50 protein-coding genes and 1 pseudogene (2 of these 51 only partly in view) are annotated in these 56,288 nt (G+C 72.5%); 27 read left to right on the forward strand and 24 right to left on the reverse strand.

Annotated features, from left to right (window positions below; all coding sequences use genetic code 11):
• From QRN89_RS21730 to QRN89_RS21745, 4 genes are all read right to left on the reverse strand, one after another.
• Window positions 1-784: the 5' portion of a mannosyltransferase family protein gene (locus QRN89_RS21730; protein WP_290351047.1), read on the reverse strand. 413 nt of this gene lie to the left of the window's left edge; only the first 784 of its 1,197 coding nucleotides appear in the window; it begins with the start codon at window positions 782-784; its stop codon lies beyond the left edge, outside the window.
• 167 nt (window positions 785-951) lie between these two features.
• The gene (locus QRN89_RS21735) at window positions 952-2,616 is read right to left on the reverse strand and encodes a phospho-sugar mutase (protein WP_290351048.1); all 1,665 of its coding nucleotides are present in this window, start codon (window positions 2,614-2,616) and stop codon (window positions 952-954) included.
• Between the two features lie 185 nt (window positions 2,617-2,801).
• Window positions 2,802-3,611, reverse strand: a complete 810-nt coding sequence (locus QRN89_RS21740; RefSeq protein ID WP_290351049.1) for a purine-nucleoside phosphorylase — start codon at window positions 3,609-3,611, stop codon at window positions 2,802-2,804.
• A 558-nt stretch (window positions 3,612-4,169) separates the two neighbouring features.
• The gene (locus QRN89_RS21745; RefSeq protein ID WP_018889198.1) at window positions 4,170-4,607 is read right to left on the reverse strand and encodes a gamma-glutamylcyclotransferase family protein; all 438 of its coding nucleotides are present in this window, start codon (window positions 4,605-4,607) and stop codon (window positions 4,170-4,172) included.
• A gap of 250 nt (window positions 4,608-4,857) precedes the next feature.
• Here QRN89_RS21745 and QRN89_RS21750 point away from each other — a divergent pair, with 250 nt between their 5' ends.
• Complete coding sequence (locus tag QRN89_RS21750) at window positions 4,858-6,297, forward strand: NAD(P)H-quinone dehydrogenase (protein ID WP_290351050.1); 1,440 nt, start codon at window positions 4,858-4,860, stop codon at window positions 6,295-6,297.
• A gap of 180 nt (window positions 6,298-6,477) precedes the next feature.
• Complete coding sequence (locus QRN89_RS21755; RefSeq protein WP_384138857.1) at window positions 6,478-7,365, forward strand: DeoR/GlpR family DNA-binding transcription regulator; 888 nt, start codon at window positions 6,478-6,480, stop codon at window positions 7,363-7,365.
• 286 nt (window positions 7,366-7,651) lie between these two features.
• Here the strand turns inward: QRN89_RS21755 and QRN89_RS21760 are convergent, their stop codons facing one another.
• Both QRN89_RS21760 and QRN89_RS21765 read right to left on the reverse strand, forming a co-directional pair.
• The gene (locus QRN89_RS21760; protein ID WP_384855449.1) at window positions 7,652-8,245 is read right to left on the reverse strand and encodes a TetR/AcrR family transcriptional regulator; all 594 of its coding nucleotides are present in this window, start codon (window positions 8,243-8,245) and stop codon (window positions 7,652-7,654) included.
• Between the two features lie 124 nt (window positions 8,246-8,369).
• On the reverse strand, window positions 8,370-10,133 hold the full coding sequence (locus QRN89_RS21765; protein WP_290351053.1) for an acetyl/propionyl/methylcrotonyl-CoA carboxylase subunit alpha: 1,764 nt from the start codon (window positions 10,131-10,133) through the stop codon (window positions 8,370-8,372).
• Between the two features lie 458 nt (window positions 10,134-10,591).
• Here QRN89_RS21765 and QRN89_RS21770 point away from each other — a divergent pair, with 458 nt between their 5' ends.
• Complete coding sequence (locus tag QRN89_RS21770; protein ID WP_290351054.1) at window positions 10,592-11,092, forward strand: hypothetical protein; 501 nt, start codon at window positions 10,592-10,594, stop codon at window positions 11,090-11,092.
• 280 nt (window positions 11,093-11,372) lie between these two features.
• On the opposite strand, the gene QRN89_RS21775 is transcribed toward QRN89_RS21770, so the two are convergent.
• From QRN89_RS21775 to QRN89_RS21790, 4 genes are all read right to left on the reverse strand, one after another.
• Window positions 11,373-11,978 (reverse strand): nucleoside triphosphate pyrophosphatase, encoded by a 606-nt coding sequence (locus tag QRN89_RS21775; protein ID WP_290351055.1) that lies wholly within the window; start codon window positions 11,976-11,978, stop codon window positions 11,373-11,375.
• Window positions 11,979-12,100: 122 nt separating this feature from the next.
• Window positions 12,101-12,229, reverse strand: coding sequence for a morphogenic membrane protein MmpB (mmpB, locus tag QRN89_RS21780; protein WP_290351056.1), 129 nt, complete (start codon window positions 12,227-12,229; stop codon window positions 12,101-12,103).
• A 116-nt stretch (window positions 12,230-12,345) separates the two neighbouring features.
• Entirely contained in the window at window positions 12,346-12,552 is a 207-nt protein-coding gene (locus QRN89_RS21785; protein WP_290351057.1) for an acyl-CoA carboxylase epsilon subunit, read from the reverse strand.
• 26 nt (window positions 12,553-12,578) lie between these two features.
• Entirely contained in the window at window positions 12,579-14,180 is a 1,602-nt protein-coding gene (locus QRN89_RS21790) for an acyl-CoA carboxylase subunit beta (RefSeq protein WP_290351058.1), read from the reverse strand.
• A 196-nt stretch (window positions 14,181-14,376) separates the two neighbouring features.
• Here QRN89_RS21790 and QRN89_RS21795 point away from each other — a divergent pair, with 196 nt between their 5' ends.
• The 5 genes from QRN89_RS21795 to hutH all read left to right on the forward strand — a co-directional run bounded on the left by QRN89_RS21795 (window position 14,377) and on the right by hutH (window position 20,638).
• Window positions 14,377-15,267, forward strand: coding sequence for a biotin--[acetyl-CoA-carboxylase] ligase (locus QRN89_RS21795; RefSeq protein ID WP_290351059.1), 891 nt, complete (start codon window positions 14,377-14,379; stop codon window positions 15,265-15,267).
• Window positions 15,268-15,450: 183 nt separating this feature from the next.
• Window positions 15,451-16,695: an adenylate/guanylate cyclase domain-containing protein gene (locus tag QRN89_RS21800; RefSeq protein ID WP_290351060.1), complete on the forward strand. Its 1,245-nt coding sequence runs from the start codon at window positions 15,451-15,453 to the stop codon at window positions 16,693-16,695.
• A 252-nt stretch (window positions 16,696-16,947) separates the two neighbouring features.
• The gene (locus tag QRN89_RS21805) at window positions 16,948-17,778 is read left to right on the forward strand and encodes an enoyl-CoA hydratase/isomerase family protein (RefSeq protein WP_290351061.1); all 831 of its coding nucleotides are present in this window, start codon (window positions 16,948-16,950) and stop codon (window positions 17,776-17,778) included.
• Between the two features lie 30 nt (window positions 17,779-17,808).
• The gene (locus QRN89_RS21810) at window positions 17,809-18,942 is read left to right on the forward strand and encodes a GGDEF domain-containing protein (RefSeq protein WP_290351062.1); all 1,134 of its coding nucleotides are present in this window, start codon (window positions 17,809-17,811) and stop codon (window positions 18,940-18,942) included.
• A 151-nt stretch (window positions 18,943-19,093) separates the two neighbouring features.
• Entirely contained in the window at window positions 19,094-20,638 is a 1,545-nt protein-coding gene (hutH, locus tag QRN89_RS21815) for a histidine ammonia-lyase (RefSeq protein ID WP_290353811.1), read from the forward strand.
• 455 nt (window positions 20,639-21,093) lie between these two features.
• On the opposite strand, the gene QRN89_RS21820 is transcribed toward hutH, so the two are convergent.
• Window positions 21,094-21,498, reverse strand: coding sequence for a hypothetical protein (locus QRN89_RS21820; RefSeq protein ID WP_290351063.1), 405 nt, complete (start codon window positions 21,496-21,498; stop codon window positions 21,094-21,096).
• Between the two features lie 120 nt (window positions 21,499-21,618).
• On the opposite strand from QRN89_RS21820, the gene QRN89_RS21825 reads away from it, so the two are divergent.
• Entirely contained in the window at window positions 21,619-21,984 is a 366-nt protein-coding gene (locus tag QRN89_RS21825) for a hypothetical protein (RefSeq protein ID WP_290351064.1), read from the forward strand.
• Between the two features lie 266 nt (window positions 21,985-22,250).
• Entirely contained in the window at window positions 22,251-23,507 is a 1,257-nt protein-coding gene (locus tag QRN89_RS21830; RefSeq protein WP_290351065.1) for a L,D-transpeptidase, read from the forward strand.
• 234 nt (window positions 23,508-23,741) lie between these two features.
• Here the strand turns inward: QRN89_RS21830 and QRN89_RS21835 are convergent, their stop codons facing one another.
• Window positions 23,742-23,939, reverse strand: coding sequence for an MmyB family transcriptional regulator (locus QRN89_RS21835; RefSeq protein WP_390701412.1), 198 nt, complete (start codon window positions 23,937-23,939; stop codon window positions 23,742-23,744).
• 23 nt (window positions 23,940-23,962) lie between these two features.
• Between QRN89_RS21835 and QRN89_RS21840 the strand changes: the two are divergent.
• The 4 genes and pseudogenes from QRN89_RS21840 to QRN89_RS21855 all read left to right on the forward strand — a co-directional run.
• A pseudogene (locus QRN89_RS21840) lies at window positions 23,963-24,337 on the forward strand (zinc-binding dehydrogenase); the annotation flags it as partial.
• A 153-nt stretch (window positions 24,338-24,490) separates the two neighbouring features.
• Window positions 24,491-24,862: a DUF1330 domain-containing protein gene (locus QRN89_RS21845; RefSeq protein ID WP_290351066.1), complete on the forward strand. Its 372-nt coding sequence runs from the start codon at window positions 24,491-24,493 to the stop codon at window positions 24,860-24,862.
• A gap of 429 nt (window positions 24,863-25,291) precedes the next feature.
• Window positions 25,292-25,957, forward strand: coding sequence for a response regulator (locus tag QRN89_RS21850; protein ID WP_290351067.1), 666 nt, complete (start codon window positions 25,292-25,294; stop codon window positions 25,955-25,957).
• Entirely contained in the window at window positions 25,954-27,186 is a 1,233-nt protein-coding gene (locus QRN89_RS21855; protein WP_290351068.1) for a sensor histidine kinase, read from the forward strand. The genes QRN89_RS21850 and QRN89_RS21855 overlap by 4 nt, the downstream gene beginning before the upstream one ends.
• 98 nt (window positions 27,187-27,284) lie before the next feature.
• Here the strand turns inward: QRN89_RS21855 and msrA are convergent, their stop codons facing one another.
• Both msrA and QRN89_RS21865 read right to left on the reverse strand, forming a co-directional pair.
• The gene (gene msrA / locus QRN89_RS21860) at window positions 27,285-27,950 is read right to left on the reverse strand and encodes a peptide-methionine (S)-S-oxide reductase MsrA (RefSeq protein ID WP_290351069.1); all 666 of its coding nucleotides are present in this window, start codon (window positions 27,948-27,950) and stop codon (window positions 27,285-27,287) included.
• Window positions 27,951-28,052: 102 nt separating this feature from the next.
• Complete coding sequence (locus QRN89_RS21865; protein ID WP_290351070.1) at window positions 28,053-29,159, reverse strand: hypothetical protein; 1,107 nt, start codon at window positions 29,157-29,159, stop codon at window positions 28,053-28,055.
• A gap of 83 nt (window positions 29,160-29,242) precedes the next feature.
• Here QRN89_RS21865 and QRN89_RS21870 point away from each other — a divergent pair, with 83 nt between their 5' ends.
• Window positions 29,243-30,391 (forward strand): cystathionine gamma-synthase, encoded by a 1,149-nt coding sequence (locus QRN89_RS21870; RefSeq protein ID WP_290351071.1) that lies wholly within the window; start codon window positions 29,243-29,245, stop codon window positions 30,389-30,391.
• A 207-nt stretch (window positions 30,392-30,598) separates the two neighbouring features.
• Here the strand turns inward: QRN89_RS21870 and QRN89_RS21875 are convergent, their stop codons facing one another.
• The 4 genes from QRN89_RS21875 to QRN89_RS21890 all read right to left on the reverse strand — a co-directional run bounded on the left by QRN89_RS21875 (window position 30,599) and on the right by QRN89_RS21890 (window position 32,161).
• Window positions 30,599-30,790 (reverse strand): DUF1059 domain-containing protein, encoded by a 192-nt coding sequence (locus QRN89_RS21875; RefSeq protein WP_290351072.1) that lies wholly within the window; start codon window positions 30,788-30,790, stop codon window positions 30,599-30,601.
• Between the two features lie 63 nt (window positions 30,791-30,853).
• A complete protein-coding gene (locus tag QRN89_RS21880) occupies window positions 30,854-31,105 on the reverse strand; it encodes a hypothetical protein (RefSeq protein WP_290351073.1) in 252 nt (83 codons plus the stop codon).
• Window positions 31,102-31,617: a sigma factor-like helix-turn-helix DNA-binding protein gene (locus QRN89_RS21885; protein ID WP_290351074.1), complete on the reverse strand. Its 516-nt coding sequence runs from the start codon at window positions 31,615-31,617 to the stop codon at window positions 31,102-31,104. The genes QRN89_RS21880 and QRN89_RS21885 overlap by 4 nt, the downstream gene beginning before the upstream one ends.
• Window positions 31,618-31,648: 31 nt before the next feature.
• Window positions 31,649-32,161 carry a MarR family winged helix-turn-helix transcriptional regulator gene (locus QRN89_RS21890; RefSeq protein ID WP_290351075.1) on the reverse strand — a complete coding sequence of 171 codons (513 nt, stop codon included), beginning with the start codon at window positions 32,159-32,161 and terminating at the stop codon, window positions 31,649-31,651.
• Between the two features lie 147 nt (window positions 32,162-32,308).
• On the opposite strand from QRN89_RS21890, the gene ilvA reads away from it, so the two are divergent.
• From ilvA to QRN89_RS21905, 3 genes are all read left to right on the forward strand, one after another.
• Window positions 32,309-33,538, forward strand: a complete 1,230-nt coding sequence (gene ilvA, locus QRN89_RS21895; protein ID WP_290351076.1) for a threonine ammonia-lyase — start codon at window positions 32,309-32,311, stop codon at window positions 33,536-33,538.
• 247 nt (window positions 33,539-33,785) lie between these two features.
• On the forward strand, window positions 33,786-34,820 hold the full coding sequence (locus tag QRN89_RS21900; protein WP_290351077.1) for an ATP-binding cassette domain-containing protein: 1,035 nt from the start codon (window positions 33,786-33,788) through the stop codon (window positions 34,818-34,820).
• On the forward strand, window positions 34,817-35,674 hold the full coding sequence (locus tag QRN89_RS21905) for an ABC transporter permease (RefSeq protein ID WP_290351078.1): 858 nt from the start codon (window positions 34,817-34,819) through the stop codon (window positions 35,672-35,674). The genes QRN89_RS21900 and QRN89_RS21905 overlap by 4 nt, the downstream gene beginning before the upstream one ends.
• Before the next feature lie 105 nt (window positions 35,675-35,779).
• Here QRN89_RS21905 and greA read toward each other — a convergent pair whose 3' ends face one another.
• Window positions 35,780-36,277, reverse strand: coding sequence for a transcription elongation factor GreA (gene greA, locus QRN89_RS21910; RefSeq protein WP_290351079.1), 498 nt, complete (start codon window positions 36,275-36,277; stop codon window positions 35,780-35,782).
• A gap of 169 nt (window positions 36,278-36,446) precedes the next feature.
• Entirely contained in the window at window positions 36,447-36,863 is a 417-nt protein-coding gene (locus QRN89_RS21915; protein WP_290351080.1) for a DUF4307 domain-containing protein, read from the reverse strand.
• Between the two features lie 98 nt (window positions 36,864-36,961).
• Here QRN89_RS21915 and mca point away from each other — a divergent pair, with 98 nt between their 5' ends.
• Window positions 36,962-37,843, forward strand: a complete 882-nt coding sequence (mca, locus tag QRN89_RS21920; RefSeq protein ID WP_290351081.1) for a mycothiol conjugate amidase Mca — start codon at window positions 36,962-36,964, stop codon at window positions 37,841-37,843.
• A gap of 110 nt (window positions 37,844-37,953) precedes the next feature.
• Entirely contained in the window at window positions 37,954-38,202 is a 249-nt protein-coding gene (locus QRN89_RS21925; RefSeq protein WP_290351082.1) for a hypothetical protein, read from the forward strand.
• Window positions 38,203-38,739: 537 nt separating this feature from the next.
• On the opposite strand, the gene QRN89_RS21930 is transcribed toward QRN89_RS21925, so the two are convergent.
• Both QRN89_RS21930 and QRN89_RS21935 read right to left on the reverse strand, forming a co-directional pair.
• Window positions 38,740-42,021 carry a tetratricopeptide repeat protein gene (locus QRN89_RS21930; protein WP_290351083.1) on the reverse strand — a complete coding sequence of 1,094 codons (3,282 nt, stop codon included), beginning with the start codon at window positions 42,019-42,021 and terminating at the stop codon, window positions 38,740-38,742.
• 493 nt (window positions 42,022-42,514) lie between these two features.
• Window positions 42,515-43,081 carry a Uma2 family endonuclease gene (locus QRN89_RS21935; RefSeq protein WP_290351084.1) on the reverse strand — a complete coding sequence of 189 codons (567 nt, stop codon included), beginning with the start codon at window positions 43,079-43,081 and terminating at the stop codon, window positions 42,515-42,517.
• Between the two features lie 215 nt (window positions 43,082-43,296).
• On the opposite strand from QRN89_RS21935, the gene QRN89_RS21940 reads away from it, so the two are divergent.
• The 5 genes from QRN89_RS21940 (at window position 43,297) to QRN89_RS21960 (ending at window position 52,144) form a co-directional block, all read left to right on the forward strand.
• Window positions 43,297-45,333, forward strand: coding sequence for a thioredoxin domain-containing protein (locus QRN89_RS21940; RefSeq protein ID WP_290351085.1), 2,037 nt, complete (start codon window positions 43,297-43,299; stop codon window positions 45,331-45,333).
• Window positions 45,334-45,559: 226 nt separating this feature from the next.
• Window positions 45,560-46,816 (forward strand): glycosyltransferase, encoded by a 1,257-nt coding sequence (locus tag QRN89_RS21945; RefSeq protein WP_290351086.1) that lies wholly within the window; start codon window positions 45,560-45,562, stop codon window positions 46,814-46,816.
• Entirely contained in the window at window positions 46,813-48,444 is a 1,632-nt protein-coding gene (locus QRN89_RS21950; protein ID WP_435833260.1) for an ArnT family glycosyltransferase, read from the forward strand. Before QRN89_RS21945 ends, QRN89_RS21950 begins: the two co-directional genes overlap by 4 nt.
• Window positions 48,441-49,667: a glycosyltransferase gene (locus QRN89_RS21955; protein ID WP_390701335.1), complete on the forward strand. Its 1,227-nt coding sequence runs from the start codon at window positions 48,441-48,443 to the stop codon at window positions 49,665-49,667. Before QRN89_RS21950 ends, QRN89_RS21955 begins: the two co-directional genes overlap by 4 nt.
• 71 nt (window positions 49,668-49,738) lie before the next feature.
• Window positions 49,739-52,144: a galactose oxidase early set domain-containing protein gene (locus QRN89_RS21960; RefSeq protein ID WP_290353814.1), complete on the forward strand. Its 2,406-nt coding sequence runs from the start codon at window positions 49,739-49,741 to the stop codon at window positions 52,142-52,144.
• Window positions 52,145-52,159: 15 nt separating this feature from the next.
• Here QRN89_RS21960 and QRN89_RS21965 read toward each other — a convergent pair whose 3' ends face one another.
• The gene (locus QRN89_RS21965) at window positions 52,160-52,783 is read right to left on the reverse strand and encodes a TetR/AcrR family transcriptional regulator (RefSeq protein WP_290351087.1); all 624 of its coding nucleotides are present in this window, start codon (window positions 52,781-52,783) and stop codon (window positions 52,160-52,162) included.
• A gap of 72 nt (window positions 52,784-52,855) precedes the next feature.
• Window positions 52,856-53,533, reverse strand: coding sequence for a PAQR family membrane homeostasis protein TrhA (gene trhA / locus QRN89_RS21970; RefSeq protein ID WP_290351088.1), 678 nt, complete (start codon window positions 53,531-53,533; stop codon window positions 52,856-52,858).
• A 194-nt stretch (window positions 53,534-53,727) separates the two neighbouring features.
• On the opposite strand from trhA, the gene QRN89_RS21975 reads away from it, so the two are divergent.
• A complete protein-coding gene (locus QRN89_RS21975; RefSeq protein ID WP_290351089.1) occupies window positions 53,728-55,563 on the forward strand; it encodes a phosphoenolpyruvate carboxykinase (GTP) in 1,836 nt (611 codons plus the stop codon).
• Between the two features lie 151 nt (window positions 55,564-55,714).
• Window positions 55,715-56,288, forward strand: the 5' portion of a protein-coding gene (locus QRN89_RS21980) for an L-talarate/galactarate dehydratase (protein WP_290351090.1). The gene runs 557 nt beyond the window's last position; only the first 574 of its 1,131 coding nucleotides appear in the window; it begins with the start codon at window positions 55,715-55,717; the stop codon falls past the right edge of the window.

The raw sequence follows: 56,288 nt of genomic DNA on the forward strand, positions 1-56,288 counted from the left end.
CCCAGCGCCCGAGTCGGAGCGCGACCCAGGCCACATAGCCGCACCACCCCAGAGGGGCGATCAGCGCGCCCGCGAGCGCACGCCGGCCACGACCGCGGACGAACGCCGCCAGCCCGGCCGCCGTCACCGCCGCGGCGATCGCGACGCCCGTCGGCCGGGTGAGCCCGGCGAGGGCCGCGAGCCAGCCCGCCCACAGCCAGCGGCCGGTGAGCGCCGTGTACAGCGACCAGGCCACGAGCGCCGTGAAGAGGGATTCGGTGTAGCCCATCCACTGGACGACGGCGACGGGCATCGCGCCCCACAGCACCGTGAGGACCGTCCCGGTACGCCATCCGTGCAGCCGCTCGCCGACCGCGAAGACGCCCCACGCCGCGGCGACGGACGCGACCATCGCGATCGCGAGGGCGACCGAGGCGCGGCTGCCCGGGGTCACCGCCGCGACGGCCTTCACCAGCACCGGGTAGAGCGGGAAGAACGCCAGGTTGTTGGTGTTCAGGGCGGGGCCGAGCTCGTGGTGGTAACCGTGGTCGGCGATCGCCAGGTACCAGTGGGAGTCCCAGGAGACGGCCAGCGTCGGCCAGAGGCTCTCGCCCTTGAGGTGGGCCCACCGTGCGAGCACCAGGAGCCCCGTGAGCCGCACCGCGAGATAGCCGAGCAGCGCCGGGGCGGCCCGGTTCAGCGCGTGGAGCAGCCGGCTCCGCCCGCCGGGTACGGCGCCGCCTCCCGAGCCGGGTGCCCGGCGGGAGGCGGGGACGGTGGCGTGCTGGGTTGCGGTCGGGGGCACGGGGGCTCCGGTGATTCGGCGGACGCTACCGGGGTCACCTTCACCCGCGGGGCACGGAAGGGCACGGGCCGGTAGGTCGGTTGCCGTAGGGAAATCACCCGCAAGAAGACGGCGCCCGCGCCCGGCGGCGGCCGGACACGGGCGCGGGGGGTGGGCCCGACGGGACGTCAGATCCCGGCGGCCTCCGCCAGGTCCCGCTTGACCGCCGCGAGGACCTCGGCCGCACGGGTCCGGGCGGCGGACAGCTCGCTCGGCCCGCCGACCGGGACCACGACCTCCAGGTAGCACTTGAGCTTGGGCTCGGTGCCGCTCGGGCGGACGATGACCCGGGCGTCGTACGCGCCCTCGAGGTGGTACCGCAGACCGTCCGTGGGCGGCAGCGCCTCGGTGCCCTTCGACAGGTCCTCCGCCGACACCACCCGCAGTCCGGCCAGTGCCACGGGCGGCTTCTCGCGCAGCCGGCGCATGGCCTCGGCGATGACGCCCAGGTCCTCCACGCGCACCGACAGCTGGTCGGTGGCGTGCAGGCCGTGGGCGACGGCGAGGTCGTCCAGCAGGTCCGTGAGGGTACGGTCCTGGGCCTTGAGTTCCGAGGCCAGCTCGGCGACCAGCAGCGCGGCGGTGATGCCGTCCTTGTCGCGCACGCCGTCCGGGTCGACGCAGTAGCCGAGCGCCTCCTCGTAGCCGTACCGCAGGCCCTCCGCGCGGGAGATCCACTTGAAGCCGGTCAGGGTCTCCTGGTAGCCGAGCCCCGCCGCGGCGGCGATCCGGCCCAGCAGCGACGACGACACGATCGACGTGGCGAACGTGCTGTTCGCGTCCTTCGCCGACACGCCCTTGTGGACGAGGTGGGCGCCGAGCAGCGCGCCGACCTCGTCGCCGCGGAGCATGCGCCAGCCACCGGCGGCGTCGCCGTCGGGGACCGCCACCGCGCAGCGGTCGGCGTCGGGGTCGTTGGCGATGACGATGTCCGGCCCGACCTCGCGCGCCTTCGCGAACGCGAGGTCCATCGCGCCCGGCTCCTCCGGGTTGGGGAAGGCGACCGTGGGGAAGTCGGGGTCCGGCTCGGCCTGCTCGTCCACGAGCACCGGGGCCGGGAACCCGGCGCGCTCCCAGGCCGCCAGCACCACGTCCTTGCCGACGCCGTGCAGGGCCGTGTGGACCACGCGGGCGGTCCGCGGCGAGTGCGGGCTCAGGACCGCGTCCGTGCGCTCCAGGTACGCCTCCACGACCTCGTCGCCGAGGGTGTCCCAGCCGCTGTCGGGGCGCGGCAGGTCGTGGACGCTGCCGACCGCCTCGATCTCCGCGGCGATCCCGGCGTCCGCCGGGGGGACGATCTGGGAGCCGTCGCCGAGGTAGACCTTGTAGCCGTTGTCGCGCGGCGGGTTGTGGCTCGCGGTGACCTCGACACCGGCGACGGCGCCCAGGTGCCGGATCGCGAACGCGAGCACGGGCGTGGGCAGCGGGCGGGGCAGCAGCGCGGCCCGCAGTCCGGCGCCGGTCATGACGGCGGCGGTGTCGCGGGCGAAGTCCGCCGACTTGTGGCGTGCGTCGTAGCCGATCACGACCAGACCGCCGGCGTGGCCCTGGGCCCTGAGGTACGCGGCCAGACCGGCCGCCGCCCGGATGACGACGAGGCGGTTCATCCGCATCGGCCCGGCCCCGAGCTCCCCGCGCAGACCGGCCGTGCCGAACTGCAGCGTCCCGGCGAACCTGGCTCCCAGCTCCGCCGTGTCCCCCGCCTCGATGATCCGGGCCAGCTCGTCCCGGGTCTCCGCGTCCGGGTCCTCGGCCAGCCAAGCCCGGGCCTGCGTGATCAGGTCCTGCGCCACGGTGATGTGCCTCTCTGATGTCGTCGTGAGCGTGGGCGCGGCCGGCTGTGTGCCCGACGACTCCCACGCCTGCCCGTTCGGGACGGCGGTGCCGACCCGTCGGCCCCGGGAGGGCACCGGCGGCGTGCCGGTCCGGCCCGCGGGGTCCGTGCCCGGCGCCGCACCGGCGCCGGGGCGGTGACCCGTCAGATCCGGGCCAGCACCCGGGTCAGCAGCTCACCCATGCGCGCCGCGGAGTCACGGCCGGCCTGCAGGACCTCTTCGTGGTTGAGCGGCTCGCCCGACAGCCCCGCCGCGAGGTTCGTGACCAGGGAGATGCCCAGCACCTCGGCGCCGGCCTCGCGGGCCGCGATCGCCTCGAGCACCGTGGACATGCCGACGAGGTCGCCACCCATGACCCGGACCATGGTGATCTCGGCCGGCGTCTCGTAGTGCGGGCCGGGGAACTGGACGTAGACGCCCTCCTCCAGCGACGGGTCCACCTCCTTGCACAGCGCACGCAGCCGCGGCGAGTACAGGTCCGTCAGGTCGACGAAGTTGGCGCCGACGATCGGGGAGGCCGCGGTGAGGTTGATGTGGTCGCTGATGAGGACCGGCTGGCCGGGCCGCATGCCCTCGCGCAGACCGCCGCAGCCGTTGGTCAGGACGACGGTCTTGCAGCCGGAGGCGACGGCGGTGCGCACACCGTGCGCCACGGCGGCGACGCCGCGGCCCTCGTAGTAGTGCGTACGGCCGAGGAAGACGAGCGCGCGCTTCTCACCGATCCGGTACGAGCGGATCTTGCCGCCGTGGCCCTCGACCGCCGGGGGCGGGAAGCCGGGCAGTTCGGTGACCGGGAACTCGGCGTCGGGGGCACCGAGGGCGTCGACTGCGGGCGCCCAGCCCGAGCCCATCACCAGGGCGACGTCGTGGGTCTCGGCGCCGGTCAGCTCTCGCAGGCGCGCGGCCGCGGCGTCGGCGGCGGCATGGGGGTCCGGGGTAAGAGAAACGTTCACGAGAAAAGCCTAGCCTGAGAAACCCTACGCGCGTAGATGACGATGCTCACGACTCTGCAACCGTTTCCTCGTGGAAACGCACAAGGGGCGTGGGGACGAGCGCGGGGCGCACGGGCAGGGCGCCGGTGGTGCGGTGGAGTTGCGGTGGCCGGTGGCCGCACGCCGGGGGCGGGTGGGCGCCCGCCGGGCGTGACTCCGGGGCGGGCGGGCGGCCGGGCGGGGAAGGAGACATCGCCGGGAGGAGGCGGCGGCGGTCGGGTGCGCACGCTCTCGCCGGTGGGGGCGGTGCACGGTCGGTAGGTGGACGGGGGCCCGGGTGGGGCCGGCGCATGCGGCCGGCCGGTGGAGCGGGACCCCGGGGCCGGTGCACGCGGTCGGCGGGTGGGCGCCCGCCGGGCGTGACCCCGGTGGGGCCGGGGCACGGTCGGCTGGTGGAGGGGACCTCGGGAGCTGCGGCGAGCGGCCGGGTGAGCCGGCTTCGCCGGCCGGCGTGAGCGCAGAGGTCGCCGGGGCAGGGGCGTCGGCGTCGGACCCGGCGGCGACGCCCTGGCGCCCGGGTCAGCAGGGCCGCTTGCGCAGCTCCATCACGTAGTCGTGCGGGGCGCCCGCGGACTCGGCCGCGTCGGCGATCTCGCCCAGGTAGCGGGCGGAGGGCAGCCCGCCCTCGTACCCGTTCAGGACGTACACCCAGGCAGGCTCCTCGCCGTCCAGCGTGTGCACCCGGACGCGCATGCGGCGGTAGATGTCGAGCCCGACGCCCTCCCAGCGGTCCATCGAGTCCTCGTCGAGCGGGGCGATGTCGTACAGCGCGACGAAAACCTGCGAGCGGGGGGCCTCCACGATGGTGGCCAGCGCCCCCTCCCAGCCCATCTGCTCGCCTCCGAACGTCAGCCGCCAGCCGTTGAGCCAGCCCGTGCCGCGCAGCGGGGAGTGCGGTGCGCGGCGGGTCATCAGCCGCGCGTCGAGGTTGCCGGCGTACGCGGCGTAGAGCGACATGGGATCGAGGGTACGGGAGGGGAAGCGGTGGCCGCCTGCCCCGATACCCCGGGACTGACCCGCGGGGAGGACCGCCGGCGGGCGCGCGGAGGGCCGTACGCGCTGGTCCCGCGTCCGCGCCGGGTTTCCCGCCCGTCCTCCCCGGTCCGCTCCCCGCCCGGGAGAGCCCCCGGCGCGAAGCAGCTTCCCGCGTGCGGGAGAATGGGTGGGACCGACACCCGGCAGAGCGAGAGCGCGAGGCGTAACCCCAGTGACCCGGATCGTGATCATCGGTGGCGGACCCGGCGGATACGAGGCGGCTCTGGTGGCCGCCCAGCTCGGCGCGGAGGTGACCGTCGTCGACTGCGACGGCCTCGGCGGAGCCTCCGTACTCACCGACTGCGTACCCTCGAAGACCCTGATCGCCACGGCCGAGGTGATGACGAACTTCGACTCCTCGCACGAGGAGCTCGGCATCATCGTCGCGGACGACACCCCGCACATCGAGCAGGCCGCCCGGATCGTGGGCGTGGACCTCGGCAAGGTCAACCGACGGGTGAAGCGGCTCGCGCTCGCCCAGTCCCACGACATCACCGCATCGGTGACCCGTGCGGGCGCGCGGGTCATGCGCGGCCGTGGGCGGCTCGACGGCGGGCAGGCCCTCGACGGCTCCCGCAAGGTGATCGTCACCGTGGCGGACGGCAGCGAGGAGACGCTCACCGCCGACGCCGTGCTGATCGCCACCGGCGGCCACCCGCGCGAGATCCCCGACGCGCAGCCCGACGGCGAGCGGATCCTCAACTGGACCCAGGTGTACGACCTGGACGAGCTGCCCGAAGAGCTGATCGTGGTCGGCTCCGGTGTGACCGGCGCCGAGTTCGCCGGCGCCTACCAGGCCCTCGGTTCGCGGGTCACGCTCGTCTCCTCCCGCGACCGGGTGCTGCCGGGCGAGGACCCGGACGCCGCCGCGGTCCTCGAGGACGTCTTCCGCCGCCGCGGCATGAACGTCATGGCCCGCTCCCGCGCCCAGTCCGCCAAGCGCGTCGGCGACCGGGTCGAGGTGACGCTGGCGGACGGCCGGGTCATCTCCGGCACGCACTGCCTGATGGCCGTCGGTGCCATCCCCAACTCCGCGGGCATGGGCCTGGAGGAGTCGGGGATCAAGCTCACCGAGTCCGGGCACATCTGGACGGACAAGGTCTCGCGCACGACCGCGCCGGGTGTGTACGCGGCCGGTGACGTCACCGGTGTCTTCGCACTGGCGTCGGTGGCGGCGATGCAGGGACGTATCGCCATGTACCACTTCCTGGGCGACGCGGTGACCCCGCTCAACCTGAAGGCGGTCTCGTCGAACGTCTTCACCGACCCGGAGATCGCGACCGTCGGCTACACCCAGGCGGACGTGGACGGCGGCGTCATCGACGCCCGGGTCGTCAAGCTGCCGCTGCTGCGCAACCCGCGCGCCAAGATGCAGGGCATCAGGGACGGCTTCGTGAAGATCTTCTGCCGGCCCGGCACCGGCATCGTGGTCGGCGGAGTGGTCGTCTCACCGCGCGCTTCGGAACTGATCCACCCCATCTCGATCGCGGTCGACAACAACCTGACGGTGGAACAGATCGCAAACGCTTTCACCGTGTACCCGTCGTTGTCGGGCTCGATCGCGGAGGTGGCGCGGCAGTTGCACACCCGGAAGGCGACGGGCGGCGCGTAGCACCGGGCCGCGGGGATCAACCCCGGCAAGCCGGGACGATAGGGCAGGGGTCCTATATCACTTCCCGTACCCCGGTGTGGGCAACTTCCCGTATTCGGCGCAAAGTGCTGAAAAGCATCGACCGCTGGGGTTACTGTCAGTTTCGTGTTCGCTGCAGAACGTCGTCAATTGATCCTCGAAATGGTGCGTGCCAACGGAGCCGTGTCGCTCCGTGAGCTCGCCCGCGTCGTCCAGACCTCCGAAGTGACCGTACGGCGGGACGTGCGGGCCCTGGAGGCAGAAGGACTGCTCGACCGCCGGCACGGCGGTGCGGTGTTGCCGGGCGGATTCACGCGAGAGTCCGGCTTCCCGCAGAAATCCCATCTCGCGACCGCGGAGAAGACGGCCATCGCCGATCTCGCCGCGGGCCTGGTCGAAGAGGGCGAGGCCATCGTGGTCGGCGCCGGCACGACCACGCAGGAGCTGGCCCGCCGGCTCGCGCGTATCCCAGGGCTCACCGTCGTCACCAACTCGCTGCTGGTCGCCCAGGCGTTGGCCCACGCCAACCGCGTCGAGGTCGTCATGACCGGCGGCACGCTGCGTGGCTCGAACTACGCGCTGGTCGGCAGCGGGGCGGAGCAGTCGCTCCAGGGGCTCCGGGTCTCCCGCGCCTTCCTGTCCGGCAGCGGCCTGACGGCCGAGCGCGGGCTGTCCACGTCCAACATGCTGTCGGCGAGCGTGGACCGGGCGCTGGTACAGGCGGCCGCGGAGGTCGTCGTGCTGGCGGACCACACCAAGCTGGGCACGGACACGATGTTCCAGACCGTGCCGACGGACGTCATCACCCGCCTGGTGACGGACGAGCCGCCGCAGCACGACGACCGGGCGGCGACGGAGCTCCAGGCGCTCGCCGACCAGGGCGTGCAGGTCGCCGTGGCGGGGACGGCGGTCGACGCGTCCCCTTCGCGCCGTGAGGTCCCCCTCCCCGGACAGCGCCGCACCACCCACCCGGCCACCCCCCTCCGCCCGGCCGCGGCCCTGACGGCCGACGCCCCGGAGCGGCGCGTGGCGGACCTGCGCCGCCGCTGACGCGACCGGGCCCCCGCCTCCCGAGCCCGGTCCGGGCGGGGACCGTCCCCGCGCGGGGCGCTCGGGGCGGCACCCACGGGCAGGCACGGAGGCCGCGGGCTGCCGCGCCGCCGACCACGGCCGCGCACCCCCGCGCGGCGTACGGAGGACGCGGGCTGCCGCGCCGACGAGTCGCGGGCGGTCGCCCCGGGGCGGACCGGCCCGGCTGCCGTCGGCGGGCCGCGTCCGGCGAAGGCCGGACAGGGCGCCGGGTCCGGTCGTGGCCGCGGACCCCGCCGGCCATGGCCTATGCCTTCAGACCGCGCAACGTCAGCATCAGCAGGCGGTCCGCGAGTTCGGGGTCGGACGGGGCCTGCTCGGCTGCCAGGGCGATCGCGTTGGTGAGCTGGAGCAGGTCGGTGATGGAGACGTCCGTCCGGACCGCGCCGGCCGTCTGGGCGCGGGAGAGGAGCCGGGCGCCGGCCTCGCGGAGGGGGACGCTGCACTGGGAGAGCGCGGAACTGGCGTCGTGCGAGGCCGACATGAGCGCCCGGGCCACCCCCCGGTATTCACCCGCATGAGTGATGATGGCGCGCAGCCATTCCACGAGGGCGGCGCACGGCTGGTCCGCCGAGGCCAGTTCCCCGGACCGGGTGAGCAGGGATGCCACCGCGTCCTGGAAGACCGCGTTCATCAGGGCGTGCCGGTTCGGGAAGTGCCGGTACAGCGTGCCGATGCCCACGCCCGCCCGCTTGGCGATGTCCTCGAGGGACGCGTCCGTGCCGTGCTCGGCGAACGCCTTGCGCGCCTCGACGAGCAGCCGCTCGTAGTTGCGGCGCGCGTCGGCCCGCATCGGCCGTACCGCGCCCGCTGTGGCGCCGGCCGCCGTACTCGTCGTCATGGCACCCAGCATGCCATCGGTGCGCCGGTGCGAACCCCGGCCCGGGTCCTCCCGCGGAACGCGGACGGGGCCCGCCGGATGCTCCCGGCGGGCCCCGTCCGCGTGCGGCTGCGCGGCGGCGGCGTCAGTCCTTGATCTCGCAGATCACCGCGCCGGACGTGATCGACGCGCCGACCTCGGCGCTGAGGCCCTTCACGGTGCCGGAACGGTGCGCGTTCAGCGGCTGCTCCATCTTCATGGCCTCCAGGACGACGACGAGGTCGCCTTCCTTGACCTCCTGGCCCTCCTCCACGGCGACCTTGACGATGGTGCCCTGCATCGGGGAGGCCAGCGTGTCGCCGGAGGCGGCGGGGCCGGACTTCTTGGTCGCGCGGCGCTTGGGGCGCGCTCCGCCGGCCGCGGCGGTCCGGGCGAGGGTCATGCCCAGCGAGGACGGCAGCGAGACCTCCAGGCGCTTGCCGCCGACCTCGACGACGACCGTCTCGCGGCCCGGCTCCTCCTCCGCCTCGGCGTCGGCCGGTGCGGCGAAGGGCTTGATCTCGTTGACGAACTCGGTCTCGATCCAGCGGGTGTGGACCTTGAACGGGGTGCCGTCCGTGGGGGCGAAGGCCGGGTCGGAGACGACCGCACGGTGGAACGGGATGGCCGTGGCCATGCCCTCGACCTGGAACTCGGCCAGGGCGCGCGCCGCACGCTGCAGCGCCTGCTCACGGGTGGCGCCGGTGATGACCAGCTTCGCCAGCAGCGAGTCCCAGGCGGGGCCGATGACGCTGCCCGACTCCACACCGGCGTCCAGGCGGACACCGGGGCCGGAGGGCGCGACGAAGGAGGTGACGGTGCCGGGCGCCGGGAGGAAGTTGCGGCCGGGGTCCTCGCCGTTGATGCGGAACTCGAAGGAGTGGCCCCGCAGCGGCGGGTCGTCGTAGCCGAGCTTCTCGCCGTCGGCGATGCGGAACATCTCCCGCACCAGGTCGATGCCGGTGACCTCCTCGGTGACCGGGTGCTCGACCTGCAGCCGGGTGTTGACCTCGAGGAAGGAGATCGTGCCGTCGTTGCCGACGAGGAACTCCACGGTGCCCGCGCCGACGTAGCCGGCCTCCTTGAGGATGGCCTTGGACGCGTGGTACAGCTCGGCGTTCTGCTCCGCGGAGAGGAACGGCGCGGGGGCCTCCTCCACCAGCTTCTGGTGCCGGCGCTGCAGCGAGCAGTCACGGGTGGACACGACCACGACGTTGCCGTGCTGGTCCGCCAGGCACTGGGTCTCGACGTGGCGCGGCTTGTCCAGGTACCGCTCGACGAAGCACTCGCCGCGGCCGAACGCCGCGACGGCCTCGCGCACCGCCGAGTCGTACAGCTCGGGGACCTCCTCCAGCGTGCGGGCGACCTTCAGGCCGCGGCCGCCGCCGCCGAAGGCGGCCTTGATCGCGATCGGGAGGCCGTGCTCCTCGGCGAAGGCGACGACCTCGTCCGCGCCGGAGACCGGGTCGGGGGTGCCGGCCACCAGCGGGGCGCCGGCGCGCTGGGCGATGTGACGGGCCGCCACCTTGTCGCCGAGGTCGCGGATCGCGGCGGGCGGCGGGCCGATCCAGGTGAGCCCGGCGTCGATGACGGCCTGGGCGAATTCGGCGTTCTCGGAGAGGAAGCCGTACCCGGGGTGGATGGCGTCCGCACCGGAGTCGGCGGCGGCCTGGAGGACCTTGGCCATGTCCAGATAGCTGGCGGCCGGGGTGTCACCGCCCAGGGCGAACGCTTCGTCGGCCGCGCGGACGTGCAGAGCGTCACGGTCCGGGTCGGCGTAGACGGCTACGCTCGCGATCCCGGCGTCCCGGCATGCACGGGCAACGCGGACAGCGATCTCGCCTCGGTTGGCGATGAGCACCTTGCGCACGATGGCTCCCTCCTTGCTGTTATCCCGGGGGTGACGCCCCGGTTTGCGGCTACGCCGCGGGCCGGTCCCCGGTCCGGGCGCGCCGGCCGGAGCGCTCGGCGGGGTCACCGCGCCGAAGACTTCGCTGAAACACGCTGAGTTTAGGGACTACCGACACGGCCTTTCGACCCGTTCCCAGTCGTGAGCTTCCCCACACGGAGGGTGATCCGGGGCGTGGCCGTACCGTGAATGCCCTTGTCGCACCACGGTACGTCGGTTTTCCCCTGTGCAGAGTAGCCGTCAGGTGTGGTCAAGGTCTCTGCCTCAGCAGCCAGCGGCGACGCGCGTTTCTTTGTGGAGTCCCTACGAATGGCCGAATGATTCTTTGCCCGTGTCCGGGCCCTTGTCCGCGGGTTTACCCGTTAGTAGCGTTCGCGGTGTCGTTCGTACTGCTGGTAACAGAGGCGGGAAGCTAAGGGGTGGGCGCCGTGGTCCGCAGAACGGTGGCCGTGGTGGCCGCGATCGTGCTCTATCTGGAAGCCGTCGGCATCGTGGTGATCAACGGCATCATGGCCACCTTCGTGGACAACCAGAGCATGTCCCTGGACGGCCTCGATCCCGATGTGATGGCCACCAGCACCTGGGTGATGGGCGGGGCGTTCGGGTTCTTCCTCGCCGCGTGCGGCACGCTCTTCCTGGTCGCCGCCGTGCGCGACCGCGGTCCCGGCCGCTGGGGCCGGGTGCTCCTGGTCAGCTGCGCCGTGGTGCACGGCGTGCTGGGCGCGCTCACCGTGGGGCTCGTCGGCTGGCACGCGTTCACGTTCCTGATGGTCGTACTGGCCCTGATCGTCCTCGGCCTGCTGCAGTACGGCGGGGCGGAGCCCGAGGGGCGCGACGGAGGGGCGGCGCCGGCCGGCAACGGCCCGTCGGTCTCCATGGACAAGGGGCCCGCCGTCGGCGACGGCCCGGCCACGGCCTGACGAAGACCCGGCCTGGTGGAGACCCGGCCTGGTGGAGACCCGGCCTGGTGGAGACCCGGGCTTGGTCCGGCCCGGGCGGGTGGCCGCGCCCTCGGGCGGGTGGAGTTGCCGCGTCCGCAAGACCGCGCCTCGGGCCGGAGAGGTGCCGCGTCCATCGGCCTCGCCACGCGCTCCGGCCGCCGGTCCCGGCCCCGCCGAGTGCCGGCCCGTGGTGTGCCGTCCGCGGGGCACGCCGTCCGTGTGGTGGCCGTCCGTGTGGAGGGCCGGCGGGCGCCGGGGATCAGGCCCAGAGGTCGGTGATGCCGATTCCCAGGTCCGCCAGCAGTCGGCGCAGCAGCGGCAGCGACAGCCCGATCACATTGCCGTGGCTGCCCTCGATCGCATCGACGAACGGGGCCGAGCGGCCGTCCAGCGTGAACGCGCCCGCCACGTGCAGCGGTTCGCCGCTCGCGACGTACGCGGCGATCTCGGCGTCCGTCGGTTCACCGAAGCGGACCGTGGTGGAGGCGGTCGCGGAGACGCGGCGGCCGGTGGTGGTGTCGATGACGCAGTGCCCGGTCTGCAGGATGCCCGCACGGCCGCGCATGGACTTCCAGCGGGCGGTGGCCTCCTCCTCGTCGGCCGGCTTGCCGAGGGCCTCGCCGTCCAGTTCGAGTACGGAGTCGCAGCCGACGACCAGGGCGCCCGCGGCCTCGGGGCGGGCGGCGACCACGTCCGCCTTGGCCTCGGCGAGGACGAGGGCGAGCGAGCCCGGGTCCGGTGCGCCCAGCGCGTCCTCGTCGACACCGCTGACGATCACCTCCGGGGCGAGCCCGGCGTCACGGAGCAGCGCGAGGCGGGCGGGGGAGGCGGAGGCGAGGACGACGCGGCGGCGCTGAACGGTCATGCGGGCCATCGTAGGCGGCCCGGGTGACACCCCGGGCGCCGATGCGGCGACCTGCCGGCCATGGGCGACCCGGGCCCCGGGCGGGGCGGCGCCGCCGGTGCGCGCGCACCGCCGCCCCGCCGTCAGTGCAGCCCGACGACGAACATCGCGACGATCATGGCTAGCGCCAGCAGGACGCCCGCACGGCGCATCATCGCCTGCATGTCGCGCATCTCCTGCGGAGGTTCGTCCTCCGGGTCGGACCACAGCATGGTTCCGATCGTGATGCCGGGACGCGCGGGGCGCCTGAGTACGGATACTCAGGCGCCCCGGTGCGAAAGGACCAATCACGGACCGGCCGGGCCGCCGTGAACGCCCGCTCGCGGGCTCAGCCCGGCCAGTACGTCCGCGTCCATGCCCGCGGTCCCGGCCGCAGCGCGCGGGCCCGGGCGATACGGGCGGGGTCCGACCACTCCTCGGGCGGCAGCGGCGCGCCGGACACGGCGGAGGCCGTCGCCGCGGCGCGCGCCTGGACCACCGCCAGGGCGGCGGCCAGCTCCTCCGGGGTCGGGTTGCCCCGTACGACCTTGATCATCAAAGCTCCTCGCGGTCCTCGGGGATCTACAGCGGGATGTTGCCGTGCTTCTTCGGGGGAAGGTTTTCCCGCTTCGTCCGCAGCTGACGCAGGCCCTTCACGATCTGGGCGCGGGTGTCGGACGGCATGATCACGGCGTCGATGTAGCCGCGCTCGGCCGCGACGTACGGGTTGAGGAGCGTGTCCTCGTAGGCCGTGATCAGCTCGGCCCGCAGCTTCTCCTGGGCCTCGGCGTCCGCGGCGGCGGCGAGCGTGCGGCGGTGCAGGATGTTCACCGCGCCCTGCGCGCCCATCACCGCGATCTGCGCGGTGGGCCAGGCCAGGTTCAGATCGGCGCCCAGGTGCTTGGAGCCCATGACGTCGTACGCGCCGCCGAAGGCCTTGCGCGTGATCACGGTGATGAGCGGGACGGTCGCCTCGGCGTAGGCGTAGATCAGCTTGGCGCCGCGCCGGATGATGCCGCCGTACTCCTGGTCCACACCCGGCAGGAAGCCGGGCACGTCGACGAACGTGAGCACGGGGATGTTGAACGCGTCGCAGGTGCGCACGAAACGGGCGGCCTTCTCGCTGGCGTCGATGTCGAGACAGCCCGCGAACTGCATCGGCTGGTTGGCGACGATGCCGACCGGGAAGCCCTCGACCCGCCCGAAGCCGGTGACGATGTTCGGCGCGAACATCGCCTGGGTCTCCAGGAATTCACCGTCGTCCAGCACGTGCTCGATGATCGTGTGCATGTCGTACGGCTGGTTGGCGCTGTCCGGCATCAGCGTGTCCAGCTCCTGGTCCTCAGCGGTGAGGTCCAGGGAGGCGTCCTCGGGGAAGGACGGGGGCTCGGACAGGTTGTTCGACGGCAGGTACGACAGCAGCGACTTGACGTACTCGATCGCGTCCTTCTCGTCGCCGGCCATGTGGTGGGCGACACCGGACGTGGTGTTGTGGGTGCGGGCGCCGCCCAGCTCCTCGAAGCCTACGTCCTCGCCGGTGACCGTCTTGATGACGTCGGGGCCGGTGATGAACATGTGCGAGGTCTGGTCGACCATCACCGTGAAGTCGGTGATCGCGGGCGAGTACACGGCGCCGCCCGCGCAGGGGCCCACGACCAGGGAGATCTGCGGGATCACCCCGGACGCGTGGGTGTTGCGGCGGAAGATCTCGCCGTACATGCCCAGCGCGCTGACGCCCTCCTGGATGCGCGCGCCGCCGGAGTCGTTGATCCCGATGACCGGGCAGCCGGTCTTCAGCGCGAAGTCCATCACCTTGATGATCTTCTGGCCGAAGACCTCGCCCAGCGCCCCGCCGAAGACCGTGAAGTCCTGCGAGAAGACGGCCACCGGCCGGCCGTCGACCGTGCCGTAGCCGGTGACGACGCCGTCGCCGTACGGACGGGTCTTCTCCAGGCCGAAGTTGGTGGAGCGGTGGCGTGCGAGCTCGTCCAGCTCGACGAACGACCCCTCGTCGAGGAGGAGTTCGATCCGCTCACGGGCGGTCAGCTTGCCCTTGGCGTGCTGCTTCTCGACCGCGCGCTCGGAGCCCGCGTGCGTCGCCTCGTGGACACGGCGCTGGAAATCCGCGAGCTTGCCAGCGGTGGTGTGGATGTCGATCTCTTGGTGCTCTGCCGGCTCGGACATCGGGATGCGGCTCCCTGCCTGGTCACGGGGGTGTTGGCTACGTAAAGAGAGGTCTGGCTACTGACTCGTAGCGTATCGGCGCGGATACCGTTCGGCAGTGCGGCGTTGGCCACACCCCCGAGTGCTTGCGCACGGCACCCGACACGGTCCGCCCCGCGGTTCGCCTCGCGCGGACGGAAGGGTCAAGCTGTGCGGCATGACGCCTCACGACACCTCCGGCAGCCCGTCCGACGACCTCCCCGGCGCCCACGCCGGCGGCCGCTGGTCCGATCTCGACCGCCCGCCCCTGAACGCCGCCGCACTGCGCCGCGCACTGATCCGCCCCGGCGGGCTGTGGTCCTCGCTCGACGTCGTCGAGGCGACCGGCTCCACCAACTCCGATCTCGCGGCCCGGGCCGGGGAGCTCGACGAGGGAGCCGTGCTCGTCGCCGAGGAGCAGACGTCCGGTCGCGGCCGCCTCGACCGCAGCTGGACCGCGCCGCCGCGCTCCGGGCTGTTCCTCTCCGTCCTGCTGAAGCCCGACGTGCCCGTGGACCGCTGGGGCTGGCTGCCGCTGCTGACCGGGGTCGCCGCGGCGACGGGCCTGGCCAGGGCGGCCGGTGCCGACTTCACCCTGAAGTGGCCGAACGACCTGATGGTGAAGGTCGGCGGGGAGGAGCGGAAGGCGGGCGGCATCCTCGCCGAGCGCGTGGGCGACGACGGCGTCGTCATCGGCATCGGGATCAACGTCACCCTGCGCGAGGACGAGCTCCCCGTGCCGCAGGCGGGCTCCCTCGCCCTCGCGAACGCCGTCTCCACCGACCGCGACCCCCTGCTGCGGGCGCTGCTGCGCTCGCTCGAGGACTGGTACGGCACCTGGCGGGCGGCGAACGGCGACGCCCGCGCCTCGCGGCTGCAGGAGACCTACGCGGCCGGCTGCTCGACCCTCGGCCTCACGGTCCGCGCCGAGCTGCCCGGCGACCGGAGCCTGATCGGCGAGGCGGTCGCGATCGACGGCGACGGACGGCTCGTGGTGACCACCCCCGACGGGAAGGACCACCCCATCGGGGCCGGGGACATCGTCCACCTGCGGCCGAACGGCCGGTGACCGGGGGTGCGGCCGTCCGGCGTGATCGACCGGACACCCCGAACCGGCCGTGCCACCGGGACGTGAGCCAGGGCACACCTGCCGTATCGTTGAGGCCGCGCCGGGCTTCCCGCGGCCGTACGCGGACCGGCACGCACGACAGATCGGCAGGGCAGTGCGCAGGGATCGGGCAGGAGGCGGCCGGTGACCGTCGACGACAGCGCCTCCGGCGCGGACGCTTCCGGCGGGGAGTCCCAGGGCGGGGACGCGCCCGGTACGGGGACCTCGGGCGGGGGCCCGTCCACCGGGGCGGACTCCTCCGCGGGCGGCCCCGGCCGGAGGCAGACGTCGGACGTCCACCCGACGCCGCACCACGAGGTGGACCACACCGCCGAGCCGACGAAGGACCCGCTGGCCATCCGGCTCGAACAGCTGATCCTCGGCGCGGACCGCCGGTACACCCCCTTTCAGGCGGCCAGGACCGCCGGGGTCTCCATGGACCTCGCATCGCGCTTCTGGCGCGCCATGGGGTTCGCCGACATCGGCCAGGCCAAGGCCCTGACCGAGGCCGATGTGCTCGCGCTGCGGCGCCTGGCCGGTCTGGTCGAGGCCGGACTGCTGAGCGAGCCCATGGCCGTGCAGGTGGCGCGGTCCACCGGCCAGACCACGGCGCGGCTCGCGGAGTGGCAGATCGACTCCTTCCTGGAGGGCCTCACCGAGCCCCCCGAGCCGGGGATGACCCGTACCGAGGTCACCTATCCGCTGGTCGAGCTGCTGCTGCCGGAGCTGGAGGAGTTTCTCGTCTACGTGTGGCGCCGCCAGCTGGCCGCCGCCACCGGACGGGTCGTGCAGGCCGCGGACGACGAGGAGATGGTCGACCGGCGGCTCGCGGTCGGCTTCGCGGACCTCGTCGGCTTCACCCGGCTCACCCGGCGCCTGGAGGAGGAGGAGCTGGGCGAGCTCGTCGAGGCGTTCGAGACGACCTGCGCCGACCTGGTCGCCGCGCACGGCGGCCGGCTGATCAAGACCCTCGGGGACGAGGTGCTGTTCGCGGCGGACGATGCCGGTACGGCCGCGGAGATCGCGATGCGGCTGATCGAGACGCTGTCGCACGACGAGACGATGCCGGCCCTTCGGGTCGGCATCTCCTTCGGGACGGTCACGACCCGGATGGGCGACGTGTTCGGCACGACGGTGAACCTGGCGAGCCGGCTGACCTCGATAGCGCCGAAGGACGCCGTCCTGGTGGACGGGGCGTTCGCGGAGGAACTGGCGCGCACCGGCGACGCGCCCGAGTCGGAGGCGGAGGCCGCCGAGGCGGCGGCCGCGGCCGAGAAGGAGGGCGAGGAGCCCCCTTCGTACCGCTTCGCGCTGCAGCCCATGTGGCAGCGGCCGGTGCGCGGGCTCGGCGTGGTGGAGCCCTGGCTGTTGACGCGGCGCCCGGCCTAGGTGTGCTGTCCGGACAGGTTGGCGCCGCATCAGGCGACGTTCGCCCGGTCGCGACGCGACTCGCGGCATTGCCGAATCGACCGAGTGGGCCCACTGCGAGGTCGATTCGGCGTCTTGCGGTCCTTCCCCCGGCCCGGAGGGGCCGGGGGAGACCCCATGCACCGGACGCCGCTCCCTGATGGGTAGACCTCGCCTGACGCGGCACTAGGATCTCCTGCCGGTGAACCATCGTTAACCGGGAGGTCGTCGATCATGTCCGAGGTCAGGTCCGAGGTCGGGTCCGCACACGCGTCCGAGCAGCGCTTCGGCGAGTTCGTCGCCGTACGCCGCCACGAGGGCGGCCACGTCGCCGAGCTGGTGCTCGACCGGCCCAAGGCCATGAACGCGGTCTCGACGGAGATGGCCCGCTGCGTCGCCGCCGCCTGTGACGCGCTGGCGGCGGACCGGTCGGTCCGGGTGACCGTCCTGACCTCCTCGAACGACCGCGCCTTCTGTGTCGGCGCCGACCTCAAGGAGCGCAACTCCTTCACGGACGCGGAGCTGGTCCGTCAGCGGCCGACCGCCCGCGCCGCGTACACCGGCGTGCTGGAACTGCCGATGCCCACGATCGCCGCGGTGCACGGCTTCGCGCTGGGCGGAGGGTTCGAGCTGGCGCTCTCCTGCGATGTCATCGTGGCCGACGGGACGGCCGTCGTCGGCCTGCCCGAGGTCTCCGTCGGTGTGATCCCCGGTGGCGGCGGTACGCAGCTGCTGCCGCGGCGCGTGGGCGCCGCACGTGCGGCCGAGCTGGTGTTCACCGCGCGGCGCGTGGAGGCCGCCGAGGCGCGGGAGTTGGGTCTCGTGGACGAGCTCGCCGAGGACGCCCGTCCCGCCGCCCTCGCCCTGGCCGCCCGGATGGCCGCCAACTCCCCGGTCGGCCTGCGGGCCGCGAAGCGGGCGCTGCGGCTCGGCCACGGGCTCGACCTGCGGGCGGGGCTCGACGTCGAGGACGCGGCCTGGCGTTCGGTGGCGTTCTCCGGTGACCGGGCGGAGGGCGTCGCGGCGTTCAACGAGAAGCGGAAGCCGGAGTGGCCCGGCGAGTGAAACCCATACAAAACTCCCTAAGCTGGGGTGATGGGTGAGGATGTCCGGCTGCGAGCCGTCGTCGCGCTCGCACAGGCGATGGCGGCCGCGCGCACGCCGCGGGAGCTGTGGCGGGGCGCGGCGGCGGCCGCGTGCGACGCGCTGAGGGGGAGCTTCGCCGCGCTCTCCGTCTGGGAGCGGGACCGGGGGCGGCTGAAGGTGCTCGTGAACGCGGGAGCCCGCGCGCCGGACGAGGAGGAGTTCCCGGACGGCGAGACCTATCCCGTCCACCGCTTCCCGGAGATCACCGAGTTCCTGCACGAGCAGTGGGCAGGGGGCGGCGCCCCGCGCGCCTGGGTGGAGACGGCGGACGGCGCGGCCGAGGGCGAGCACGGCTACAGCCACCAGCGGGTCGACGCGCTGCGGCAGCGCGGGCGCGGCTGCTGTGTCGTCGCGCCGATCGTGCTGCACGGCCGGGCCTGGGGCGAGCTGTACGTGGCCCGTCCGGCGGGGGAGTCCGTGTTCGACCGGGACGACGCCGACTTCGCGACCGTCCTCGCCCAGGTCGTGGCCGCCGGGATCGCTCAGCAGGAGCGGCTGGAGGAGGTCCGCAGGCTCGCGTTCACCGACCCGCTGACCGGGCTCGCGAACCGGCGGGCCGTCGACGTCCGGCTGGACGAGGTGCTGGAGCAGCACCGGACGGACGGCTCGGTGGTCTCGCTGGTGGTGTGCGACCTCAACGGCCTCAAGCGGGTCAACGACACCCACGGCCACGCGGCGGGCGACCGGCTGCTGGAGCGCTTCGGGTCGGTGCTCTCGCTGTGCGGCGCGATGCTGCCGGGGGCGCTGGCCGCCCGCCTCGGCGGCGACGAGTTCTGTCTGCTGACGGCGGGTCCGTCGGCCGACGACGTCGTCAAGGTGGCCGAGGAACTCTGCGAGCGGGCAGGCGAGTTGAAACTCGGGGAAGGGGTCGCGTGCGGCGTCGCGTCGACGGGCGACCCGATCGGGGCGGTCCGCTCCGCCCGCCGGCTGTTCCGGCTCGCGGACGCCGCGCAGTACCGCGCGAAGGCGGCCAGGGCGGCGGGTCCGGTGGTCGCGGGCCGGGACGACTCGGTGCTCCCGCTGGCGGACACCCCGCCGCCGTCGTCCCAGGACCGCCGCCGGTTCCGGGACGCCCGCCACTGAGCCCGGCGGCTTCCGCGCCCCGGGGCGGCGTCCTGCCCGCCCGTACCGGTGTGGAGCCGTGCCGGGGCGCGCCGCCCGCCGGCCGTCACCGGCAGCGGCCACCCACCCCGTGACAGAGAGGGATTCAATCCGTAGGGTGCTGAATATGGATATGCACACTGTCGTGGTGGGGACGTCCGGGACCACCGCCGAAGACGTCATCGCCGTGGCCCGCGGCAACGCCCGCATCGAGCTCTCCGGCGACGCGCTCTCCGCGCTCGCCGCCGCGCGCGCGATCGTGGACGCCCTGGCCGCGAAGCCCGAGCCGGTGTACGGCGTCTCGACCGGGTTCGGCGCCCTCGCGACCCGGCACATCGGTCACGACCTGCGCACCCAGCTGCAGCGCAACATCGTCCGCTCGCACGCCGCCGGCATGGGCCCGCGCGTCGAGCGCGAGGTCGTGCGCGCCCTGATGTTCCTGCGGCTGAAGACCGTGGCCTCGGGGCACACCGGCGTGCGCCCCGGCGTCGCGCAGACCATGGTGGACGTCCTCAACGCCGGGATCACGCCGGTCGTGCACGAGTACGGCTCCCTCGGCTGCTCCGGCGACCTCGCGCCGCTGTCGCACTGTGCGCTGACGCTGATGGGGGAGGGCGACGCCGAAGGCCCCGACGGGACCGTCCGCCCCGCCAGCGAACTCCTCGCCGCCCACGGCATCGAGCCCGTCGAACTGCACGAGAAGGAGGGCCTCGCCCTCCTCAACGGCACTGACGGCATGCTCGGCATGCTGCTCATGGCCCTCGCCGATCTGCGCAGGCTGTACACCTCCGCCGACATCACCGCCGCCCTCACCCTGGAGGGCCTGCTCGGCACCGACAAGGTCCTCGCGCCCGAGCTGCACGCCATCCGCCCCCACCCCGGCCAGGCCGCCTCCGCCGCCAACATGGCCGCGGTGCTCAAGGGTTCCGAGCTGACCGGCCATTTCCAGGAGGAAGAGGCACCCCGGGTCCAGGACGCCTACTCGGTGCGCTGCGCACCGCAGGTCGCCGGCGCCGGCCGGGACACCATCGCCCACGCCGCCCTGGTCGCCGACCGCGAACTCGCCGCCGCCATCGACAATCCGGTGGTGCTGCCCGAGGGAGGCAGGGTCGAGTCCAACGGCAACTTCCACGGGGCGCCCGTCGCGTACGTGCTCGACTTCCTCGCGATCGCCGCCGCCGACCTGGGCTCCATCGCCGAGCGCCGCACCGACCGGCTGCTCGACAAGAACCGCTCGCACGGCCTGCCGCCCTTCCTCGCCGACGACGCCGGCGTGGACTCGGGGCTGATGATCGCCCAGTACACGCAGGCCGCCCTCGTCAGCGAGATGAAGCGGCTCGCCGTCCCGGCCTCCGTCGACTCGATCCCCTCCTCCGCCATGCAGGAGGACCACGTCTCCATGGGCTGGTCGGCCGCGCGCAAGCTGCGTACGGCCGTCGACAACCTGGCCCGGATCATCGCCGTCGAGCTGTACGCGGCGACCCGCGCGATCGAACTGCGCCGCGGGCTCACCCCCGCGCCCGCGTCCCGTGCGGCCATCGAGGCCCTGCGTGCGGCGGGGGTCGACGGTCCCGGGCCGGATCGTTTCCTCGCGCCTGACCTGGCGGCTGCCGAGGCGTTCGTCCGGGACGGACGGCTGATCGAGGCCGTGGAGCGGGTGACCGGGCCGCTGGCTTAGCGGAGGCCGGGTGCCGCATCGGCGGCGTCGGCTGGTCTCCGCGCGGGTCCGCTCGCTGCCCGTTTCGACGTCGGCTGGTCCCGCACGGCGTCGGCTGGGGTCCCGTACGGCGTTCGCGCCGGGCTCCTGCGGCCGTGCGTGCGGCGCCCGCGGGCCCGCTGTGGCGCTCGTACGGCGTTCGCTCGGCTGCTGTGGCCGTGCGTGGCGGCGCCCGTGGGCCCGCACTGGCGCTCGTCCGCTTCCGTGACCGCCCGTCGTCAGCCACCCGCCGCCTCCCCGGGCGGCCCGCTGCCCTCGCCCGGCGGCTCCCGTCGCCCACGCGGTCCCCTGTCCCACGCGGAGGGGGCCTCCCCGCCCGGGGAGGCCCCCTCCGCGTGTCTCCGCGTGTCTCCGCGTGTCTCCGCGTGTCCCGGAAGCGGGCGCGGACGGCCCCGCTCCGGGCCGCCCGCGGCGGGTCAGACCAGCCGGCCGCCGCTCCTTCGTGCGGCATGGCTCACGAACCCGGCGCCGACCCCGAGGAACAGCGTGCCGCCGACGAGATACGGCGTCGTGTCCACGCTGCCCGTGTCGGCCAGCGCAAGGTCCTGCGCGCCGCCCTGCGGGTCCTCGGCGCCCGTCCGGACCACGTCGGCGGCCGAGGCGTCCTCCGTGCCGCCGGTGCCGGACACGGCCGGGGCGCCCGCCGCGTGCGTGCCGCGCGTACCGTCCGCGACGCCGGAAGCGGAAGCTCCGGAGCGGAGCCGGTCCGGCTGCCCCGCCTCACCGTCCGCCGTGGCGTTCGCCGAGGGCACGAACCACAGCGCACAGAGCAGGGAACCGGCCGCGGTTGCGGTCAGCAGCGGACGACGAGCGACGGGCACGGGAAACGATCCCCCTTGTGACAGCGGCGAATTGACCGCGCGAGGCGATGCTGCGGCGATGCTAATGAAAGCAGCGGGTCGCAGGAAAGTCGGGAGGCCCCGCGCTCTAGTCTCCGTCGTATGACCACTTCTGAGACATCACGCTATGTGCGGCTACACGTCGAATTGGTGCTGGAGGTGGCCGAACCGGAAGAGCTGACCGGGGCGGCCCTCGACCGCATCGACACGGACGAGCTCATGCCGGAGGAGGAGCGCGCGCACGCCTCCTCGTCCGTGCGCGAGGACTCCGCGGAGGCTCTCGCGTACCTCGTCGACCCGTTCGACCTGATCGGCGACGTTCCCGGCGTGGAACTCGCCCAGGCGTCGTGGAGCTGTGAGCAGATCGACTACGACCCCGATGCCGACGGCTGGGATATCGACGAGGAAGATGGGGAGACGGACGAGGACGGGCAGGACGACGGGACGGACCCCGTACGGCGCCCGTGACGTGACGGAGCCGGCCGGACCGACCGGGCCCCGGGCGCCGCGGTCGGCGAACCGGGGCCCGTCCCCGCAGTCCGGGCCCGCAGGAGGCGCTGCGGGCCCGCAGGGAGTCGTGTGAATCGCCGGAACCCGAAACGGTGGCGCACAAGCGCAACCGGGGCGCCCCCGGGTGCGTCGATGAGTGGTGTTGCCCACAAAATCCGCCAGGACTGGAACCGGGCGGGGCGGTTTGGGTCTTCTTGATAGAGATCGCAGGTAAATCGGTGACGATGGAGAAGCGTGTGATGACGGACAGCAAGCGGCGCGGACGTCTGGCCGTGTCCGCCCTGCTCGGCGGCGTACTGGTACTCACGGGCTGCAGCAGCGCCGATGCGGAAGGCCCCGCCGATGGTTCCAAGAAGTCGCAGGAGCAGGTGGACGAGGCGGCCGCCAAGGACGCCTCGGACGCCCGAATAGTCATCTCCCCCAAGAACGGCGCGACCAACGCGAGCATCAACGACGCCGAGGTCACCGTCAGCAAGGGCACGCTCACCGAGGTCACCATGACCACCGGCGACGGCAAGGCCGTCGAGGGCACCCTCGCCGGCGACGGCAAGAGCTGGAAGCCGAACGGGCAGCTGGAGCGCGCGACGGTCTACAAGATCTCGGCCTCCGCCAAGGACGAGAAGGGCCGAGAGGCGCACGAGAACTCCTCGTTCACCACGGTGTCGCCCGACAACAGCTTCATCGGCAACTTCACGCCCGAGGACGGCTCCACCGTCGGCGTCGGCATGCCGGTCTCGATCAACTTCAACAAGGCGATCACGGACCGCAAGGCCGTGCAGTCCGGCATCACCGTCTCCTCCAGCAGCGGCCAGGAGGTCGTCGGCCACTGGTTCAACTCCCAGCGGCTGGACTTCCGCCCGGACGACTACTGGCAGGAGGGCTCCACCGTCACGCTGAAGCTGAACCTGGACGGGGTGGAGGGCGCCGACGGCGTCTTCGGCGTCCAGCAGAAGACGGTGACCTTCACCATCGGCCGCAACCAGGTCTCCACCGTCGACGCCTCCGCCAAGACCATGACGGTCACCCAGGACGGCAAGACGATCAAGACCATCCCGATCTCCGCCGGCTCGCCCGAGAACCCGACCTACAACGGCCGGATGGTCATCTCGGAGAAGTTCAAGGAGACCCGGATGAACGGGGCCACCGTCGGCTTCACGGACGACGACGGCAAGGGCGAGTACGACATCAAGGACGTCCCGCATGCCATGCGGCTGTCCACCTCGGGCACGTTCATCCACGGCAACTACTGGGGTCCCGACTCGGTCTTCGGCAGCGCCAACACCAGCCACGGCTGCGTGGGCCTGAACGACGTCAAGGGCGCCGGCGACCCGAAGCAGCCCGCGGCGTGGTTCTACGACAACTCGATCATCGGTGACGTCGTCGTCGTCAAGAACTCCAAGGACAAGACGATCCAGCCCGACAACGGCCTCAACGGCTGGAACATGAGCTGGGCGGACTGGAAGGCCGGCTCCGCGGTCTGATCCCGCCGGGCCCTTCGGGGCCCGACCCCGCAGCTGCGTCGCACGAGGGCGGTGGCCCCCGGAACTCCCGGGGGCCACCGCCCTCGTCGTCGGCGGCGAGCGCCGGGCCACGCCGCCGACGACGGCCGGGTCCGGGCCGGTCCGGGCAAATTCGTGCCGTACCGGCCGGGTCAGGGGCCGTACGCGACGGGTCCGGGGCCCGTACGGTTCCTACCGGCGCCGTCACCGGACCGCTCAGCGGCTGCCGTACGTCCCGCGTTCGGCGGCCGTCGGCGTCTGCTCGTCGACGCCCCACTTCGCCAGCAGCCCCAGCGACTCCTCGGAGGCCGAGCCGGGCTCCGCGTGAAACGTCACGAGGGACACGTCGTGGTCGTCGGGCACCCGCAACGTCTCGTAGGACAGCGTCATCCCGCCCACCAGCCGGTGGTGCAGCCGCTTCGTGCCGTGCCCCTTCTTACGCCACCGGCGACGACGCCACGTTCGAGGCCCTCGGCGGCACCTTCGACCTGATCGTCAGCACCGTCTCCGCGCCGCTGCCCCTGGACAGGTACCTGGGCCTGCTGAAGACGGACGGCGCCATGGTGAACGTCGGCGCTCCCGAGGAGCCCGTGTCCCTGAACCTGTTCTCCCTGATCGGAGGCCGCAGGACCCTGGCCGGCTCCGCGATCGGCGGCATCCCGGAGACCCAGGAGATGCTCGACTTCTGCGCCGAGCACGGCCTGGGCGCCGAGATCGAACTGATCCGCGCGGACCAGATCAACGAGGCGTACGAGCGGGTGCTGCGCAGCGATGTGCGCTACCGGTTCGTGATCGACACGGCCACGATCTGAGGCGACCACCCGAGGCCGTGCCGCCCGGAAACCGTCCGGGCGGCACGGCCCCGAGCCCTGCCGTGCGGCATCCGAGGGCCGAGCGGCACCGGATGCCGCGGTCTGACCCCGGAGGTAATCGACCTGGCCGCCGGACCGGGGCACGATCGGGGCATGAGCGCATACGCGATCGGCAACCTCTTCCCCCCGGCCCGCCTCGACGACGAGGTCCTGACCTACATGGAGCGCGTCCAGTCCACCCTCGACCCCTTCGACGGCCGCTTCCTCGTGCACGGCGCCCCCGAACGCGCCGTCCTCGAAGGCCAGTGGCCCGGCGCGCTCGTCGTCATCGCCTTCCCCTCGATGCAGGCCGCCCGCGACTGGTACGCCTCCCCGGACTACCAGGCCCTGCTCCCGCTGCGCACCCGCCACATCCCTGGGGACGTCCTCCTCGTCGACGGCGTACCGGAGGGGTACGACGCGGCGGCCACGGCGGCGAGGCTGCGCGAGGCGCAGGCGGCGGCGGGACGGCGCCACCCGGTGTGAGGTGACCCGTTCGGCCGGGCGTCGGCAGGGGGCGGCCCGACCCCGAGCCGATCCGCCGGTCCCGGGCGACGCCAGCGAGACCGGGCCCGTGCATCGCGGCGTCCACGCGGACGCCCGCCTCGTATCCGCCGCGCTCCTCGTAGGTGTCCAACAGCTCGCCGTACGCGACGAGTTCCGCCTCCGAGGCCGTGGTGAGCCGCGCCTCCGCCGCCCGGATGCGCCGCTGGAGTTGGCGCAGCTCCGCGAGGGAGGCGCCGGCGGCGCCCCGGACGATGCCGCCGGTTCGAGGTCGAGGACCTGGGTGAGCAAGGCCGGTGCCGCCGCCATCGCGGCCCGCACGGCCGTTCCACTCCGCTCACCCGCGCGGCGCACCGCCCGGCATGGTACGAATCGGACAGTGGTCCCACGGGCACGGCGAGCGGAGCACGCGTGATCCGGGTAATGGTGGTCGACGACGAGGCCCTGATCCGCACGGGCTTCCAGCACATCCTCGACGCGGCCGACGACATCGAGGTCGTGGCCGCGGTCCTCGGCGCCGACGCGGTCAGGACCGCCGAGGAGGCCCGCCCCGACGTCGTGCTGCTCGACATCCGGATGCCGGACGTCGACGGACTGACGGTCCTCGCCGGCCTCCGCCGCCTGCCGCACCCTCCGGTCGTCGCCATGCTCACGACGTTCGACATGGACGAGTACGTGGCGACGGCGCTGCGCGCGGGCGCCGCCGGCTTCCTCCTCAAGGACACCGACCCCGAGGGACTGCCGTTCCTGGTGCGGACCCTCGCCGACGGCGGAACCGTCCTGTCGTCCAAGGTCACCAGGACCGTCGTGGACGGCTACCTCGACGCGGGCCCCGAGCAGACCGCCGTGCGCGGCGTCGCCCGGCTGACCGAGCGGGAGCGCGCCGTACTCGTACTGATCGCCCAGGGGCTGTCCAACGCCGACATCGCCGCCCGGATGCACCTCGGCACCGGCACGGTGAAGGACCACGTCAGCGCCATCCTCACCAAGCTCGAAGTGGCCGGCCGCGTCCAGGCAGCCCTGTTCGCCGAGCGGGCGGGCCTGCTCAGGCCGCCCCGGGACCAGGAGGCACCATGACCTCCCGCCGCGTACCCGCGCCCGTGATGGACGCCGCGCTGGTCGTGGTCGCCCTGCTCGACGTCTGGGTCAACGTCACCGCCGCCGAGCCGCTGCGCCTCGGCTTCGCCCTGGCCGCCGCGTTGGCCCTGGCGCTGCGCCGCCGGGTGCCGCTGCTCGTCTTCCTGATCGCCCTGCCCGCCGTCGCCCTGAACGACGCGATCTTCGCCGGGCTGGCCGCGCTCTACACCCTCTCCTCGCTCTCCCGACGGCGAATCCTGCTCGCGGCCTGTGCCCTGGCCTTCACGGTCTGCGACATGACCTCGTTGCCGTCCCCGGACCTCGACCTGACGAAGACGGCCACCTTCATCACCCTCGGCTACACCGCCGCCACTGCGGTCGCCCCCGTCTTCCTCGGCCAGCTCGTCCAGACCCGGCGCGACCTCTCGCTGCGGCTGACGGAGATCTCCGAGGCCCGGGACCACGAACGGCTGCTGACCACCCAGACCGTCCTGGCCAAGGAACGCGCCCAGCTCGCCCGCGAGATGCACGACGTGGTCTCCCACCAGGTCAGCCTGATCGCCGTACGGGCCGGCGCGCTCCAGGTCGGCACCCGCGACCCCGAGGTGAGGGAGGCCGCGAGCACGATCCGGAAACTGAGCGTGCAGACCCTGGACGAGCTGCGCCACATGGTCAGCGTCCTGCGCGCGTCCGGCGGGCGGCCCGCCGAACTCACCCCCCAGCCGTCCCTCGCGGACCTCCAGCGACTCGTCGACGGCAGTGGCATCCAGGCCGAGCTGCACACGGAGCTGCCGCAGCCCGCACCTCCCGGACCGGCCGGCGGACCCGCATCCGGACCGCCCACCGGGCCGGCACCCGAACCCCCCGGGCCCGCGTCCGGCCAGGACGCCGGCGCCCCCCGCCCCGCCGGGACGCACGTCACCGACGGGCTTCCGCCGACCGTCCAGCGCGCCATCTACCGCACCGTCCAGGAGGCACTCACCAACGTCCGCAAGCACGCGCCGGGTGCCACCGCGCTGGTCCGGGTGGGGCGCGACGGCGGCGCGGTCCGCGTCACGGTCACCAACACGGCCCCGACCCGGCCCGCCCTGCCCCTCCCCAGCGCCCACTACGGCCTCGTGAGCCTGCGCCAGCGCGCCGAGCTCCTGGGCGGCACGGTCGACTCGGGCCCGACGGCGGACGGCGGCTACGAACTACGACTGGAGCTCCCGGTGCAGGGCAACGCCTGAAGTCCGTGATGTCCTGCGGAACGTGTGCGCGAGGGGCGGGCCCGACGGTCGCCGGGCCCGCCAGAGCGCTGCGAGCAGCGAGGGGTCGAGCTGGGCGTTCACCCCTCGGCCCGGGCCACACCCACCGGGCAGGAGACCCCCGTCCCGCCGATGCCGCAGTAGCCCGCCGGGTTCTTGTCGAGGTACTGCTGGTGGTAGTCCTCCGCCGGGTAGAAGGTCCGGCCCTCGGCGGGCAGGATCTCCGTCGTGATCGTGCCGTGGCCCGCGCCCGTCAGCACCTTCTGGTACGCGGCGCGGGAGGCCTCCGCGGCCTCGGCCTGGGCCGGTGTGTGGGTGTGGATCGCCGAGCGGTACTGGGTGCCCACGTCGTTGCCCTGGCGGAAGCCCTGGGTCGGGTCGTGGGCCTCCCAGAAGACCTTCAGCAGCTGTTCGTAGGTGACGACCGACGGGTCGTACACGACGCGCACGGCCTCCGTGTGCCCGGTCAGGCCGGAGCAGACCTCTTCGTACGTCGGGTTCGGTGTGTAGCCGCCCTGGTAGCCGACGAGCGTGGTCCACACGCCCTCGGTCCGCCAGAAGACGCGCTCGGCGCCCCAGAAACAGCCCAGTCCGAAGTCGGCGACCGCCAGGCCCTCGGGGTAGGGACCGAGGAGCGGGTTGCCGAGGACGGTGTGCCGGGCGGGGACCTCGAACTCGGGGGTTTCGCGACCGCGCAGGGCCTGGGCGGGGGTGGGCAGCTCAGGGACGCGGCGGTTCAGGAACATGCGAATCTCCTCCGGGAGTGGTTGCACTGGTCAGAACGCACTCAGGGCCCGCGGGATTCCCCCGCGGGCCCTGTGCGGGCGGCCGTCGGGCCGTCCGTTTCGTCAGTGCGGCAGCGTCGCCGGGCTGCCGCCGTTCGCCTCGTAGCCCGCGACCGCGAGCGCCCGGTAGACCGTGTACTCGCCGGCCGGGTCGCTGCCGTGGGTCCAGGGCAGGGCCCCGACGTGGCCGTCGACGTGGACCAGCTGGTGCATGGCTTCGGCCCAGCGCTCGGACCGGACCAGGAAGAAGATCAGCAGATGGCGCACATGGGGGAGGACCGGGTCGTTCGCGGACGCGTGGTGCGCCGCGTGCAGCGCGCCCTCCACGGCCTTGGTGACGACCGCGCTCTGGTAGAAGCCGGAGACCAGGTTGACCTCGGGCAGGTGCTCGAACACGGCGAACAGCGGCAGTGCGGACAGCAGCGAGCCCTGGGGCGCGCGGGCCGCCGAGGTGGTCGCGAAGTGGTCGGCCTCCTCCCGCGAGCCGTGCCACTTCTCGCACCAGTAGTGCAGGGCCGCGAGGTGGGCGCCCATGTGCGCGGGGGCGCGGTCGATCACCTTGGCCCACAGCTGGTCGAACTGCTCGTGGGAGTAGCCGAGCCCGCGGGCCACGGCCAGTTCCACGATGTACGGGACGGGGTCGCCCGGTGCCAGCAGGGCGGCCTCCCCGCAGACCGTGCGGGCCTCCTCCAGGATGATCCGGAAGTCGTCGCTGCCGACGCCGCCGGAGGACCGCCAGGCCTGCTGCACCAGGAACTCCGCGTGGACGGCGGCGCCGCCCGCGTCCTTGGGCGACTCGGACCGCCAGGCGCGCAGCCACGATCCGCCGGTCCCGGGCTGGTGCTGGAGCTCCAGCGACGCGGCGCCCGCGAACGCCTGCACGCGCTGCCAGCGGCGCTCGCCCTCCTTCTCCGTGCCGGCGAGCAGCTGCGACGCCGCCCGCCAGTCCTGGGTGCGCTGCACCAGGTCGAGTACGTCGAGGAGGTCCTGGTCGGGCCCGGGCAGCCGCAGGTCGAGCTCCTCCTGGCGTACGAATCCGTAGGCGGCGGGGTCGGCGGCGTCCGGTGAACCGGGCGCGACCTGTCGTACGGCGTGGCGGCGGCGCATCACGAACGGGCCGATCGCCGCGGCCAGCAGGCCCAGCGCGATCAGGAACCAGAGAATCTCCATGAGGCCATTGTCCCGGACAGTGATGCGGTGGGAACCGGCCGGGGAGCGCCCCGCGGCCCGGCGGGGGACTACGCTCGGGTCGCATGAGCGACCAGCACAGTTTCGAGACCCTCGCCATCCACGCGGGCAACACCGCCGACCCGCTGACCGGCGCTGTCGTCCCGCCGATCTACCAGGTGTCCACCTACAAGCAGGACGGTGTGGGCGGTCTGCGCGGCGGTTACGAGTACAGCCGCAGCGCCAACCCGACCCGCACGGCGCTGGAGGAGAACCTGGCGGCGCTGGAGGGCGGCCGCCGCGGCCTCGCCTTCGCCTCCGGGCTCGCCGCCGAGGACTGCCTGCTGCGCGCGCTTCTGGTGCCGGGCGACCACGTCGTGATCCCGAACGACGCCTACGGCGGCACGTTCCGGCTGTTCGCCAAGGTGGTGCAGCGCTGGGGCGTGGAGTACTCGGTGGCGGACACCTCCGACCCCGCCTCCGTGCGTGCGGCCCTCACCGACCGTACGAAGGTGATCTGGGTCGAGACGCCGTCCAACCCGCTGCTCGGCATCACCGACGTCGCGGCCGTGGCGGACATCGCCCGTACGGCCGGGGCGAGGCTCGTCGTGGACAACACCTTCGCCAGCCCGTACCTGCAGCAGCCCCTGGCGCTGGGTGCGGACGTGGTGGTGCACTCGCTCACCAAGTACATGGGCGGCCACTCGGACGTCGTGGGCGGGGCGCTGGTCACGGCCGACGCCGGCCTCGGTGAGGAGCTGGCGTACCACCAGAACGCGATGGGTGCGGTGGCCGGGCCGTTCGACTCGTGGATCGTGCTGCGGGGCATCAAGACCCTCGCCGTGCGGATGGACCGCCACAGCGAGAACGCGGCACGGGTCGCGGAGATGCTGAGCGGCCACCCGAAGGTGACGCGGGTGCTGTACCCGGGGCTGGAGGACCACCCGGGGCACGAGATCGCGGCGAAGCAGATGAGGAACTTCGGCGGGATGGTGTCGTTCCAGGTCCGGGGCGGCGAGGAGGCGGCCGTGGAGGTCTGCAACCGCGCCGAGCTGTTCACCCTCGGTGAGTCCCTGGGCGGTGTCGAGTCCCTGATCGAGCACCCGGGCAGGATGACGCACGCCAGCGTCGCCGGTTCCGCGCTGGAGGTCCCGGCCGACCTGGTGCGGCTTTCGGTGGGCATCGAGTCGGCGGACGATCTGCTGGCCGATCTTCAGCAGGCGCTGGGCGGGTGAGCGGCGGGGCCGCGTGTCGGGGCGGCGCGTCCGGGGGCTTCCGCTCCCCGTGCGCTCCCGGGCACGCGGCCCGTTCGTGCGGAGCCGTCGAACGGCTCGTTGTACGGCCCGCGCCCCGCTGAACGGCCCGTCGTGCCCGGGCTCAGGTGGCCCCGTACGCGGCCGCGTGCGCGAGTGGGCGTGCGGGGCAGGCGATGTGACGGTGCGTCAGGCGCTGACCTTCTCGTCCTCGAGCATTCCGCGGATCTGCTCGCGGAGTTCGGGCGACTCGGCGTGGCCGTGGACGGAGACGGCGTGGTCGGTGGCGGCCCGCAGGACTTCGTCCTCCTCGCCCGAGATGGTGAGCGTGCAGCCCGTCTCACTCGGGAACTTGCGGCAGTCGGCAACTTTTCTGGTCATGGCGACCTCCTGGTGCTGAGTGTTGCGCCGCTGATTCCAGGATAGGTCCGGACGGTCCCGGCCTCACCAGCCGTCGATCTCCGGGGTCGTCGCCGAGGGCGGTACGACCCACGGCTCGACGGCGACCGCCCACATCGCGAAGGCGATCGCGGCCACCGCCAGCAGCACCCACCCCACGTGGTGGAGCGTGCGGCGTCGGCGGCGCAGCCGGACGCCGCGGCGTGCGGCCCGGACGTGCAGATCGGCCGGCACGAGCGGGTGCGGGACGTCCAGCATCCGCCGGACCTCCTCCTCCTTGCGTCCCGGGCGGCTCATGGAGTGTCCGCCCGGTGGCCCGTCCAGCTCGGTGCGCGCAGCCGCGGCGGCCGGGTGCTGCGCAGCAGGGAGACCGCGCGGGTGCCGAGCGTACGCACCCGCTCCACCGGCAGCCCGAGCAGCGCGGCCGTCTGCTCCTCCGGTACGCCCTCGTACAGCCGCAGGACCACGACGAGCCGCTCCTGCGGACCGAGCCGGGCCAGTACCCCGCGCTCCGCGCCGGTGTCCCAGGTGCGGGAGCGGCGGTGCAGTCGCCAGGCGCTGCGTGCGAAGCGGGTGACGAGCTCCTGGCGGGTGCGGTCGTACGGGTCCTCGCCCCGCAGCCGGTCCCATTCCGCGTACACATGGGCCAGCGCGCCGACCAGCAGCCGCTGTGCCCGGGGGCAGCGGTCGGAGGGCTCGGCGGTCAGCAGGGTGGCGACGTGCAGCAGCCGGCCGCCTGCGCCCGCGACGAAGGCCTCGAACTCGCGGGTGCGGCGACCGGCGAGGGTGGACTCCCGGCTCTCGCGCACGTCCTCATATCAAGGCAGCCGGCGGCCCCGGTCAAGAGGTCGGGGACGGCTCCGTCGCCTCCGCGGGCAGTCCGGCCTGCCGGGCGGAGAGCGCCGAGTTGAATCGCGTGAGCAGCGTGCAGAACGACTCCCGCTCCTCCGGGGTCCAGCCGTCGGTCACCTGGGCCATCAGTTCCCGCCGCGAGGAGCGGACCTCCTCCAGGCGGGCCTGGCCGCGCGGCGACAGTTGCAGCACGACGGCACGGCCGTCCTCCGGGTGGGAGGTGCGCTTCACCAGGCCCGTGTCGACGAGCGGCGCGACCTGGCGGGTGACGGTCGAGGAGTCGATGCCCATGCCTGCCGCGAGGGCCTTGACTCCCATCGGGCCTTCCTGGTCGAGCCGGTTGAGCAGCAGATAGGCGGCGCGGTCCATCGAGTTGCGCACCTGGCCGACGCCGCCCAGCCGCGTCTGCTCGGCTCTGCGGGCGAAGACGGCCACCTGGTGCTGGAGGGCATCGAGGAGACCGGCGTCAAGATCAGTCGTCATGTCCTGAGATGTGGGCATGGCTGCGGGGGGCTCTCTCGTGCGGTGGTCGGTTGGTGGGGGACAGAGTACGCGGAGGCGGGCGGGTGCGTACCGGCCCTGGGGAAACTGTGGACGACCGGCATCCCGGGACCGCCGTCAGGCCGCTGAGCTGCGAGACTTGCTGTCATGAGCTTCCGTACCACTGGCCCCTTTCACCCGGTCATCCTCGACGACGTGCGAGGCGCCCAGAAGATGCTCTCCGGGGTCGCGCGGCTCACGCCGATGGAAGGCAGCCGCCACCTGTCGGGCCTGGTGGGGTCCCCGGTGCACCTGAAGTGCGAGAACCTCCAGCGGACGGGTTCGTTCAAGCTGCGCGGCGCCTATGTGCGGATCTCCGGGCTGCGGCCCGAGGAGCGGGCCGCGGGCGTCGTCGCCGCGTCGGCGGGCAACCACGCGCAGGGCGTCGCGCTCGCGTCCTCCCTGCTGGGCGTGCACTCCACGGTCTTCATGCCGAAGGGGGCTCCGCTGCCGAAGGTCGCCGCGACCCGGGACTACGGCGCCGATGTGAGGCTCCATGGTCATGTCGTCGACGAGACCCTGGCCGCGGCGCAGGAGTACGCGCACGAGACGGGTGCCGTGTTCATCCACCCCTTCGACCACCCGGACATCATCGCCGGGCAGGGCACGGTGGGCCTGGAGATCCTCGAGCAGTGCCCGGAGGTGCGGACGATCGTCGTCGGGGTGGGCGGCGGCGGTCTCGTCGCGGGCATCGCGGTAGCGGTGAAGGCGCTGCGGCCCGATGTGAGGCTGATCGGGGTCCAGGCGGAGGGCTCGGCGGCGTACCCGCCGTCCCTCGCGGCGGGACGGCCGGTGTCGATCGAGTCCCCGGCGACGATGGCGGACGGCATCAAGGTGGGGCGCCCCGGGGACGTTCCGTACGCGCTCGTCGAGGAGCTGGTCGACGATGTGCGCACGGTCTCCGAGGACGCGCTCTCCTCGGCGCTGCTGCTGTGTCTGGAGCGGGCGAAGCTGGTGGTCGAACCGGCGGGCGCGAGTCCCGTCGCGGCGCTGCTGAGCGACCCGGGGGCGTACGACGGGCCGGTCGTGGCGGTGTTGTCGGGCGGCAACGTGGACCCGCTGCTGATGCAGCGCATCCTGCGGCACGGCATGGCCGCCGCGGGCCGCTATCTGTCGCTGCGGCTGCGTCTCCCGGACCGGCCCGGGGCGCTGGCGACGCTGCTGGGGGTGTTGTCAGTGGCGGATGCGAACGTTCTGGACGTGGGGCACGTGCGGACCGACCCCCGGCTGGGTCTGACGGAGGTCGAGGTGGAGCTCCATCTGGAGACGAAGGGGCCGGAGCACTGCGCGGAGGTCGGGGCGGCGCTTCGGGAAGCCGGTTATCAGGTGACCGGCTGACGGGCTGTCGGGCTGACCGGCTGAGCCGGGCACGGGCGGCGCCGAGCGGCACCGGCGGAGTCGCCGGATCCAGGGCCCTCGCAGGGGTTTCCGGGGGGTTGTGTATCGCGATGTATCGCGTTACGGTACCGGCCCGGGCCGTAAATTCGCCTGCGCCGGCGGTTGGTGAAATCTAAGCTTGCGCAGCAATCGCCTGAAGTAAGCAAACGATAAACGCAACTGCCACCACCTGACTGGGAGTACCCACATGCCAGGCGCCATTTACGCCGAAGGTCTGGTGAAGACCTTCGGCGAGGTAAGGGCTCTGGACGGAGTTGATCTCGACGTTCCCGAGGGCACCGTCCTCGGGCTCCTCGGCCCGAACGGCGCGGGCAAGACCACCGCCGTGCGCGTCCTGACGACCCTGCTCCGCCCCGACAGCGGCAGGGCCGTCGTGGCGGGCATCGACGTCCTCCAGAACCCCAACGAAGTCCGGCGGTCGATCGGGCTCTCCGGCCAGTTCGCCGCGGTCGACGAATACCTGACCGGCCGCGAGAACCTGCAGATGGTCGGCCGGCTCTACCAGATGAACGCCAGGGCCGCGAAGGCCAGGGCCAGCGAGCTGCTGGAGCGCTTCAACCTCGCCGACGCGGCCGACCGCCCGGCGAAGACCTACTCCGGCGGTATGCGCCGGCGTCTCGACCTCGCCGCGGCGCTCGTCGTCTCCCCGCCCGTGATGTTCATGGACGAGCCCACCACCGGTCTCGACCCGCGCAACCGCCAGGCGCTGTGGGAAGTCATCAAGGAGCTCGTCGGCGGCGGTACGACGCTGCTGCTGACCACGCAGTACCTGGAGGAGGCCGACCACCTGGCCGACGACATCTGCGTCGTCGACCACGGCAAGGTCATCGCCCGGGGTACAGCGGACCAGCTCAAGGCGCGCACCGGAGGGGAGCGGGTCGAGGTCGTCGTCCACCGGCCCGACGAGATCGCCCCCGCCCGCGACATCCTCCGGCGCTTCGGCGCCGAAGGAGCGGCCGCCGGCGACATCGCGGTCGAGGAGCACACCCGGAGGCTCACGGTTCCGGTGACCGGCGGGGCCAAGCTGCTCGCCGAGGTCATCCGCGAGCTGGACGCCGCCGGCGTCGAGATCGACGACATCGGGCTGCGCCGCCCCACCCTCGACGACGTCTTCATCTCCCTGACCGGCCGCCATGCCGAGGAGGGCGCCGAGGACGGCGGCGAGGTGCCGGCCGCCCGCCAGGGCACGGACCGCAAGGCCGGGAAGGAGGCCGTGAAGTGACCACCGTCCAGGAAGCGGCGGACCGCGCCGCCGCGCCCCGCCCGCGCGGCGGCATCGCGCAGTCGGTGAGCGACTCGCTCGTCGTCGCCAAGCGCAATCTGATCCGTATGACCCGGATCCCGGAGATGATCATCTTCGGGATGATCCAGCCGATCATGTTCGTGGTGCTGTTCACGTACGTGTTCGGCGGTTCCATCCAGGTCGGCGCCTCCACCTCGACCCAGGCCTACCGCGAGTTCCTGATGGCGGGCATCTTCGCCCAGACCGTCACGTTCGCGACCGCGGGCGCCGGTGCGGGCATCGCCGACGACATGCACAAGGGCCTCATCGACCGCTTCCGGTCGCTGCCGATGGCCCGGGGCGCGGTCCTCACCGGCCGCACCCTCGCCGACCTCGTGCAGACGGCACTGACGCTCGTCGTCCTCGCCGTCGTGGCGCTGCTCGTCGGCTGGCGGACCCACGAGAACCTCGGCAAGGTGCTGCTCGGCTTCCTGCTGCTGCTCCTGCTCGGCTACGCGTTCTCCTGGATCGGCGCACTGATCGGCCTCTCGGTCCGCACGCCCGAGGCCGCCACCTCCGGCGGACTGATCTGGCTGTTCCCGCTGACGTTCATCTCGAACGCCTTCGTCGACGCCAACAACATGCCGGGCTTCCTGCAGACGATCGCGGAGTGGAACCCGTTCAGCGCGACCGTCCAGGCGTGCCGCGAGCTGTTCGGCAATCTGCCGCCCGGCTTCGAGGCGCCCGACGCCTGGCCGATGCAGCACCCGGTGCTGGCCTCGGTGATCTGGTCGGTCCTGATCCTGGTGGTCTTCCGCACCCTCGCGGTGCGCAAGTACCGCTCGGCGGTCTGAGCCCACGACCCCGCGCCGTACCGTCCCCGCGGACGGCGGAAGGCCCCGGCAGCGTCGGATCGCTGCCGGGGCCTTCTCGCGCGCGAGGACCGCGGACGGGGTGGCTCAGCCCTGGTACGGCTTGGCCTCGAGGATCTTCACCATGGCCGTCCTGCCGTTGGGAAGCTCGTACTCCGCGTCCTGGCCGACCTTCTTGCCGTTCACGCCCGAGCCGAGCGGGGACTGCGGCGAGTACGTCGAGATGTCGCCCGACGCGTACTCGCGGGAAGCGAGCAGGAAGGTCTCGGTGTCACTCTCGTCGCCGTCGAAGGCGACCGTGACGACCATGCCGGGGGCCACCGTGCCGTTGTCCGCCGGGGCCTCGCCGACCTTCGCCTTCTCCAGGAGCTGGGTCAGCTGGCGCACACGGAGCTCCTGCTTGCCCTGCTCCTCCTTGGCCGCGTGGTACCCGCCGTTCTCCCGCAGGTCGCCCTCCTCACGGGCCGCCTCGATCTTCTTCGCGATCTCGACGCGCGCGGGACCAGACAGGTACTCCAGCTCGGCCTTGAGCTGGTTGTACGCCTCCTGGGTGAGCCAGGTGACGTTCTCGCTGGTCTGGGTCACAGGTGCTCCTCGTAGGTACTGGGGATACAAAGCATCGCCCTACCCAGAAGGATGTTCCTCCACGAGTGGGCGAAACCACGAGCCTAACAATTGGCGACGGAAAGGGGGAGGACCGAAAGCCCTCAAAATTGCGTCGCCGCAGGTCAGCGCCGACCCGTCCGGAAAAACGTCAGCCCTTCGGCCCGTCGTCCGCGGTGCAGCCGGCAAGCTCGGCACTCGTCGCCTTCGCCGTCGTACGCACGGTGACGACCTGGTCCACCCGCGTCTCGCGCGTGTCGAAGCGGACGTCCCGCCGGCCGACCTCGGAGCCGTCCTCGGCGCGCGAGCGGAGGGTGCAGTAGCCCTGCGCGCCGCCGTCCTTGCGGACCTCCAGATGCACCTGGACCCGGTCCTCCGCCGTGACGTCGAACTTGATCACCTCGGCGCTGATCCGCTGGCCGCTCACGTAGTCGTAGCCGAACCAGGCGATCATGGCGACGAAACCGGCGCCGAGCACCGCGCCGATGATCCTGAGCCTGCGGTCGGCGCGCTCGTCCGCCGAGCGCCCGTAACGGCCCTCGGTAAGCCCCTCGCGCACCGCGCCCATGATCGTCCTCTCATTCCCGAAAGACGCCGGAATTTTCGTCCCCCGGTTTCCGTCACTATAGAAGCCGTCCGATGCGACACATCACCGAGGATCGAGTCTTGACTGAGCAGCTGCGACTGATGGCCGTCCACGCCCACCCCGACGACGAGTCGAGCAAGGGCGCGGCCACGATGGCCAAGTACGTGTCCGAGGGGGTGGACGTGCTGGTCGTGACCTGCACGGGAGGCGAGCGCGGCTCCATCCTCAACCCCAAGCTCCAGGGCGACCGGTACATCGAGGAGAACATCCACGAGGTGCGCCGCAAGGAGATGGACGAAGCCCGCGAGATCCTGGGCGTGAAGCAGGAGTGGCTCGGCTTCGTCGACTCCGGCCTGCCGGAGGGTGACCCGCTGCCCCCGCTGCCCGAGGGCTGCTTCGCGCTGGAGGACGTCGACAAGGCGGCCGGCGAGCTGGTGCGGAAGATCCGCTCCTTCCGCCCGCAGGTCATCACCACGTACGACGAGAACGGCGGTTACCCGCACCCGGACCACATCATGACCCACAAGATCACGATGGTGGCCTTCGAGGGCGCGGCCGACGTCGAGAAGTACCCGGAGTCCGAGTACGGCCCGGCCTGGCAGGCGCTGAAGCTCTACTACAACCAGGGCTTCAACCGCCCGCGCACGGTCGCCCTCCACGAGGCCCTGCTCGCGCGCGGCCTGGACTCCCCGTACGGCGAGTGGCTGGAGCGCTGGAAGGAGTTCCAGCGCGCGGAGCGGACCCTCACGACGTTCGTGCCGTGCGCCGACTTCTTCGAGACCCGCGACCGGGCGCTGATCGCCCACGCCACCCAGATCGACCCGGACGGCGGCTGGTTCCGCGTACCGATGCAGATCCAGCAGGAGGTGTGGCCGACCGAAGAGTACGAGCTCGCCAAGTCCCTCGTCGACACCTCCCTGCCCGAGGACGACCTGTTCGCCGGGGTTCGCGCGGACGCCTGACCCGGCCGTCCTCCCGGTCCCCACCACGCCTTCCCCCGGCCCGGGGTGGGCCGGGGGAGGGCGTCACGGACGCCCGGGTATGGTCGGTACATCCACACAAGGAGCGACCGATGAGCAGCACAGGCCTGGCGATGACGCACCTCGTCCCCCTCGCCAAGGAGCTCGACGAGAACAAGGTGACGCCCGGCGTCCTCGGGTTCATCGTCTTCGCGGTGATGGCGGCCGGTGTCTGGCTGCTGATGAAGTCGATGAACCGCCATATGAACCGGGTGAACTTCGAGGAGACCCCGGCGACCGCGTCCGCCACGACGGCGGGCACCGCGTCCCGGGCCGGCGCCGACACCGCGAAGAGCGAGTAGGACCTCCCCCTCGGCCGGGCGCGCCCGTGCCCGGCCGAGGGCATCGGCCGGGCGTACGCGTGCCCGGCCGCGCCGCGCCCACGGCCGCCCGGGTCGCGCCGGCACCCGTGACCTGGCGCCGGGTCGTGCCGGGCCGTCGGCCTGGCCCCCTCGGCTCAGTCAAGGGACGCCCGTCGCCGTCCGGTCGTGCCGGGGGACGTGTGCCCGCCGGTGCGGTCCAGGGGTGTGTCCGTGGCCTTCCGATCGTGCCGGGTCCCGCCAGGTGCGTTCCTGTCGTGCCGGACGGGCCGACGCGTGGCCGTCGGCTCAGTCAAGGGACGCCCGTCGCCGTCCGGTCGTCCCGGGGCGGTCGACGTGTGCCCGCCGGTGCGGTCCAGGGGTGTGTCCGTGGCCTTCCGATCGTGCCGGGTCCCGCCAGGTGCGTTCCTGTCGTGCCGGACGGGCCGACGCGTGGCCGTCGGCTCAGTCAAGGGACGCCCGTCGCCGTCCGGTCGTGCCGGGGGACGTGTGCCCGCCGGTCGGCCCGTGGCCGTCGGCTCAGTCGACCGGTACGCCCATCACCTCCCGCGCGTGCCGCCCGGGCACCATGCCCAGCTGCCACGCCTGCCAGTCGTCCTCCAGCCGCACCCCGCGCTCCAGGACCAGGGCGAACGCCTCCATGCAGTCCTCCAGCCGGCCGTCGCGGGCCGGGTGGGGTCCCTCGCGCAGCGTGGCCAGTTCCTCCTGGGCGACGACCGTGCCCACCTCCACCCCGCCCGCCGAGGCGTACGGCAGCAGCGTGCAGCGCAGGAAGCCGGCCCAGTCCGCGCCCCGGCGGTCGCCGTACGAGGCGAACAGCGCGGCCGCCTCCTCGCAGAGCGCCAGGGCCTGGGCGGGACGGCTGTTGCCCGCGTCGATCACCGCCAGCTCCAGGCAGGTCCAGGCCTCCCCGTGGGCGACCCGGATGCGCTGGAAGTCCGCCCGGGCGTCGACCAGGAGCTGGCGGGCGAAACCGGAGTTGCGCAGATTGCCGGTCTGCGCCGCGCGCTGGTCGCGGGTGGCGCGGCCGGAGTGGTGGCGGGCGCAGGCCAGCCCGTACACGTCCCGCATCCGGGAGAACATCGTCCGGGCGCGCTCCAGTTCCCGCACGGCCTGGTCGCGTTCCCCCCGCTCCTCGAGCGCCTGGCCCAGGTAGTACAGGGTCCATGCCTCACCGCGCGCGTCCTCGTTCTCGCGGTGCCGGGCGAGAGCCTGGTTCAGCTGCTCGACCGCCGGGGACGGATCGCCGTCCACCAGCCGGGCCCGGGCCAGTTGTGTCAGCGCCCACGCCTCGCCCCGCCCGTCCTGGGTCCGCCCGTACAGGTCGAGCGCCAGCCGCAGGGACGCCTCCGCCTCCGGCACCCTCCCCATGCGCAGGTGCACCTGGCCGAACTGGAAGTGGGACCAGGCCTCGCCGTGCAGCGACTCGCTCTCCCGGTGCAGCTGAACGGCGGTCGTCAGCAGCGTCCGGGCCTCGGCGAGGTTCGCCCGGTCCCGCTCCACCGCGGCCAGCGCGTGCAGGGTCCACGCCCGGTCGGCCGCCAGCTCCTCGGAGGACTGCAGCTCCATCGCCTCGCGCAGCTTCGCCGACGCCTCGGTCAGATTGCCCTGGTGGTGCAGCGTGATGCCGAGGGAGCACAGGGCACGGGCCGCACCCGCCTCGTGCTGCGCCTCGCGGTACAGGTCCACCACCGACGACAGGGTCGTGCGCGCCTTGTCCAGCTCGCCGAGCTGCCGGGCGGCGATACCCGTGCGCCACTGCACCGAGCGGACCAGCAGGCCCTGGTCGACCGCCTGCGTCAGCTCGTTGATCTCCCCGAGCCGGTAGAGGTCGCCGCGCAGCAGGCAGTAGTCGCAGAGGGCGCCCAGGAGATTCAGCACGGCCTGCTGGTCCACTCCCTCGGCGTGCCGGAGCGCCGCCGTGATGAAACTCGACTCGTCGTCCAGCCAGCGCAGCGCCGCCTCCAGCGAGGTGAAGCCGTGACCGGCCGAGGTCCGGGCGAACATGTCGGCACGGGTCGAGGTCTTCCCGTCGACCAGCCGGATCACCGTGTCGGCGAGTTCCGCGTACCCGATGATCAACCGCTCCTGCGCCGCCGTGCGTTCGGCCTGCTCCTCCTCGTCCAGCAGCCGCGCCAGGGCGAAGGACCGTACGGCGTCGTGCAGCCGGTAGCGCTCTCCCCCCGCTCCCCCGACGCCCTGCGGGCGGGGCTGCTGGATCCCCGGCGGCGTGGAGGGACCCCCGCGCACATGGTCCAGCAGTCCCGCCCTCGCCAGCTCCGACAGCAGCCGCTGCGCCTCGGCCTCGTCCGTGCCCAGCAGCGCCGACGCCGCCGCCGCGCCCAGGGACGCCCGGCCCGCGAGGGCGAGCCTGCGCAGCAGCCTGCGGCCCTCGTCCGGGAGGTCCGTGTAGCGCAGCCACAGCGCCCGCTCCACCGCTCCCACCGGCCCGTAGGCACCGAGGTCCGAGGCCAGTGCGTGCGGAGTGCGGGTGCCCAGGGACGAGCCGGCGATCCGCAGCGCCAGCGGCAGCCCCCCGGAGAGGTCCCGGATCGTGTCCATCGAGCGCGAGTCGTACGGACCATCCAGCGGCTCCCCGGCGGACGCCGCGAGCAGTTCCTCGGCGCCCGCCGCGTCCAGGGCCTCCACCGGCAGCCGGTGCACCCACGCCGGGAGGTCCTCGGGGAGCTCCAGCGGCTCCCGCGCGGTCACCAGCACCAGACTGTCCGAGCGCTCCGGGACGAGCATCCGCACCTGCTCGGGATCGCTCGCGTCGTCCAGGACGACGGTGACGGGCAGCCCGGTCAGGTACTGGTGGTAGAGCTCGCCGAGGCGCCGGACCTGCTGCTCCGCGGACGACCGTTCCCTGAAGAGCAACTGCTCGCGCGGCGCTCCGAGCCGGTTCAGCAGGTGCAGCAGCGCGTCCCGGGTCGACAGCGGCTGCTCGCCCGTGGACCCGCCGCGCAGATCCACCAGGCACGCGCCCCGGAACTGGTCCTTCAGCTCGCGGGCGGCCCGCACCGCGAGCGTGGTGCGGCCCGACCCGGGTTCGCCGTACAGCACGACGACCGTGGGCTTCGTCTCCGTCGACGCCCGCGCGGCGTGGACCCACTGCGCGATCTGCGCCATCGCCTCCCGGCGTCCGGCGAACGGCCCTCCCGGCTCCGGGAGATGGGCGAAGGACTGCTCCAGCACATTGCGGCGGCGGGCCGCCTGGCTGCGGTCCGCCCCGCGCAACGGCGGGCCCGCCGCGGTCTTCTTCACCGGGCGGGCGGTGGCCGCCGTCAGCATCCGCTGCTGGTCCAGGAACGGGCGGATGCCCCGGACCTCGAGCGCGGTCAGCCACTGCAGCCGCAACTGCTCGGGTCCGCCCGGCTGCCCGAGCGCACCGGCCCTGCGGTGCGCCGCCGGCCAGTGGGACGCGGTGACCTTGGCGACGGTCGCCGCCGCCCCGGCCACCGCCACGACGGCCCCGGCGCCGAGCGCCGTGCCCGTCGCCGTGCCCAGGGCCATGTCCGCCCCGACGGCGGCCGCCGCGGCAACCGCGGTGACCAGCACGGGCGTCGACATGTCCTGCCGGCCGAACCGCTCGGCCAGGGACGAGTGCCCGGCCTCCGCCTCCTCCACCGCGCGGAGATACGCCGCGTACTCCTCGTCCGCGCTCGCCGCCATCGTCTGCAGTGCGTCGCGACCGCGTGAGAGCAGCGTCGCGGAGTCCGTTCTGCCGCCGGAGCGGCGCACCTCCTCCTCGACGGCCCGCACCAACAGCCGCTCGGCTTCCGTCCGATGGCTGTCCCGCATGTGGATCCCCCTCCGAGAGCTTCCGCTTCCGTTCCGGTGCCAAGTGTCCTGCGAGACGCGCGTCGGCGCGAGGGAGTCCCGCGATCAAGCACTCTCCCCAGGGCCCGTCATTCGTCCCGCACCCCCTCGGCTTCGTACGCTTCACCCGATTGGAGGGCGTTTGTCCCTGATTGTCAGGGGCAGCCGGACGACAACGGATCCCGCGGCCACGAAGGGAGGCCCCCTGGCAGACACCCAAGTCCCCTGTCCCGACTGCGAGGAGGAGGACACCACGAGGAGAAGGACCGTCAGATGAGGGGCGGCGGCCCCGGGTGGTCATCACGAAGTCTCGCTGCGCTGCTTCCTGCCGACCGCCATCCGGGAGCCGCCGCCGGCCGCCGGACGGCAGCCGATCCTCCGGCGCGCCGGGCCGACACCCCGGCCCGGCGGGAGCGGGGAGGGATGCGGGTCTCTCCCCGCTCCGCCATGAGGTCGGCCCAACCCGCCGGCCCTGTCAGATGGTTCCCAGGTCGACGGTGACGGAGAAGGGTGCGGCAGCCTTGATCGCGCCGGTGAACACCTCGCCGTCCCGGTAGGCCCTGGTGGCGGGGTCCAGCACGTGCGTGTAGATGATCGGGACTTCGGTGGCGGCTTGTTCGACTCGCCAGTAGAAGGGGATGCCGGCCTTGGCGTACTGATCCACCTTCACGACCCGGTCGGTGGTCTCCGAGCCGGGCGACACGACCTCGACGACCAGGAGCACGTGTTCGGGGCGCGTGGGCACGAGGTCGATGGTCTCCGCCCGGTAGACCACGACGTCCGGGCGGCGGTTGGTGAGAGGGACGTCCTGCAGGCGGACGTCGAAGTACGTGTCGGCGTTCCAGTCCGAGCCCGCTGCCTCGTCCAGGGCGTTGGCCAGGAGTCGGGCGAGTCGGTTGTGCCGCTTGGACGCGCTCGGGCTCACAACGACCATTCCGTCCACGATCTCGATGCCGGCACACTGCTCCTCGGACCAGGAGTCGTACTGCTCCGCGCTGATCGGCGAATGCATCCACTCGGGCGCCACCATCTCGGCGGTCATGGTGTACCTCCTTCGAAGAGCCTCGACAGGTCCGGCGCTGTTGCGCTCAGCCTACTGTCCTGTGTCGTGGGGGCGCTCCATCAGCAAGAGCACCGGACATGTTCGACCCGCCCCGTACAGTTCGCCGCGGCCACCGTCGGAGGCGGCTGCGCCCGACGCCGGCAGCCCGTGCGGGCTTCGCCGGCCCGGCCGGGCGTTGTGAGAGGCTGGATCCCATGAACCGGCTGGCTGGTGTGACCTCGCCTTATCTGCTTCAGCACGCTGACAATCCGGTCGACTGGTGGCCCTGGACGCCGGAGGCTTTCGAGGAAGCCCGGCGGCGCGATGTACCCGTTCTGCTGTCGGTCGGCTACTCCGCGTGCCACTGGTGTCACGTCATGGCCCACGAGTCCTTCGAGGACGACGACACCGCGGCCTATCTCAACGAGCACTTCGTGTCCGTCAAGGTCGACCGCGAGGAGCGTCCCGACGTGGACGCCGTGTACATGGAGGCCGTGCAGGCCGCCACGGGCCAGGGCGGTTGGCCCATGACGGTGTTCCTCACGCCCGGGGCCGAGCCGTTCTACTTCGGCACCTACTTCCCGCCGGCGCCGCGGCACGGCATGCCGTCGTTCCGTCAGGTACTGGAGGGCGTCACCGCCGCCTGGGCGGACCGCCGCGGCGAGGTCGACGAGGTGGCCGGGAAGATCGTCCGCGACCTGGCGGGCCGGGCCCTGGCGTACGGGGGACAGGGGACCCCGGGGGAGGAGGAGCTCGCACAGGCGCTGCTCGGCCTCACCCGGGAGTACGACCCGGCGCACGGCGGCTTCGGCGGGGCGCCGAAGTTCCCGCCGTCGATGGTCCTGGAGTTCCTGCTGCGGCACCATGCGCGCACGGGCGCCGAGGGGGCGCTGCAGATGGCCGCCGACACCTGCGAGGCGATGGCCCGGGGCGGGATCTACGACCAGCTCGGCGGCGGCTTCGCCCGGTACTCGGTGGACCGCGAGTGGGTGGTCCCGCACTTCGAGAAGATGCTCTACGACAATGCGCTGCTCTGCCGGGTGTACGCCCATCTGTGGCGGGTCACCGGCAGCGACCTGGCCCGCCGGGTCGCCCTGGAGACCGCCGACTTCATGGTGCGGGAACTGAGGACGCCGGAGGGCGGCTTCGCCTCCGCCCTCGACGCCGACAGCGCCCTCCCCGACGGTTCCGGGAAGCACGAGGAGGGTGCGTACTACGTCTGGACGCCCGGCCGGCTGAGGGAGGTGCTGGGCGAGGAGGACGCGGAGTTCGCCATGCGGTACTTCGGCGTGACCGAGGAGGGCACGTTCGAGCACGGCTCGTCCGTGCTCCAACTGCCGCAGGACGCGGGCGTCTCCGACGCCGGGAGGGTCTCGTCCGTACGGGAGCGGCTGCTCGCCGCGCGGGAGCAGCGGCCTCGGCCGGGCCGTGACGACAAGGTCGTCGCCGCGTGGAACGGTCTCGCGATCGCCGCCCTCGCCGAGGTGGGCGGGTACTTCGACCGGCCGGACCTCGTCGAGCGCGCCACCGAGGCCGCCGACCTGCTCGTCCGGCTCCACCTGGACGACGGCGCACGGCTGACCCGTACGTCCAGGGACGGCCGGGCCGGCGCCAACGCCGGGGTGCTGGAGGACTACGCCGATGTCGCCGAGGGCTACCTCGCCCTCGCGTCCGTCAGCGGTGAGGGCGCGTGGCTGGAGTTCGCGGGATTCCTGCTGGACATCGTCCTGGACCGGTTCACCGGCCCCGAGGGGCAGTTGTACGACACGGCCCACGACGCCGAGCGGCTGATCCGGCGGCCACAGGACCCCACGGACAACGCCGCTCCCTCCGGCTGGTCGGCCGCCGCCGGGGCGTTGCTGTCCTATGCCGCGCACACCGGGTCGGAGGCCCATCGCACGGAGGCGGAACGGGCGTTGGGGGTGGTGAAGGCGCTCGGCCCGCGCGCCCCCCGGTTCATCGGCTGGGGGCTCGCCGTCGCGGAGGCGCTGCTCGACGGTCCGCGGGAGGTGGCGGTCGTCGGAGCGCCCGGGGACGACGGGATGCGGAATCTCCACAGGGCCGCGCTGCTGGGTACGGCGCCGGGTGCGGTGGTCGCCGCAGGAGCGCCGGGCAGCGATGAGTTCCCGCTGCTCGCGGACCGCCCGCTGGTCGACGGGAAGCCGGCCGCCTATGTCTGCCGGCATTTCGTCTGCGCCGCGCCGGTCACCGAAGTGGAAGCGCTACGGGGCGAGTTGGGCCCGCGCGGGTGACCGCCGGCGGTTGATTTCGGTGGCCTGCCCGAAACGCGTCATTCATCGAAACAGGCGTACGTCGGTCACATAATCCCCCTATTCTCTTCACCGCTGACACAGCAGCTGCGCATGCGGCGGGTCCGTGCTGCGGTTCCGTCGCGCCCGCGCAGGGGGGTTTCAGGGGGAGGAGCGCGGTGGGCGAGGGGGCCTGCCGTGGCGGCCACCCCTGTCGTTGGGGGGCCAATTGCTCACGTCCTTGTTCATCGGCGCCATCTCCTTGGCGCTCTTCTGGATGGCGGCGTTCACGCTCTGGTGGCAGATGCACGCGTGGCGCACGCCGGAGACGCTCGCGTCGACGCGCTTCGAGAGCCCGGCGGGCACGGAAGGACTGTCGTTCTCCCTGCTGCTGCCCGCCCGGCACGAACAGCTGGTGCTGGAGCACACCATCAGCAGGCTGCTGGAGTCCAGCCACCGCGACTTCGAGATCATCGTCATCGTCGGGCACGACGACCCGGAGACCACCGAGGTCGCCGCCCGGGCCGCGTCCCGCGATCCCGACCGGGTGCGGGTCGTCGTCGACACCCACGAGACCAAGAACAAACCGAAGGCGCTGAACACGGCCCTGCCGCACTGCCGCGGGGACGTCGTCGGGGTCTTCGACGCCGAGGACCAGGTCCACCCGGAACTGCTCGCGCACGTCGACCACGCCTTCACCGCCACCGGGGCGGACGTCGTCCAGGGCGGCGTCCAGCTGATCAACTTCCACTCCTCGTGGTACGCGCTGCGCAACTGCCTGGAGTACTTCTTCTGGTTCCGCTCCCGGCTCCACCTGCACGCCGCCAAGGGCTTCATCCCGCTCGGCGGCAACACCGTCTTCGTCCGCACCGACGTGCTGCGCGAGGCCGGCGGCTGGGACCAGAACTGCCTGGCCGAGGACTGCGACCTCGGCGTGCGCCTGTCCAGCCGCGGCAAGAAGGTCGTCGTCGCCTACGACGCCGACATGGTCACCCGGGAGGAGACCCCGGGCACTTTGATGTCGCTGCTGAAGCAGCGCACCCGCTGGAACCAGGGCTTCCTGCAGGTGTACCGGAAGAAGGACTGGCGGCAACTGCCCACGCTGGGGCAGCGCATGCTCGCCCGCTACACGCTGATGACACCGTTCATGCAGGCGTTCACGGGCGTGATCATCCCGGTCAACGCCGCCGCCGCGCTCCTCCTCGACGTGCCGGTCGGCGTCGCCTTCCTCACCTTCCTGCCGCTGATCACGGCCATGGTGACGTTCGTCTTCGAGATCGTCGGCCTGCACGACTTCGGCACCCAGTACGGGCTGCGGGTCCGCTTCCCGCACTACCTCAAGCTCATCGCCGGCGGCCCCTTCTACCAGGTGCTCCTCGCGGGCGCGGCCGTTCGGGCCGTGTGGCGCGAGCAGCGCGGCCGCAACGAGTGGGAGCTGACCAGCCATGTCGGCGCGCACCTCACCCGAGAGGACGTCCCCGCGTGACCTCCACCCTCACGGCGGCGCCACCGGTGGCGGCCGCCCGCCCCGACGATCCCAGAAGACGGCTGACCGTCCGGCCCGTCGTCCGCTTCCGGTCCTCCCGGCCCGATCTGCTGCTGTGCGGTGCGCTGCTGACCGCGATCCTGTTCGTGCAGGGCTGGAACATCCAGCACTTCCCGACCCTCAGTGACGACGAGGGCACCTACCTCGCCCAGGCGTGGGCGGTCCAGCAGGGCGAGGGCCTGGCCCACTACACGTACTGGTACGACCATCCGCCCCTCGGCTGGATCCAGCTCGCCGGACTGACCTGGATCCCCTCGCTCGTCGCGCCCGACGCGATGACGGTGGCCACGATGCGCGGGGCGATGCTCCTGATCAGCGCGGCCTCCGCGGTCCTCCTCTACGTCCTGGCGCGGCGCCTCTGGCTGCCGCGCTGGGCGGCCGGGCTGGCGATGGCCCTCTTCGGTCTCTCGCCCCTGTCCGTGGTGCTCCAGCGGGAGATCTTCCTCGACAACCTCGCCGTGATGTGGATGCTGCTGGCGTTCTGCCTCGCGGCCTCGCCCAGCCGTCATCTGTGGCACCACTTCGGGGCCGGCCTCGCCGCGGCGACCGCGGTGCTCACCAAGGAGACCATGCTGGTCGTCCTGCCCGCGCTGCTGGTGACGATGTGGCGCTTCAGCCATCGAGACACCCGCAAGTTCGCGGTCACCGGCGCCGTCACCGCCTGCGCGCTGATCGGCTTCTCCTACCCGCTGTTCGCGCTCCTCAAGGGCGAACTGCTGCCGGGCGAGGGCCATGTGTCGCTGTGGGAGGGCATCACGTACCAGATGAGCCGGCCCGGCTCCGGGTTCGTCCTCACCGAGGGGACCGGCTCGAACGGCGTGCTCCGGTCCTGGCTCTACTACGACCGGGTGCTGCCGCTCGGCGGGCTCGCCGGCGCGGCGCTGCTGCTCCTGACGCTGCGCTGGTCGGTGACCGCGCGGGCGCTCGCCGGTCCCGCGCTCGCCGTGGCGATCCTGGCGGTCGTCGCCATGCGCCCGACGGGCTATCTGCCCGCGATGTACGTCATCCAGGCGCTGCCGTTCCTGGCGCTGGTGCTGGCCGGCGGGGCCGCGAGCGTCGGGCACGCGGTGCTGAGCCGGTGGCGCCGTCCGGGCGAGCGGCGGACGCTCGTCCTCGCCCGCCGGTCGGCGGCCGCCGTGCTCGCGCTCGCCGCGGCCGTGTACGTCGTGCCGCGCTGGTACGACGGCAACCGCACCGCGATGACGGCGGACGCCAACGCCCCGTACCGGGCCGCCGCGTCGTGGCTGAGCACCGAGGTGGCCGAGCCGGCGCGCACCCGCGTGCTCGTCGACGACGCGCTCTGGCTCGACCTGGTGCACGCCGGGTACCAGCCGGGACTCGGGGCCATCTGGTTCTACAAGGCCGACCTCGACCCGGCTGTGACGAAGACCATGCCCCGCGGCTGGCGGGACCTGGACTACGTGGTCGCCTCGCCGACCGTCCGCCGCGACGCCCGCGACCTGCCCCTCGTGAGGGCCGCGCTGGAGCACTCCACGCCCGTCGCCGTCTTCGGCGAGGGCGAGGACCGCATCGAGATCCGTGCAATCGGGGGAGCTGACCACCAGTGACGAGCCATCCGACACCTCCGGCCGACGGGCTGGGATTCCGCCCCGGGGCGCTCGAGGGCACGCTCGGCGAGACCGCCGGGGTCGCCGAACCGGCGGCCGTCACCGTCGTGATCCCGACCTTCAACGAGTCGGCGAACGTACGGGAACTGCTGCACCGGCTCACCGACTCGGTGCCGGCGCGGCTCCCCTGCGAGGTGGTGTTCGTCGACGACTCCTCCGACGACACCCCGGCCGTGATCGCCGAGGCCGCGCAGGACTGCCCCTTCCCCGTCTCGGTCATCCACCGGGACTCGCCCGACGGCGGGCTCGGCGGCGCGGTCGTCGAGGGGATGAAGGCCGCGGGGTCCGACTGGATCGTGGTCATGGACGCCGATCTCCAGCACCCGCCGTCCCTGGTCCCCGATCTCGTCGCCACCGGCGAGAAGGAGTCCGCCGACCTCGTCGTCGCCAGCCGCTATCTGCCCGGCGGCAGCCGCGCCGGGCTCGCGGGCGGCTACCGGGTGGCCGTCTCGCGCGGTGCCACCTGGCTCGCCAAGGGGCTCTTCCCGCGCGCCCTGCGCGGCATCAGCGACCCCATGAGCGGCTTCTTCGCCATCCGCCGGTCCGCGGTGACCGCCGAGGCGCTGAAGCCGCTCGGCTACAAGATCCTGCTGGAGCTGGCCGTGCGCTGCCGGCCGGGCGAGGTCGCCGAGGTGCCGTTCGTCTTCCGGGACCGCTTCGCGGGCGAGTCCAAGTCGACGGCCAGGGAGGGCCTGCGCTTCCTGAGGCACCTGGTCGGGCTGCGCACCGCCTCCCCGCTCGGCCGGATGGCGGCCTTCGGTCTCATCGGGCTCACCGGCTTCGTCCCCAACCTGCTGGCACTGCACGCGCTGGTGACCGCCGGGCTGCACTACCTGCCCGCCGAGATCCTGGCCAACCAGTTCGGCGTGCTGTGGAACTTCCTCCTCATCGAGGTGCTGCTGTTCCGCGACCGGCGCCACCACCGCCACTGGGCGGACCGCGTGGGCCGGTTCGCGCTGCTCGCCAACGCGGACCTGGTGCTGAGGATCCCGCTGATCGCCCTGCTCGTCGGGCAGTTCCACCTGGCCGTGCTGCCCGCCACCACGCTCGCGCTGCTCACGACGTTCGTCCTGCGGTTCGCCGGGACCGAGGCGCTCGTCTACCTGCCGCGCGGAGGCCGTACCGCAAGGAGCCGTACAGGTACAGCAAGGAGCACCAGTTGAAACCACCCGGACGTACCCGCAGACCCATCGGACGCACCCGCAGAACGACCGCGCTGCTCACGGTCGCCGCCATGACCGCGGGCCTGCTGCTCGCCGCCCAGCAGCCCGCGACCGCGGGGCCCAACCTCGTCAGGAACCCCGGCTTCGAGACCCCCGGCAGCGGCGACATGCCCTTCTGCTGGGCCAAGTCGGGCTGGGGGGACAACGACTTCACCTTCACCACGACCGCGGACGCGCACACCGGTTCCGCCGCGATGAAGGTCGAGCTGACCCGACGGCTGGACGGCGACCGCAAGGCCCTGATCACGGAGTCCGCGGACTGCGCGCCGCACGTCGTCCCGGAGCGCCAGTACGACCTGTCCTTCTGGTACAAGTCGACGACCCCGGACACGGCCCTCACCCTCTTCCGCCACGACACCACCGCGGGCTGGCAGTACTGGACCGATCTGCGCACCCTCCCCATGGAGGGGGACTGGACCCGCAGCGAGGTCCGCACGCCCGCCATCCCGCCGAACACGGACCAGATCACCTGGGGCGTCTCCGTCTTCGGCACCGGCAGCGTCACGACCGACGACTACGCGATGGAGGAGGTCGCCCCGCCGACGCCCGACCCGGTGTGCACGGCGACGGCCGAGGAGTGCGCGAAGGGCCGGTGGGACGTCATGCCGACGAAGAACCCGGTGCGCTCCATGCACTCGGTGGTGCTGCACGGGGGTACCTCCCAGTCCGGAGGCCCCGGGGGAGGCAAGGTGCTCCTCATCGCGGGCTCCGGCAACGACCCGGCGATGTTCGAGGCGGGGACGTTCACCTCCGCCGTGTACGACCCGGTGGCCGGGACGTACAAGAACATCCCGACGCCCGCGGACATGTTCTGCGCCGGCCACGTCCAGTTGTCCGACGGCCGGGTGCTGGTGATGAGCGGCAACAAGGGCTATCCGTCGGCCGACGGCACGATCGGCTACCAGGGCCTGAAGGACTCCTACGTCTTCGACCCGGTGACCGAGACGTACACGCGGACCAACGACATGAACGGGGGCCACTGGTACCCGTCGGCGACGATCCTCGGCAACGGTGACGTCATCTCCTTCGGCGGGCTGAAGGAGGACTCGACGGGCAACGTGACGGCGGAGAAGTTCTCGGCCGCCGAGAACAAGTGGCTGCCGCTCCACCAGGTCAACCAGACCTGGTCGTTCTGGGGCCTGTACCCGTCGATGATCCTGATGCAGGACGGCCGCCTCTTCTACTCCGGCAGCCATGTCTTCGGCAACGGCACCCCGGGCACCGGCGCCTCGATCTACGACTACGACGCCAACACCATCACCGACGTGCCGGGCCTGCGGAACAAGGACCAGCGCGACGAGAGCGCGAGCGTGCTGCTGCCCCCGGCGCAGGACCAGCGGGTCCTCACCGTCGGCGGCGGCAACAACGAGACCAACCCGGCCGCCAACCGGCTGACCGACATCATCGACCTCAAGCAGCCGAACCCGCAGTACACGGCCGGTCCGCCACTGCCGCAGGGCCTCGTCGACCAGGGCCAGGGCAAGCGCCCCCAGACCGGTGACGAGGGCAAGATGTTCGTCTCCGCGGTGCTGCTGCCCGACGGCAAGGTGCTGGAGACCGGCGGCGGGCTGCACGACCGGGCCGATCCGGTGTACGAGGCGTCCTTCTTCGACCCGGTGACCAACACCTACGAGGAGGGCCTCGCGGCCGACCCGATCCCGCGCACGTACCACTCCTCGGCGTTCCTGCTGCCCGACGGCCGGGTGATGGCCGTCGGCGACAACCCCGGCAACGGCACCTACAACCACAACGTGTCGATCTACACCCCGCCGTACCTGCTGAAGGGCCCCCGGCCGCGGATCACTTCGGTGGTCGACGGCGAGTGGCAGTACGGCGACACCCAGCGGATCACCGTCGACCGGCCGATCGCCAAGGCGGAGCTGATCCGCCCGGCAGCGGTCACCCACTCGTCGGACCCGAACCAGCGGTTCGTGGACCTCCCGCTGAGCGTGGTGGACGACCGGACGATCGACCTGAACGTCACCAGCAACCCCAACCTGGCCCCGCCCGGCTGGTACATGCTCTTCGGCGTGGACGCCAACGGGATCCCGTCGGTGGCCGAGTGGGTGCACCTGGGGGCCCCGCCCGCGGCGGCGCGGGCCGCGAAGGACGCTCCGTCCGCGCACGTCCACGACTTCGCCGGGGAGCTCGCCAAGTCCCCGAAGAAGAACGGCAAGAAGCGGGCCTCGGCCCCGGTCGGTCCGAAGGTCGCGGGCTGCGACCGGCACTACGGCACGGCCGACGTCTGCGTGCCGCTCACCTTCCCGGCGCCGGTGAAGGCGACGACCAGGTCCCGCTGCGACTGGCTCACGGCGCACGGATACGGTCGGCTGAAGGTCAACGGCAAGGACGACCCGCTCCGGCTCGACCCGGACCGGGACGGCCGCACCTGCGGGAAGGGGGACCTGAGGAGGTAGCGGGTCCGTCCGCGCTCAGGGGGCCAGGCCGTCGCCGAGCGTGTCGAGGGCACGGTCCAGGAGCGCGGCCAGGTCGTCCCGCCGGCCGCGCTCCGCCCAGAGGAGGGTGACCTCGCGCAGGGCGGCGATCACTGCGGCGGTGAGGACCCGCACCTCCAGGTCGCCGGCGTCGCGGCCGGTCCGCTCGGCGAGGACGCGGGACAGCAGCAGGGAGGTCTCGGCCGTGGTCTCGGCCAGCCGGGCCCGTACGGCCGGGACCTCCACCAGCAGCGTCGCGCGCAGGCGCATCGCGTCCGGGTCCTCCGTCAGGAGGGCCCGGACGGCGTGGGTGACGACGAACCGCAGGGACTGAAGGGGCGGTTCACCGGCAGGCCGGCGCCGCAGCATCTCCACCATCGCCGTGTCGGTCCCGTCGGTGAGGACGATGTCCTCCTTGGCGGCGAAGTAGCGGGAGACGGTGGACGGGGAGACCTCCGCGGCGGCGGCGATCTGTTCGATGGTGGTCGCCTCGTAGCCCTGCTCGGCGACCAGCCCGTACAGGGCCCGCCGGATCGCCGCACGGGTCTTGAGCTTCTTGCGCTCACGCAGTCCCGCCGGGGGCCGGTGTGCGGGAGCGCGACGGTGTGCGGAGGGGACCATGGCCGTCATTCTCGGACATCCGCCGCAGCCCGGGCCACGTCCGCGAACGAGTCACGGGCCCCCGGGAGCCGGTCAGGCGTGCTGGTAGGCGACCAGGGAGATCCCCACGTAGTGGACGACGAAGGCGGCCAGGGTGAGGGAGTGGAAGACCTCGTGGAAGCCGAACCAGCGCGGTGACGGATTCGGCCGCTTCATCCCGTAGACCACGCCGCCGACGCTGTACAGCAGGCCGCCGACGATCACGAGCACGAGGACGGCGATGCCGCCCTTGCGCATGAAGTCGGGCAGGAAGAAGACCGCGGCCCAGCCCATCGCGATGTAGCAGGGCGTGTACAGCCACCGCGGCGCGCCCACCCAGAAGACCCGGAAGGCGATTCCGGCAACCGCTGCCGCCCAGACCGCCCACAACAGCACCCGCCCGGTGGAGTCCGGCAGGAGCAGCAGGGTCAGCGGGGTATACGTACCGGCGATGATCAGGAAGATGTTCGCGTGATCGAGCCGGCGGAGGACGGCCGTCGCGCGCGGGCCCCAGGTGCCCCGGTGGTAGAGCGCGCTCACACCGAAGAGCAGACAGGCGGTGAGTACGTAGATGCCGCAGGCGATCCGGCCGCGGGTCGAGTCCGCGAGAGCCGTCAGCACGATCCCGGCGATCAGCACGGCGGGAAACATCCCTGCGTGCAGCCATCCCCGCAACCGCGGCTTCACCGGCGGCGGATCGATCTCGTTCACGGCGGGCGAGGCTGCAGTCATGGCGGCATGCTACCTACGGGCCCGTAGGTGACGGACTCCGAGTGGCCATGCTCACGTGAGAGGTCCTCTGGACATATGGGCACCGGGCACGGATGATCAGATGAGTGCGGTCGGCACCGGATGAGCAGCTACGAAGCATCCGGGTCGCAGCCCCCACGGGGCAACAACCTCAAACCCCTCTTTTAGGAGCAATCGTGGCGCGCGACATCGCGGCTCCCAGCAACGTCCCCACCAACCACCAGGAACTGATCGCCTGGGTCGACGAGATCGCAGCACTGACGCAGCCGGACAGGGTGGTCTGGTGCGACGGTTCCGAGGCCGAGTACGACCGCCTGGCCGAGGAACTGGTCGCGAAGGGCACGTTCCGCAAGCTGGACCCGATCAAGCGCCCGAACTCGTACTACGCGGCCTCCGACCCCACGGACGTGGCGCGCGTCGAGGACCGCACCTTCATCTGCTCCGAGAAGGAGGAGGACGCCGGCCCGACGAACCACTGGAAGGCCCCCGCCGAGATGCGGGAGATCTTCACCGGCGAGAAGGGCGTCTTCCGCGGTTCGATGAAGGGCCGGACGATGTACGTCGTCCCCTTCTGCATGGGCCCGCTCGGCTCGCCGCTCTCCGCGCTGGGCGTCGAGATCACCGACTCCGCCTACGTCGCCGTCTCCATGCGCACCATGACCCGGATGGGCCAGGCCGTCCTGGACGAGCTGGGCTCCGACGGCTTCTTCGTGAAGGCCGTGCACACCCTGGGCGCACCGCTGGAGCCGGGCCAGGAGGACGTGCCGTGGCCCTGCAACTCCACGAAGTACATCTCGCACTTCCCCGAGTCCCGTGAGATCTGGTCCTACGGTTCGGGCTACGGCGGCAACGCCCTGCTCGGCAAGAAGTGCTACGCCCTGCGCATCGCGTCCGTCATGGCCCGCGACGAGGGCTGGCTCGCCGAGCACATGCTGATCCTCAAGCTGACCCCGCCGCAGGGCGAGTCGAAGTACGTGGCCGCCGCCTTCCCGTCGGCCTGCGGCAAGACCAACCTGGCCATGCTGGAGCCCACGATCTCCGGCTGGACCGTGGAGACGATCGGCGACGACATCGCCTGGATGCGGTTCGGCGAGGACGGCCGCCTCTACGCGATCAACCCCGAGGCCGGCTTCTTCGGCGTCGCGCCCGGCACCGGCGAGCACACCAACGCCAACGCCATGAAGACCCTGTGGGGCAACGCGGTCTTCACCAACGTCGCACTCACCGACGACAACGACATCTGGTGGGAGGGCATGACGGAGGACACTCCGGCCCACCTGACCGACTGGAAGGGCAACGACTGGACCCCGGAGTCCGGGGTCCCGGCCGCCCACCCGAACGCCCGCTTCACCGTCCCGGCCGCGCAGTGCCCGATCATCGCGCCGGAGTGGGAGGACCCGAAGGGTGTGCCGATCTCGGCGATCCTCTTCGGTGGCCGCCGCGCCTCCGCCGTCCCGCTGGTGACGGAGTCCTTCGACTGGCAGCACGGTGTCTTCCTGGGCGCGAACGTCGCCTCCGAGAAGACCGCCGCCGCCGAGGGCAAGGTCGGCGAGCTGCGCCGCGACCCGTTCGCGATGCTGCCCTTCTGCGGTTACAACATGGGCGACTACATGGCCCACTGGATCAAGGTCGGGCAGGACGCCTCGGCACGGGGCGACGAGTCCAAGCTCCCGAAGATCTACTACGTGAACTGGTTCCGCAAGAACGACGCCGGCAAGTTCGTCTGGCCGGGCTTCGGCGAGAACAGCCGCGTCCTGAAGTGGATCGTGGAGCGCCTGGAGGGCAAGGCCGAGGGCGTCGAGACCCCGATCGGCATCCTCCCGACCCGGGAGTCCCTGGACACGGCCGGTCTGGAGCTGGCCGACGAGGACCTGGACTTCCTGCTCAAGGTCGACGCGGACGTCTGGCGCGAGGAGGCCGCGCTGGTCCCCGAGCACCTCAACACCTTCGGTGACCACACCCCGAAGGAACTGTGGGACGAGTACCGCGCCTTGGTGGCCCGACTGGGCTGAACCCCCACTCGGAGCTGAGACCGGGGCCCGCACCGTACAACGGCGTACGGAGCGGGCCCCGGTCCTTGCCCGGCTCCGGTCCGTTCCTGCGGACGGCCCCTTTCCTGCCGCACCCTGGTCATGTTCATGAACCTCGGTCGAGAATGTGGCCATGGGTATCGCCGACCGCATCACCTCGGTCCGTCTGTCGCACGTCGACCTGCCCCTGTCCACGCCGATCAGCGACGCGAAGGTCCTCACGGGACGCCAGAAGCCGCTCACCCGCGTCGCGTTCCTCTTCGCCGAGATCACCGCCGAGTCCGGCCATCGGGGCCTCGGCTTCGGCTACTCCAAGCGAGCCGGGGGTCCCGCCCTCTACGCCCACGCCCGTGAGATCGCGCCGGAACTCCTGGGTGAGGACCCCAACGACACCGGCCGGCTCTGGAGCAAGCTGGTCTGGGCGGGTGCCTCGGTGGGCCGCAGCGGAGTCGCGGTCCAGGCCGTCGCCGCGTTCGACATCGCCCTCTGGGACCTCAAGGCCCGGCGCGCCGGTCTGCCCCTCGCCAAACTCCTCGGCGCCCACCGCGAGTCCGTCGACGTCTACAACACCTCCGGCGGCTTTCTCTCCTCGCCCCTGGAGCAGGTCCTGGACAACGCGGACCTGGCACGGTCACGGGGCGTCGGCGGCATCAAGATCAAGGTCGGCTCGCCCGATCCGGCGGAGGACCTGCGGCGGGTCGAGGCCG

Origin of the sequence: Streptomyces sp. HUAS CB01 (assembly GCF_030406905.1) — a bacterium.
In the GTDB taxonomy this organism is placed as follows: Bacteria; Actinomycetota; Actinomycetes; order Streptomycetales; family Streptomycetaceae; genus Streptomyces; species Streptomyces chengbuensis.

Excerpts from the sequence above, each read along its gene's own strand:
- QRN89_RS21845 (WP_290351066.1), top strand. The coding sequence starts at position 24,491 with ATGAGCGCATACGCGATCGGCAACCTCTTCCCCCCGGCCCGCCTCGAC.
- QRN89_RS21795 (WP_290351059.1), top strand. The coding sequence starts at position 14,377 with ATGACGCCTCACGACACCTCCGGCAGCCCGTCCGACGACCTCCCCGGC.
- trhA (WP_290351088.1), bottom strand. The coding sequence starts at position 53,533 with ATGACTGCAGCCTCGCCCGCCGTGAACGAGATCGATCCGCCGCCGGTG.
- QRN89_RS21745 (WP_018889198.1), bottom strand. The coding sequence starts at position 4,607 with ATGTCGCTCTACGCCGCGTACGCCGGCAACCTCGACGCGCGGCTGATG.
- QRN89_RS21775 (WP_290351055.1), bottom strand. The coding sequence starts at position 11,978 with ATGACCGTTCAGCGCCGCCGCGTCGTCCTCGCCTCCGCCTCCCCCGCC.
- msrA (WP_290351069.1), bottom strand. The coding sequence starts at position 27,950 with ATGTTCCTGAACCGCCGCGTCCCTGAGCTGCCCACCCCCGCCCAGGCC.
- mmpB (WP_290351056.1), bottom strand. The coding sequence starts at position 12,229 with ATGCTGTGGTCCGACCCGGAGGACGAACCTCCGCAGGAGATGCGCGAC.
- QRN89_RS21960 (WP_290353814.1), top strand. The coding sequence starts at position 49,739 with ATGACCGCGGGCCTGCTGCTCGCCGCCCAGCAGCCCGCGACCGCGGGG.
- QRN89_RS21900 (WP_290351077.1), top strand. The coding sequence starts at position 33,786 with ATGCCAGGCGCCATTTACGCCGAAGGTCTGGTGAAGACCTTCGGCGAG.
- QRN89_RS21875 (WP_290351072.1), bottom strand. The coding sequence starts at position 30,790 with ATGACCAGAAAAGTTGCCGACTGCCGCAAGTTCCCGAGTGAGACGGGC.
- QRN89_RS21965 (WP_290351087.1), bottom strand. The coding sequence starts at position 52,783 with ATGGTCCCCTCCGCACACCGTCGCGCTCCCGCACACCGGCCCCCGGCG.
- hutH (WP_290353811.1), top strand. The coding sequence starts at position 19,094 with ATGCACACTGTCGTGGTGGGGACGTCCGGGACCACCGCCGAAGACGTC.
- QRN89_RS21810 (WP_290351062.1), top strand. The coding sequence starts at position 17,809 with ATGGGTGAGGATGTCCGGCTGCGAGCCGTCGTCGCGCTCGCACAGGCG.
- QRN89_RS21890 (WP_290351075.1), bottom strand. The coding sequence starts at position 32,161 with ATGCCCACATCTCAGGACATGACGACTGATCTTGACGCCGGTCTCCTC.
- QRN89_RS21755 (WP_384138857.1), top strand. The coding sequence starts at position 6,478 with ATGGTGCGTGCCAACGGAGCCGTGTCGCTCCGTGAGCTCGCCCGCGTC.
- QRN89_RS21790 (WP_290351058.1), bottom strand. The coding sequence starts at position 14,180 with ATGTCCGAGCCGGCAGAGCACCAAGAGATCGACATCCACACCACCGCT.
- QRN89_RS21760 (WP_384855449.1), bottom strand. The coding sequence starts at position 8,245 with ATGACGACGAGTACGGCGGCCGGCGCCACAGCGGGCGCGGTACGGCCG.
- QRN89_RS21825 (WP_290351064.1), top strand. The coding sequence starts at position 21,619 with ATGACCACTTCTGAGACATCACGCTATGTGCGGCTACACGTCGAATTG.
- QRN89_RS21915 (WP_290351080.1), bottom strand. The coding sequence starts at position 36,863 with ATGGGCGCGGTGCGCGAGGGGCTTACCGAGGGCCGTTACGGGCGCTCG.
- QRN89_RS21940 (WP_290351085.1), top strand. The coding sequence starts at position 43,297 with ATGAACCGGCTGGCTGGTGTGACCTCGCCTTATCTGCTTCAGCACGCT.
- QRN89_RS21830 (WP_290351065.1), top strand. The coding sequence starts at position 22,251 with ATGGAGAAGCGTGTGATGACGGACAGCAAGCGGCGCGGACGTCTGGCC.
- QRN89_RS21870 (WP_290351071.1), top strand. The coding sequence starts at position 29,243 with ATGAGCGACCAGCACAGTTTCGAGACCCTCGCCATCCACGCGGGCAAC.
- QRN89_RS21785 (WP_290351057.1), bottom strand. The coding sequence starts at position 12,552 with ATGATCAAGGTCGTACGGGGCAACCCGACCCCGGAGGAGCTGGCCGCC.
- QRN89_RS21880 (WP_290351073.1), bottom strand. The coding sequence starts at position 31,105 with ATGAGCCGCCCGGGACGCAAGGAGGAGGAGGTCCGGCGGATGCTGGAC.
- QRN89_RS21805 (WP_290351061.1), top strand. The coding sequence starts at position 16,948 with ATGTCCGAGGTCAGGTCCGAGGTCGGGTCCGCACACGCGTCCGAGCAG.
- QRN89_RS21935 (WP_290351084.1), bottom strand. The coding sequence starts at position 43,081 with ATGACCGCCGAGATGGTGGCGCCCGAGTGGATGCATTCGCCGATCAGC.
- QRN89_RS21855 (WP_290351068.1), top strand. The coding sequence starts at position 25,954 with ATGACCTCCCGCCGCGTACCCGCGCCCGTGATGGACGCCGCGCTGGTC.
- ilvA (WP_290351076.1), top strand. The coding sequence starts at position 32,309 with ATGAGCTTCCGTACCACTGGCCCCTTTCACCCGGTCATCCTCGACGAC.
- QRN89_RS21925 (WP_290351082.1), top strand. The coding sequence starts at position 37,954 with ATGAGCAGCACAGGCCTGGCGATGACGCACCTCGTCCCCCTCGCCAAG.
- QRN89_RS21865 (WP_290351070.1), bottom strand. The coding sequence starts at position 29,159 with ATGGAGATTCTCTGGTTCCTGATCGCGCTGGGCCTGCTGGCCGCGGCG.
- QRN89_RS21930 (WP_290351083.1), bottom strand. The coding sequence starts at position 42,021 with ATGCGGGACAGCCATCGGACGGAAGCCGAGCGGCTGTTGGTGCGGGCC.